General features: G+C 65.1%; 42 protein-coding genes. 19 read left to right on the forward strand and 23 right to left on the reverse strand.

Annotated elements, in window-relative coordinates; genetic code table 11:
* From LPZ50_RS01880 to LPZ50_RS01895, 4 genes are all read left to right on the forward strand, one after another.
* Positions 1-1,305: response regulator (locus tag LPZ50_RS01880; RefSeq protein WP_230656928.1), on the forward strand; the 1,305-nt coding region annotated here is incomplete at its 5' end.
* 28 nt (positions 1,306-1,333) lie between these two features.
* The gene (locus LPZ50_RS01885) at positions 1,334-2,173 is read left to right on the forward strand and encodes a CheR family methyltransferase (protein ID WP_230656930.1); all 840 of its coding nucleotides are present in this window, start codon (positions 1,334-1,336) and stop codon (positions 2,171-2,173) included.
* Positions 2,174-2,178: 5 nt separating this feature from the next.
* Positions 2,179-2,799 carry a chemotaxis protein CheB gene (locus LPZ50_RS01890; protein WP_230656932.1) on the forward strand — a complete coding sequence of 207 codons (621 nt, stop codon included), beginning with the start codon at positions 2,179-2,181 and terminating at the stop codon, positions 2,797-2,799.
* Positions 2,800-2,810: 11 nt separating this feature from the next.
* Complete coding sequence (locus LPZ50_RS01895; RefSeq protein ID WP_230656934.1) at positions 2,811-3,956, forward strand: hybrid sensor histidine kinase/response regulator; 1,146 nt, start codon at positions 2,811-2,813, stop codon at positions 3,954-3,956.
* A gap of 13 nt (positions 3,957-3,969) precedes the next feature.
* On the opposite strand, the gene LPZ50_RS01900 is transcribed toward LPZ50_RS01895, so the two are convergent.
* From LPZ50_RS01900 to LPZ50_RS01920, 5 genes are all read right to left on the reverse strand, one after another.
* Positions 3,970-5,490, reverse strand: coding sequence for an AMP-binding protein (locus LPZ50_RS01900; protein ID WP_230656936.1), 1,521 nt, complete (start codon positions 5,488-5,490; stop codon positions 3,970-3,972).
* Positions 5,491-5,558: 68 nt separating this feature from the next.
* A complete protein-coding gene (locus LPZ50_RS01905; protein WP_230656937.1) occupies positions 5,559-6,542 on the reverse strand; it encodes a Bug family tripartite tricarboxylate transporter substrate binding protein in 984 nt (327 codons plus the stop codon).
* Positions 6,543-6,580: 38 nt separating this feature from the next.
* Positions 6,581-7,753 carry an acyl-CoA dehydrogenase family protein gene (locus LPZ50_RS01910; protein ID WP_230656938.1) on the reverse strand — a complete coding sequence of 391 codons (1,173 nt, stop codon included), beginning with the start codon at positions 7,751-7,753 and terminating at the stop codon, positions 6,581-6,583.
* A 16-nt stretch (positions 7,754-7,769) separates the two neighbouring features.
* A complete protein-coding gene (locus tag LPZ50_RS01915; protein ID WP_230656940.1) occupies positions 7,770-8,543 on the reverse strand; it encodes an enoyl-CoA hydratase-related protein in 774 nt (257 codons plus the stop codon).
* Between the two features lie 57 nt (positions 8,544-8,600).
* On the reverse strand, positions 8,601-9,839 hold the full coding sequence (locus LPZ50_RS01920) for a CaiB/BaiF CoA transferase family protein (protein ID WP_230656942.1): 1,239 nt from the start codon (positions 9,837-9,839) through the stop codon (positions 8,601-8,603).
* A gap of 225 nt (positions 9,840-10,064) precedes the next feature.
* Here LPZ50_RS01920 and LPZ50_RS01925 point away from each other — a divergent pair, with 225 nt between their 5' ends.
* Positions 10,065-10,811: an IclR family transcriptional regulator gene (locus LPZ50_RS01925; protein WP_230656944.1), complete on the forward strand. Its 747-nt coding sequence runs from the start codon at positions 10,065-10,067 to the stop codon at positions 10,809-10,811.
* On the opposite strand, the gene LPZ50_RS01930 is transcribed toward LPZ50_RS01925, so the two are convergent.
* Positions 10,781-11,158: a hypothetical protein gene (locus LPZ50_RS01930; protein WP_230656946.1), complete on the reverse strand. Its 378-nt coding sequence runs from the start codon at positions 11,156-11,158 to the stop codon at positions 10,781-10,783. The two genes, LPZ50_RS01925 and LPZ50_RS01930, sit on opposite strands and share 31 nt — an antisense overlap.
* Before the next feature lie 167 nt (positions 11,159-11,325).
* Here LPZ50_RS01930 and LPZ50_RS01935 point away from each other — a divergent pair, with 167 nt between their 5' ends.
* From LPZ50_RS01935 to LPZ50_RS01955, 5 genes are all read left to right on the forward strand, one after another.
* Positions 11,326-12,822, forward strand: coding sequence for an aldehyde dehydrogenase (locus LPZ50_RS01935; protein ID WP_230656948.1), 1,497 nt, complete (start codon positions 11,326-11,328; stop codon positions 12,820-12,822).
* Positions 12,823-12,847: 25 nt separating this feature from the next.
* Positions 12,848-14,458, forward strand: coding sequence for a thiamine pyrophosphate-binding protein (locus LPZ50_RS25365; protein ID WP_329957627.1), 1,611 nt, complete (start codon positions 12,848-12,850; stop codon positions 14,456-14,458).
* 85 nt (positions 14,459-14,543) lie between these two features.
* Complete coding sequence (locus LPZ50_RS01945; RefSeq protein WP_230656950.1) at positions 14,544-15,509, forward strand: Bug family tripartite tricarboxylate transporter substrate binding protein; 966 nt, start codon at positions 14,544-14,546, stop codon at positions 15,507-15,509.
* A gap of 8 nt (positions 15,510-15,517) precedes the next feature.
* Positions 15,518-16,453, forward strand: coding sequence for an SMP-30/gluconolactonase/LRE family protein (locus LPZ50_RS01950; protein WP_230656953.1), 936 nt, complete (start codon positions 15,518-15,520; stop codon positions 16,451-16,453).
* Positions 16,454-16,461: 8 nt separating this feature from the next.
* Positions 16,462-17,619 carry an alpha-hydroxy acid oxidase gene (locus LPZ50_RS01955; RefSeq protein ID WP_230656955.1) on the forward strand — a complete coding sequence of 386 codons (1,158 nt, stop codon included), beginning with the start codon at positions 16,462-16,464 and terminating at the stop codon, positions 17,617-17,619.
* On the opposite strand, the gene LPZ50_RS01960 is transcribed toward LPZ50_RS01955, so the two are convergent.
* Positions 17,606-18,319, reverse strand: a complete 714-nt coding sequence (locus LPZ50_RS01960; protein WP_230656957.1) for a GntR family transcriptional regulator — start codon at positions 18,317-18,319, stop codon at positions 17,606-17,608. The genes LPZ50_RS01955 and LPZ50_RS01960 overlap by 14 nt on opposite strands.
* A gap of 343 nt (positions 18,320-18,662) precedes the next feature.
* Here LPZ50_RS01960 and LPZ50_RS01965 point away from each other — a divergent pair, with 343 nt between their 5' ends.
* From LPZ50_RS01965 to LPZ50_RS01980, 4 genes are all read left to right on the forward strand, one after another.
* Positions 18,663-19,184 (forward strand): cupin domain-containing protein, encoded by a 522-nt coding sequence (locus LPZ50_RS01965; RefSeq protein WP_230656959.1) that lies wholly within the window; start codon positions 18,663-18,665, stop codon positions 19,182-19,184.
* Between the two features lie 11 nt (positions 19,185-19,195).
* On the forward strand, positions 19,196-20,167 hold the full coding sequence (locus tag LPZ50_RS01970; RefSeq protein ID WP_230656961.1) for a tripartite tricarboxylate transporter substrate binding protein: 972 nt from the start codon (positions 19,196-19,198) through the stop codon (positions 20,165-20,167).
* Positions 20,168-20,264: 97 nt separating this feature from the next.
* Entirely contained in the window at positions 20,265-21,047 is a 783-nt protein-coding gene (locus tag LPZ50_RS01975; protein WP_230656963.1) for an amidohydrolase family protein, read from the forward strand.
* 73 nt (positions 21,048-21,120) lie between these two features.
* The gene (locus LPZ50_RS01980; RefSeq protein ID WP_230656965.1) at positions 21,121-22,074 is read left to right on the forward strand and encodes a Bug family tripartite tricarboxylate transporter substrate binding protein; all 954 of its coding nucleotides are present in this window, start codon (positions 21,121-21,123) and stop codon (positions 22,072-22,074) included.
* A 13-nt stretch (positions 22,075-22,087) separates the two neighbouring features.
* Here LPZ50_RS01980 and LPZ50_RS01985 read toward each other — a convergent pair whose 3' ends face one another.
* The 3 genes from LPZ50_RS01985 to LPZ50_RS01995 are packed head-to-tail and all read right to left on the reverse strand — an operon-like array spanning position 22,088 to position 25,598.
* Positions 22,088-23,209, reverse strand: a complete 1,122-nt coding sequence (locus LPZ50_RS01985) for a CaiB/BaiF CoA transferase family protein (protein ID WP_230656967.1) — start codon at positions 23,207-23,209, stop codon at positions 22,088-22,090.
* Complete coding sequence (locus tag LPZ50_RS01990; protein ID WP_230656968.1) at positions 23,206-24,423, reverse strand: CaiB/BaiF CoA transferase family protein; 1,218 nt, start codon at positions 24,421-24,423, stop codon at positions 23,206-23,208. The genes LPZ50_RS01985 and LPZ50_RS01990 overlap by 4 nt, the downstream gene beginning before the upstream one ends.
* On the reverse strand, positions 24,420-25,598 hold the full coding sequence (locus LPZ50_RS01995) for an acyl-CoA dehydrogenase family protein (RefSeq protein ID WP_230656970.1): 1,179 nt from the start codon (positions 25,596-25,598) through the stop codon (positions 24,420-24,422). The genes LPZ50_RS01990 and LPZ50_RS01995 overlap by 4 nt, the downstream gene beginning before the upstream one ends.
* Positions 25,599-25,746: 148 nt before the next feature.
* On the opposite strand from LPZ50_RS01995, the gene LPZ50_RS02000 reads away from it, so the two are divergent.
* Entirely contained in the window at positions 25,747-26,994 is a 1,248-nt protein-coding gene (locus LPZ50_RS02000; RefSeq protein WP_230656972.1) for an acetyl-CoA hydrolase/transferase family protein, read from the forward strand.
* 34 nt (positions 26,995-27,028) lie between these two features.
* Here the strand turns inward: LPZ50_RS02000 and LPZ50_RS02005 are convergent, their stop codons facing one another.
* From LPZ50_RS02005 to LPZ50_RS02030, 6 genes are all read right to left on the reverse strand, one after another.
* Positions 27,029-27,250: an acetyl-CoA carboxylase biotin carboxyl carrier protein subunit gene (locus LPZ50_RS02005; protein WP_230656976.1), complete on the reverse strand. Its 222-nt coding sequence runs from the start codon at positions 27,248-27,250 to the stop codon at positions 27,029-27,031.
* Between the two features lie 27 nt (positions 27,251-27,277).
* On the reverse strand, positions 27,278-28,267 hold the full coding sequence (locus LPZ50_RS02010) for a Bug family tripartite tricarboxylate transporter substrate binding protein (RefSeq protein WP_230656977.1): 990 nt from the start codon (positions 28,265-28,267) through the stop codon (positions 27,278-27,280).
* Between the two features lie 124 nt (positions 28,268-28,391).
* Positions 28,392-29,945 carry an acyl-CoA carboxylase subunit beta gene (locus LPZ50_RS02015; RefSeq protein WP_230656979.1) on the reverse strand — a complete coding sequence of 518 codons (1,554 nt, stop codon included), beginning with the start codon at positions 29,943-29,945 and terminating at the stop codon, positions 28,392-28,394.
* 21 nt (positions 29,946-29,966) lie between these two features.
* A complete protein-coding gene (locus tag LPZ50_RS02020) occupies positions 29,967-31,184 on the reverse strand; it encodes a CaiB/BaiF CoA transferase family protein (RefSeq protein ID WP_230656981.1) in 1,218 nt (405 codons plus the stop codon).
* Positions 31,181-31,930, reverse strand: coding sequence for a GntR family transcriptional regulator (locus LPZ50_RS02025; protein ID WP_230656983.1), 750 nt, complete (start codon positions 31,928-31,930; stop codon positions 31,181-31,183). Before LPZ50_RS02025 ends, LPZ50_RS02020 begins: the two co-directional genes overlap by 4 nt.
* A gap of 111 nt (positions 31,931-32,041) precedes the next feature.
* Positions 32,042-32,452, reverse strand: a complete 411-nt coding sequence (locus LPZ50_RS02030; protein WP_230656985.1) for a hypothetical protein — start codon at positions 32,450-32,452, stop codon at positions 32,042-32,044.
* Positions 32,453-32,688: 236 nt separating this feature from the next.
* Here LPZ50_RS02030 and LPZ50_RS02035 point away from each other — a divergent pair, with 236 nt between their 5' ends.
* Both LPZ50_RS02035 and LPZ50_RS02040 read left to right on the forward strand, forming a co-directional pair.
* Entirely contained in the window at positions 32,689-33,477 is a 789-nt protein-coding gene (locus tag LPZ50_RS02035) for an SDR family NAD(P)-dependent oxidoreductase (protein WP_230656987.1), read from the forward strand.
* 34 nt (positions 33,478-33,511) lie between these two features.
* Positions 33,512-34,249, forward strand: a complete 738-nt coding sequence (locus LPZ50_RS02040; RefSeq protein WP_230656989.1) for a ZIP family metal transporter — start codon at positions 33,512-33,514, stop codon at positions 34,247-34,249.
* A gap of 12 nt (positions 34,250-34,261) precedes the next feature.
* Here LPZ50_RS02040 and LPZ50_RS02045 read toward each other — a convergent pair whose 3' ends face one another.
* Entirely contained in the window at positions 34,262-34,873 is a 612-nt protein-coding gene (locus LPZ50_RS02045; protein ID WP_230656991.1) for a TetR/AcrR family transcriptional regulator, read from the reverse strand.
* Positions 34,874-35,020: 147 nt separating this feature from the next.
* Between LPZ50_RS02045 and LPZ50_RS02050 the strand changes: the two genes are divergently transcribed.
* Positions 35,021-35,989, forward strand: a complete 969-nt coding sequence (locus LPZ50_RS02050) for an NAD-dependent epimerase/dehydratase family protein (RefSeq protein WP_230656993.1) — start codon at positions 35,021-35,023, stop codon at positions 35,987-35,989.
* A gap of 22 nt (positions 35,990-36,011) precedes the next feature.
* On the forward strand, positions 36,012-37,337 hold the full coding sequence (locus LPZ50_RS02055; protein ID WP_230656994.1) for a flavin-containing monooxygenase: 1,326 nt from the start codon (positions 36,012-36,014) through the stop codon (positions 37,335-37,337).
* A gap of 1 nt (position 37,338) precedes the next feature.
* Here LPZ50_RS02055 and LPZ50_RS02060 read toward each other — a convergent pair whose 3' ends face one another.
* The 6 genes from LPZ50_RS02060 to LPZ50_RS02085 form a co-directional block, all read right to left on the reverse strand.
* Positions 37,339-38,148: an SDR family NAD(P)-dependent oxidoreductase gene (locus tag LPZ50_RS02060; protein WP_230656995.1), complete on the reverse strand. Its 810-nt coding sequence runs from the start codon at positions 38,146-38,148 to the stop codon at positions 37,339-37,341.
* A gap of 32 nt (positions 38,149-38,180) precedes the next feature.
* Positions 38,181-38,504: an NIPSNAP family protein gene (locus tag LPZ50_RS02065; protein ID WP_230656997.1), complete on the reverse strand. Its 324-nt coding sequence runs from the start codon at positions 38,502-38,504 to the stop codon at positions 38,181-38,183.
* Positions 38,505-38,544: 40 nt separating this feature from the next.
* Entirely contained in the window at positions 38,545-39,066 is a 522-nt protein-coding gene (locus LPZ50_RS02070; protein WP_230656999.1) for a TRAP transporter small permease, read from the reverse strand.
* Positions 39,063-40,343, reverse strand: a complete 1,281-nt coding sequence (locus tag LPZ50_RS02075) for a TRAP transporter large permease (protein WP_230657001.1) — start codon at positions 40,341-40,343, stop codon at positions 39,063-39,065. Before LPZ50_RS02075 ends, LPZ50_RS02070 begins: the two co-directional genes overlap by 4 nt.
* A gap of 64 nt (positions 40,344-40,407) precedes the next feature.
* The gene (locus LPZ50_RS02080) at positions 40,408-41,400 is read right to left on the reverse strand and encodes a TRAP transporter substrate-binding protein (RefSeq protein WP_230657003.1); all 993 of its coding nucleotides are present in this window, start codon (positions 41,398-41,400) and stop codon (positions 40,408-40,410) included.
* A gap of 34 nt (positions 41,401-41,434) precedes the next feature.
* Positions 41,435-42,497: thiamine pyrophosphate-dependent enzyme (locus LPZ50_RS02085; protein ID WP_230657006.1), on the reverse strand; the 1,063-nt coding region annotated here is incomplete at its 5' end.

Genomic DNA, 42,497 nt, shown 5'->3' on the forward strand with positions numbered 1-42,497 from the left:
ACGCAGGTGCTGGCCGGGCCGGACGAGCAGGATCCCGCCACCCTGGCGGCGCCGGACATACTGCCCGCGGCCGCGCCATTGGCGGCGGGGAACGGCCCGCAGCCAGGCGCCGGGTCGGAACGGCAGATCCTGGTGATCGAAGACGACAAGCGCTTCGCCGACATCCTGGCGGATATGGCGCGCGAAATGGAGTTCGACTGCCGGGTGGTGCATACCGCGTCCGAGGGCCTGGCAATGGCGGCCCAGTACCTGCCCAAGGCCATTGTGCTGGACATCAACCTGCCCGATTTCTCCGGGCTGGGTGTGCTGGACCAGTTGAAGCGGAATTCCCAGACGCGCCATATCCCGGTACACGTGGTTTCGGTTGCGGACTACACCCATGAAGCGATGGAGCGCGGCGCGGTGGGCTATGCCTTGAAGCCCATCAAGCGCGAAGAACTGAAGAACGCGCTGCAGCGGCTGGAAGCCAAGTTCACGCAAGGGATGCGGCGCGTGCTGATCGTGGAAGACGATGACCGCCAACGCGAAAGCGTGCGCCAGCTGCTGGCCCGCGACGACGTGGAGATCGTTTGCGCGGCGACGGCGGGCGAAGCCCTGGAGGCGCTGCGCGGGGCCACTTTCGATTGCATGGTCATGGACCTGAGCCTGCCCGATTTCAGCGGCTATGAACTGCTGCAGCAGATGACCGACCAGGACGGGGTATCGTTCCCGCCCGTCATCGTCTATACCGGCCGCGCCCTGTCGCGCGATGAAGAACTGCAGTTGCGGCGTTTCTCGCGGTCCATCATCGTGAAGGACGCGCACTCGCCCGAACGCCTGCTGGACGAAGTGACGTTGTTCCTGCACCAGGTGGAAGCCGACCTGCCGCCCGAGCAGCGCCAGATGCTGCAAGTGGCGCGCAGCCGCGACGCCGGCCTGGAAGGGCGCACCGTCCTGGTGGTGGAAGACGATGTGCGGAACGTTTTCGCGCTGTCCAGCATCCTGGAACCCACCGGCCTGCGCGTGGAAATCGCCCGCAACGGCAAAGAGGCCCTGGACGCGCTGGCCCGGGCGGGCGACGGCGCCGCCGCGGCCATCGACCTGGTGCTGATGGACATCATGATGCCCGAGATGGACGGCTATACCGCCATGCGCGAGATCCGCAGCCGCCCCGAATGGCGGCGCCTGCCCATTATTGCGCTGACCGCCAAAGCCATGAAGGACGACCAGGAAAAATGCCTGGCCGCCGGCGCCAACGATTACATCGCCAAACCGCTGGACGTGGAACGGCTGTTGTCGCTGGTGCGCGTCTGGATGCCCAAGTAAATTTGCCGACTTGCCCGTTGGATGAGCCATGCCGTCACATAGCAGGGTACGTACCGCCGATATCGAGCAGCGGCTGCTGATCGATGCCATTTTTCATCGCTACCACTACGATTTCCGGGGCTATGCGCAGGCGTCGCTGAAGCGGCGCCTGCAAACGGCGCTGACGCAGTTCGACTGCAGGACCCTGTCGCAGCTGCAAGACCGGGTGCTGCACGACGCATCGGTGTTTCCCGCGCTGCTGGATTATCTGACGGTGCAGGTCAGCGACATGTTCCGCGACCCGGAGTACTTCATGGGCCTGCGCACCCATGTAGTACCCATCTTGCGCACCTATCCTTCGCTGAAAATCTGGGTGGCCGGCTGCAGCACCGGCGAAGAAGCGTATTCGCTGGCCATCCTGCTGTATGAAGAGGGCCTGCTGGGCAGGTCGCTGATCTACGCCACGGACATCAACCCGCATGCGCTCAAGGCAGCCGAAAGCGGAGTGTTCGGGCTGGACCGCGCCGCGGTATTCACCGAGAACCACGCGCGTTCGGGCGCGCCGTGCTCGCTGTCGGACTACTATACGGCCCGCTACGGGCGCATTGCGTTCGACAAGTCGCTGCGCAAGCACATTGTGTTCTCGGACCATAGCCTGGCCACCGACAGCGTGTTCGCCGAGACTCAGTTCATATCCTGCCGCAATGTGCTCATCTACTTCGAGCGCGAGCTGCAGGATCGCGCGCTGGGCCTGTTCCGGGAATCGCTTTGCCACCGCGGCTTTCTGGGCCTGGGTACCAGGGAATCGTTGCGTTTCTCGGCGTGTTCGGACAGTTTCGACGATGTGGCCGTGCCCGAGCGCATCTATCGCAAGAAGGCGGGCCTGTAACCGCCATGCCGCAATCCGCCCGTTCCGCCGCCCGGCAGTCCGCCTATGACGCCATCGTTATAGGCGGGTCATCCGGGTCCATCGAGGCACTGATGGCCCTGCTGTCCGCGCTACCCGCTCGCCTCGGCGCGGCGGTGCTGGTGGTGCTGCACCTGCCCTCCGGCCGCCGCAGTCTGCTGGCGGACATTTTCAAGGACCGCTGCGCATTGCGCGTGTGCGAAGCGCAAGACAAGGACATCATCCAGCCCGGGGCGGTATATTTTGCACCGCCCGACTACCACCTGCTGGTAGAGCGGGGGCCCCGCGTGGCGCTGTCGGTGGATCCGCCGCTGCACTTCTCGCGGCCCTCCATCGATGTGCTGTTCGAGTCGGCGGCCGACCAGTATGGCGCCGGGCTGATCGGCGTACTGCTGTCGGGCGCCAACGATGACGGTGTGCAGGGCTTGGCGGCCATTTGCTCCGGTGGCGGCCTGGCCGTGGTGCAAGACCCGGCCAGCGCCGCCATGCCCGTCATGCCGGCCGCCGCGCTGGACCGCGTGCCCGTGCGGCATGTGCTGGATCCGCAAGGCATTGCGAAACTGCTGGCCCGGCTGGCCGCCCATCCCCGTGACAACCCAAGAACATAACGACGACGCTCATGATCCCTGCCAAACGCTCGCGCGAAAATAGCCGCATCAAGTGCCTGCTGGTCGACGACGTGCAAGAAAACCTGACGGCGCTGGAAGCGCTGCTGGCACGCAGCGATGTCGAATTCCTGGCGGCCCGGTCCGGCCCGGCCGCGCTGGAACTGCTGCTGCAGCATGCCGACGTGGCGCTGGCCATTCTGGATGTGCAGATGCCGGAGATGAATGGGTTCGAACTGGCGGAACTGATACGGGGCAGCGAGCGCACCCGGCATATTCCGCTGATTTTCATGACCGCCGGTTCGCGCGAGCAGAACTGGCAGTTCCGGGGTTATGAAACCGGCGCCGTGGATTTTCTGTACAAGCCGATAGACCCGGCCATGCTGGTCACCAAGGCCAACGTGTTCTTCGAACTGCACGAGCGCAAGCAGGCGCTGGGGTGGCAGTTGGAGGAACTGACCGAGGCGCTGCGCATGAACGAGATGTTCATGGCGGTGCTCAGCCACGACCTGCGCACGCCGCTGCAGTCGATTACCGTGGCGGCCCAGTTGCTGCGCCGCGACCCCGACGCGGGCAAGGTGTCCCGCATCGCCGGAACCATCCACCAGTGCGGCGCGCGCATGGCCACCATGATCGACGACCTGCTGGACGTCACCCGCATCCGCCAGGCGGGCGGGCTGTCGCTGGTGCCCGCGCCATGCACCCTGGACCACATCGCCAGCCGCATCCTCGACGAGGTGCGCACGGGGTTTCCCGATTGCGAGGTCGAATCGGATTTCCTGGGCGACCTGTCCGGCTGCTGGGATGCGGATCGCCTGGCGCAGGTGATGACGAATTTGCTCGGCAACGCCATACACCACGGCGACCGGTCCCGGCCGGTTCGCATGGAAGTGGACGGGGCGGCCGCCAATGAAGTGGTATTTACGGTAAGCAACGGCGGCGCCATTCCCGCCGAGATCCTGCCGAACCTGTTCGACCCGTTCCGCAGCCGCGCCCGCGGCCCTGGCGAACACCAGGGGCTGGGCCTGGGGCTGTTCATTTCGCAGCAGATCGTGCTGGCGCATGGCGGCCTGATCGTGGCGAACGCCACCGACGGCGTCACGCGCTTCCGGGTGACCTTGCCGCGCAAGCCGGCCGATGCGGGCAGGCCGGCGGAATAGCCGGCGCGCGGGGTCAGCCGGCTTTGGCCAGGGACCGGAGTTCCCCTTTCAGGACTTTCCCGGTGGGATTCTTGGGCAAGGTCTCAAGAAATACATAATGCTTGGGCCGCTTGAAGCGCGCAATGTGCTCGCGGCAGTGCGCGTCCAGTTGCGCCGCGTCCACCGGCGCGCGGCTGACAATGAAGGCCGTTACCGATTCGCCCCAGTCGGGGTCGGGCGTGCCGATGACCGAAGCCTCCAGCACATCCGGATGGCACAGCAGCGCGTCTTCCACTTCACGTGGATAGATATTGGTGCCGCCGCTGATGATGACGTCCTTCGACCTGTCCTTGATGTGCAGCAGGCCGCGACTGTCGATCAGGCCCATGTCGCCGGTCCTGAGCCCCCCATTCTGCAGTGTGGCTTCGGTGGCCTGGGTGTTGCCCCAGTAGCCCTGCATGACGGTGGGGCTGAACACCACGATTTCGCCGATGCCGCCGGGCGCCGCGGGCTGGCCTTCCGGATCCAGGATGGCGACGTCTACCGTGCTTTGCGGGTATCCCACCGAGCCCAGCAGTTCGGTGTCATTGTCCGCCACGGCCCGGGCCAGGCGGTCGGCGCGCAGCGCCGATATCGTCATGGGCGATTCACCCTGGCCGTATAGTTGCGCCAGCCTGGGGCCCAGGCAGTTCACGGCCGCCTTGATGTCCTGCGCGTAGAAGGGGGCGCCGCCCACCAGCAGGCAACGCAGGCCGGGTACCGCCGTGCCGGTTTTCTGCAGGTGGCCGACCAGGCGGGTGACGATGGTGGGCGCGGCAAACAGGCTGGCCCGGGAATAGTGCCCCAGCAGCGAGGCCAGTTCGGCTTCGTCGAAGCCCCCGCTGGCGCTGACCACTTGCAGGGCGCCCTGCATCCAGTACGGAATGGCGTACAGGCCGGCGCCATGCGACAGGGGTGCCACGTGGATCAACACATCGCTGCTGTCGATGGATTGCATGTCGGTCTGGAAGTTCAGGGCCATCTGCACCAGGTTGGCATGGCTGAGCATCACGCCCTTGGGCCGCCCCGTGGTGCCGCTGGTGTAGAACAGCCAGGCCAGTTCGTCGTCGCCGCCCACTGGCATGTCGGCGGGCGCAGGGTTGGCGCTGCGCGCCGCGCGCCAGGACGCGCCGTCCACTGTCATGAACGTCGCGCCCGTGCTGGCGGATGCCTGCAGGGCGTCCAGGAATGCCGCCTGGGTCAGGCAAACTTTTGCGCCGGAGTCCTGCAGGATGTAGCCGACTTCCTTGGGATGCAGCTTGCTGTTGACCGGCACGGCGCACAGCCGCGCGTGCCAGATGGCCAGCATGGCCTGCGCATACTCCACGCAATTCTGCATGGCCAGGCAGACGCGGTCGCCCGGCGCCAGCCCTAGTTCGTGGCGCAGGTGCTGCGCCAGCGCGCGCACCTGGCGGTCCAGCTCGCGGTAGCTGGCGGCTGGCCCGGTGCCCTGGGCCAGCGCCGGACAGTCTGCGTACATGTCCACGCTGCGCTGGAATAAACGGCTGAGATGCATGGTGCCTCCTGCCTGGGCGCCGGCGAGTGGCGGTATCCCGGGCCTTGCTGGTTCCTGGGTGATGCGCGTCAGTCGACCTTCGCGCCGGAGAACTTCACGATCTCACCCCACTTCTTGATGTCGCTGTCCAGCGTAGAAGCGAACTGGGCGGATGTGCCCCCCATGGGCTCGAATCCCATGGCGGCCAGTTTCTTGCGGAAATCGGCCACTTGCAAGGCGTTGTTCACTGCGGCATTGATCTTCTGGACGGTTGCCGGCGGCGTGCCGCTGGGCGCCAGCAGGCCAAACCAGGTTTCGGACAACAGCGTGGGCTGGCCCTGTTCGGCCGTGGTGGGCACATCGGGCAGTACATTGGATCGCTTGGGCGCCATGACCGCCACGGCCTGCAGCTGGCCGTCCTTGACCAGGGGCGCCGCTGCGGTCACGCCGGGAAACGCCAATTGCAGGCGCCCGCCTATCAGGTCGGTGAAGACCGCGCTGGGTGAGCTGTACGGAACGTGGGTCATGTCCACGTCCAGGGTTTTCTTGTACAGCTCGCCCGACAAATGGTACGAACTGCCGCTACCCGTGGACCCGAAGTTGAGCTTGCCCGGATTTTTCCTGGCATAGGCGGTGAGTTCGTCCACTGTCTTGATGCCCAGCGACGGCAGCGTCACGATGATATTGGGCACCGATGCGATCAGGGCGATAGGGTCCAGGTCTTTCTGGGGATGGTACGGCTTGGCGTGGTAAAGCGTAATGGCCGGCACCAGCGTTCCCGTCCAGCTGAACAGCAGCGTATAGCCGTCGGGCGCCGAACGCACCGCGGCCACCGACCCCACGTTGCCGTTGGCGCCCGGTTTGTTCTCCACCACAAAAGGTTGATGCAAGGCCTGGCTCAACTGTTCGGCCACCAGCCGCGCCAGGGGATCGGCGCTGCCGCCGGCCCCGGCGGGCACGATGATGCGCACGGGTTTGGCGGGCCAGTCTTGCGCCAGGGCCAGCGCGGGCGCCGTGGCGATCAAGGTGCCCAGTATCAGGGCGCGCAACGAACCGGGAATAGTGTGCAACATGGGAGTCTCCTTCTAAGGTCTTTTGTTTTGCTGCGGTGTCAGTACGACTTCGGCATTCCCAGCACGCGCTCGGCGATATGGCTCAGGATCAGTTCCTGGCTGACGGGCGCGATGCGCGGAATCATGATTTCACGTAGATACCGTTCGACGTGGAATTCCTTGGCGTAACCCATGCCGCCGTGGGTCAGGATGGCGCGTTCGCAGGCACGGAAGCCCGCTTCGGCCGCGAAGTATTTGGCCGCGTTGGCCTCGGCGCCGCAGTCGCGGCCCTGGTCATACAGCCATGCGGCTTTCTGCATCAGCAATTGCGCGGCTTCCAGTTCGATCCAGTTGCGCGCCAGGGGGTGCTGGATCGCCTGGTTCTTGCCGATGGGCCGGCCGAACACTTCCCGCTCGCGGGCGTAGCCGGCCGCCTTGTCCAGCGCGGCGCGGCCCACGCCGATGGCTTCCGCCGCCAGCAGCACGCGCTCGGGGTTCATGCCATGCAGGATGTACTTGAAGCCCTTGCCTTCTTCGCCGATGCGGTCCGCCACCGGAATCTCCAGGCCATCGATGAACAGCTCGTTCGAGTCGACGCACTTGCGGCCCATTTTCTCGATGAGCTTGACGTCGATGCGGCGGCGGTCCAGGTCGGTGTAGAACAGAGTCAGGCCTTGCGAGTGCTGGCCGGGCGCCAGATCTTCCAGCGGCGTGGTGCGCGCCAGCAGCATGATCTTGTCGGCCACCTGCGCCGTGGATATCCACACCTTCTGGCCATGCACCACGTACTTGTCGCCGCGGCGCTCCGCGCGCGTCTTGAGCTGCGTGGTGTTCAGGCCGGTATTGGGTTCGGTGACGCCGAAGCAGGTCTTGAGTTCACCGCTGGCAATCGGCGGCAGCATGCGGCGCTTCTGCTCTTCGGTGCCGAATACCGCCACGGGCATCAGGCCGAAGATATTGATGTGGATGCTGGAACAGCCGCTCAGGCAAGCGCCCGTTTCGGCGATGGTCTGCATCAGGATGGCGGCTTCCTGTACCCCCAGGCCGGCCCCGCCGTATGCCTCGGGAATGGCCGTGCCCAGCCAGCCCGCCTGGCCCATGGCGCGATAGAAGTCTTCGGGAAACGCGCCGTCCGCGTCGCGTGCCAGCCAGTAGCTTTCCGGGAAGCGGCGGCACAAGTCGACCACCGCTTCGCGTATGGCCTGGTGTTCGGTGCTGAGTTCGAAATCCATGGGGTTTCCTGTGGGGTCAGCGGCCGGTCCAGCGCGGCGGGCGCTTCTCGGCAAAAGCACGCGGGCCTTCCTGCGCGTCGTCGCTCAGGTACACGGGCTCGAACAGATGCTGGGCGGCGCGCAACGCTGCCGAACGGCCCATTTCCGTGCCCAGGTACACCAGGTCGCGCGCCGCGCGCACCGTCAGCGGCGCGTTGGCCGCGATGTCGCCGGCCAGCGCCAGCGCGCAGTCCAGCAACTGCGCGTGCGGCACTACATCGTTGACGTAGCCCAGGGCATGGGCGCGCTGCGCCGTCATGGGTTTGCCGGTCAGCAGCAGTTCCATCATGATGCGTTGCGGAAGCATGTGCGCCAGCGGCGCGGCCCAGGGCATGCCGCGGCCCACCCGGGCTTCGGTGATGCCGAACGTGGCATGCTCGGAAGCCACGCAAAGGTCGCACATCTGCGCGAACAGCCAGCCGCCGGCCAGCGCCACGCCATTGACGGCGGCAATGGTGGGCTTGCTGATATGCACCACATCGCCCAGCACCGGGAACATGTCGCGCGGCGGCACCTTCAGTTGCATGGCGGCGGCTTCTTTCAGGTCCATGCCGGCGCAAAAGGCCTTGTCGCCGCTGCCCGTCAGGATGCCCACCCGCAATTCCGGGTCCTGCTCCAGCCGCTGCCACGCCTGGCGCAAACCTTCGATTACGCCGCGGTTGATGGCATTGCGCTGGGCGGGGCGGTCGATGGTGATGACGGCGATGTTCTGGTTGGCGACGTCGAACGTCACTTCCTCAGTCAGTTTCAAGTTTTGCTCCTGTGTGGCGCCGCATGCAGGCGGCGCGATAGAGGGGGGTAGGCGCGTTCAGGCGGCGGGCGGCGGGGCGTGCGCGTACGCCTGGCCGGCGGCCAGCATGGCGTCGATCGCGGCCGGCGTATAACCCAGTCCGGCCAGCACTTCGCGCGTGTGCTGGCCCAGTTGCGGCGCGGGGCGGCCGGCGGCCGGGGCTGGGTGATTGCGCCACGTCACCGGGTGGCGCATGCCACGGATGGGGCCCTCGGTGGGATGTTCCTGGTCCACGAAAAACCCCGTGGCCTGCAGGTGTGGATCGGCCATGATGCTTTGCAGATCGTGCATGGGCATGAACGGCACATCGGCGCGTTCCAGCAGGCTCATCCATTCCGCCGTGTCGCGTTCCAGGAAGATGCGCGCCAGCGCTTCGTACACATAGTCGATGTTGCGCGACCGCGCGCCGTAGTCCGCGAAGCGTTCGTCTTCCTGCATCAGCGCTTCGCGGCCGATCTCGCGCAGGAAGCCTTGCCATTGCTTGTCGGTGTAGACCAGGGCGCAGACGTATCCGTCGCGCGTCTGGTAGGGCCGGCGGTGCGGCGACAACTGGCGCGCGTAGCCGCCGCCATCCAGCGGCGGCTCGAAGGTCTGGCCGCCCAGGTGGTCGCCCAGCACGAAGGCCGCCATGGTTTCGAACATGGGAATATCCACGCGGTCGCCGCGCCCGGTGCGCCCGCGCGCCAGCAGCGCCGCCAGGATGCCATTCACCCCGGTCAGGCCCACCACGCGGTCGGCCATGGCGGTGGGCACATAGCGCGGAATACCGCCCGAGGCTTGCGCGATCCAGTGCGACAGCGTGGCTGCGCCCTGGATCAGGTCATCGTAGGCGGGCCGCGCTGCATAGGGGCCATCCTGGCCAAAACCGAACAGGCCGGCATAGACAATGCGCGGGTTGATGGCGGCCACCGCGTCGTAGCCCAGGCCCAGCCGTTCCATGGCCTGCGGCCGCACGTTGTACATGAGCACGTCCGCGTCGGCCAGCAACTGTTGCAACGCCGCCAGGCCCTGCGGCGTTTTCAGGTTCAGCACGATGCTGCGCTTGTTGCGGTTGGCGTTCAGGTAGACGGGGCCCATGCCCGGGTGGCGTGCCGGGCCGATCTGGCGCACCAGGTCGCCCGCGGGAGCTTCCAGCTTGATCACGTCCGCGCCCATGTCCGCCAGGGCCTGCGATGCAAAAGGGCCCATCAGGACGGACGTCATGTCGATGACTTTGATGCCGGCCAGCGGGCCGCCGCCGGCTTGGGGTGTTGCCATGTCGTCTCGCTCGATTTGCTTTATCATGTTCCTGTGTGGGAACAAATCATACATATGCAGGAACAAAATTCCTAGCCGGCACGACTGCGCGTTTACCCTGACGGGGCGGGCGCGCGGGCCGCGGCGCGGTTTAATAGGGGCCGCGCCCATGGCGGCGCATTGCCGGACAATTGCTTAAAGGAGATGCCGCCCGGGCTGGGCTGGCCAAGGCGGCGCACTGACACGGTGAGCATCAAACAAGTCGAACACGTGCTGGAACTGCTGGAGTTTTTTGCCGCCCGGCAGCGCCCGGCCAGTCTGGCCGAAATTGCCAAACACTTCGGATGGCCCCGGTCCAGCACCTTCAAGCTGCTGCAGACACTGACGAACCGGGGCTATCTGTACGAGCCGCGCGCGCGCGCCGGCTATTACCCCGCGCCCATCTGGTCCACCCTGACCACCCAGATCGAACGTGGGCAGCCCATTCCGCACGGCATGCGCGCCGTGCTGGAAGACTTGGTACGCGAAACCGGCGAAACAGCCGTGCTGGCGGCGGCAAGCGGTGCTTTCGGTTTGTTCGTGGAAACTGTGGAATCGCCCAGCGCGGTGCGCTATGCCGCGCCGGTGGGCAAGCGGGTGCCGCTGCACCTGACGGCAACGGGCCGGGCGCTGCTGTCCCAGATGAGCGGCAGCGAACGCGCGGCCATCCTGGAAAAGGCCGCATACGACCGCTACACCGATTCCACGCTGATGAGCGCGGCCCAGGTGCAGGCCGAAATCGAGACTTCCCTGGCGCGCGGCTGGTTCCAGGGCAACGCGGAATTCACCCAGGACCTGGGCGGCGTGGCATTGCCTTTCGCCGTGGGTGAACGTCATTTCGCGCTATTGGTGGCCGGCCCGATGTTCCGGGTGGCGTCGCGCCTGCCGCAACTGGCGGCGACGCTGCGGGTAAAACTGGACGCCTATCTGCAGGCCCTGGCGGCCGAGGGCTGATAACCCAGGCGGGCCGACAGTTCGGCTGCGATGGCGCGCAGCGCGAGCGGAACCGGCCCGTCCCAGTCGGGCTGCAGCCGTCCGGCTTCGCAGGTGGTGGAACTGGCCAGCACCATATTTCCCTGGACGTCGTACACCGGCGCGCTGAAGGCATTGACTGTCACCCTATGGCGCGGGGACGAGGCTTGTCCCACGGCGCGTGCCAGCCCATGCTGTCTGGCTTCCGCGATGTGCTGGGCAAAGCGCCCGTTGTCGGGCTGGCCGCTGCGCTCGCGCGCCTGCAATTCATGTTCGATGGCTGGCGCGTCGCGCTCGCCTCCGGCGTAGGGGTTGTTGGCGGGTGGCATGCGGCCCTGCGCGTTTGGGTGTCGATATGGCTTTCAATTTAAAGTACGTACAACATTATTCTAAGCGCGTCAGAAGAAATTGAATAAATCAAGCAAATAAACGGCTTGACATACAAATTCTTGAGCCTTAATCTAAAGTTGTACGAACAAATAATAGACAAATAGCCATGCAAGCCAATACGCAAAAACTGGTGGCCTACGGCAATTATGTGGCGGGGCAAACGCTTCCGTCCGCGGCCGGGCAAATGTTCGCCAGCGTCAACCCGGCCACCGGGCAGAAGTGGGCGCAGTTCGTCGAATCCGGAACAGATGACGTCGATGCCGCAGTACAGGCGGCCCGGTCGGCCCTGTCCGGCCCGTGGGGGGCGTTGTCTCCCACGCGGCGGGGCAGGTTGCTGATGGCCTGGGGCGAGAAAATAGCCGAAGAAGCCGAGAACATCGCGCGGCTTGAATCGGCGCAGAACGGCAAGCTGCTTGCCGAAATGAAGGCGCAGGCCAATGTGGTGAAAGAGTGGTTGTATTACTTCGGAGGCCTGGCCGACAAGGTCGAAGGGCGCGTCGTGCCGATAGAGCGGCAAAGCGTACTGAACTACACCCTGCGCGAGCCCATTGGCGTCGTTGGCGTCATCGTGCCGTGGAATTCCCCGACTTTTCTTACCATCATGAGTTGCGCACCGGCGATGGCCGCGGGCAACACCATCGTGTTGAAGCCGTCGGAAGTGACGTCCGCATCGGCGTTCGAGCTGGCTCGGCTGGCAGAACTCGCGGGAATTCCCCCTGGCGTCATCAACGTGGTAACCGGTGGGCGCGCCGCTGGCGAGGCGCTGGTCGATCATGAGCGGGTGGCCAAGATCTGCTTCACTGGCAGCGATGCCGCGGGCCGTGCCATTGCCGCCCGGGCCGGCGCCAGGCTGGCCGGCTGCACGCTCGAGCTTGGCGGCAAAAGCCCCAATATCGTTTTTCAGGACGCATCCGTCGATAACGCCGTGGCAGGGGTGCTTTCCGGCATATTTGCCGCAGCGGGGCAGACCTGCATTGCCGGTTCCCGGGCCTATATCCACGAAAGCCTTTATGACCAGGTCGTCGAGCGCCTGGTTCAGCGCGCGCAGGCAATCAAACTGGGCGACCCTCTGCGGGCCGACACGCAAATGGGGCCGGCGGCCACCGCTGCGCAACTGCAGAAGAATCTGACGATGGTGGCCAGGGCCGTAGATGGTGGCGCAGAAGTCTTGTCTGGGGGCAAGCGCGCGCAGGTTTCGGGGATGGAACAAGGCTATTTCTTCGAACCCACGATCTTGCACCGCCTGAAGGCCGACAACCCTCTCATGCACGAAGAGGTGTTCGGCCCCGTGCTTGCCGTTACGTCGTTCCGGGACGAAGAAGAGGTCGTGGCGCTGGCGAACAATACCCAATTCGGCCTGGCGGCAGGCGTCTGGACGCGCGACCTGAGCCGCGCCCACCGGCTGGCGAAGCGCCTGCAGGCAGGAACCATATGGATCAACACCTATCGTGCCATGGCCTGCAATTCTCCATTCGGCGGCTACAAAAGCAGCGGAATCGGCCGGGTCAACGGTATCGAGGCGGTAGACCAGTTCCTGCAGACCAAGAGCGTTTGGTGCGAAACCAGCGATGAGATCCAGGATCCGTTCGTGCTGAAAGTCTGAGGGAAGAAACGTGAAAGAAGGGACGGTGGCAGACATCATTGCGCGGGCATGCGCCATGCATGGCGTGCGGTATGCCTTCGGAGTGCCTGGCGGCGGAAGCTCGCTGGACATGATAGAGGCCTTTTCACGGCACGGCATCGCGTTCCAGCTGTGCCGAACCGAGACTGGCGCGGCCTTGATGGCGGCCGCGGATGCCGAGATCCGCAATGGCTTCGGCGTGGTGATCACCACCCAGGGACCGGGCACGGCCAGCGCCATGAACGGGCTGGCGCATTCGGCGCTGGATCGCGCCCCGATTCTGCTGATCAGCGACGGCTGGACACCAGCGCGCGCGGCTTACGATACGCATCAGGTGTTTGACCAGCGGCTGATGTCCTCGGCGGTGGTGAAGGGCAGCACGCGTTTGGACGGACCTGAACCGGGCGCTGAAATGGACGCGCTGATCCGCCTGATGCTGTCTGCGCCCTGGGGGCCGGTGCACCTGGAACTGACTAGTGAAACGGCCCGTCGGGCCGCGGCTATTCCGGCACAGCAACACAATCCGGATCTCGATGGCCATGGCGAAGGGGCTGACAGTACGGATTATCATGGCCGTCCGCTGGACCTGCTGAAGCAGGCCCGCAAGCCTGTCCTGGTGGTTGGCCTGGAGGCCCGTGAGCGCGGCGTATCCGGGCAGATACTGGCCCTGGCGGAGTCCTTGCAGTGCCCCGTCCTGACGACCTACAAGGCCAAGGGCGTGGTCAGCGACGAATGCGAGTGGCTGGTGGGCCACTTCACCGGTGGCGCGGCGGAACGCGAGTGTGTCGACGCTGCTGATCTGATCGTCTTGTGCGGCTTGGACCCTGTTGAGCTGATAGGCCGGCCATGGCCATACCGGGCGGCCGTCATCGATGTGGCGCTGGTTCGTCATCCCGTGCATTACATGGCGCCGCAGGCTGGGCTCTACGGTTCGTTGCGGCTGTCGCTGGAAACCCTGAAGCAAGGAGCGGCGGGATCTTCCTGGAAGCGGGCCGAAATTGACGCGCTGCGCTCGGGCATGCATGTCCGGCTGGCCTATGCCGGATCGGAAGGCGGCTTGTCTCCGCAGGCGGTAGTAGAGACAGCCATGCGTCTGGCCGGCGCGGCACGCCCGGCCATCACGGTGGATGCGGGCGCGCATATGTTCTCGGCGATGGCATTCTGGCGTGCGTGCGCCCCAGGCCGTGCGCTGATCTCCAACGGCCTGGCCACGATGGGTTATGCGTTGCCCGCGGGCATCGCCCGGTCGTTGAATCACCCCGATGAGCAGGTCATTGTCTTTACCGGGGACGGCGGGCTGATGATGTGCGCGGGGGAACTCGCTACTGCCGCCCAGGCCGGCAACAAGCTCTGTGTGGTGGTCTTCAATGATGCGGCTTTGTCGCTCATCGCCTTGAAGCAGCGCGATCGCGGAATGCCGGACACGGGGGTGTCATGGCCGCAGGCCGATTTCGCGGCGGTGGCGCGCGGTTTCGGTATGCAGGCATATCGCGCCAGCACAGAGGCTGAATACGAACAAGCCCTGCGCCAGGCGTTCCAGTCCGGCGTTCCCTGCCTGATTGATGTCCATGTCGATCCGTCCGGTTATGGCGCGCAAGCCAGGTCCCTGAGAGGCTAGGCGCCCGCTGTGGCCCGTTGCAGGATCCGGCCGGGCTGTTCCCGCATTGCCGCCGCACACAGATAAAACAATCAAGGAGACAATCATGTTGTCCGGAATCCGCCTGTTTGCCATGGCCGCGCTGGCCCTGGCGTCTGTCGCAGCACATGCTGAAGAGTCATGGCCATCCAGGCCGGTGCGCTGGATTGTGCCTTTCGGTGCCGGAGGCACCGCTGACGCCGCCGCCAGGCACATTACGCAGAAGCTGAGCGAACGCTGGGGGCAGCAGATCATTATCGACAACCGGCCTGGTGCAAACACGGCGATTGCCGCGGCCGAGGCCGCACGAGCCAAGCCGGATGGGTACACGTTGTTCCAGCCCATGAATTCCACGCTGACGGTCAACCCGTACGCATTCTCGAAGCTGCCATACGACCCCGTGCGTGATTTCACGCCTATTGGTGTCATCGCGTCTGTGCCCTTGATCATTGTGGCGAATGACTCACTGCCTGCCGCGACATTGAAGGACTTTGTCGCCCAGGCCAGGAAAAACCCGGGACAGCTCACGCTGGGTGGCGGCGATGTGGGCGTGCAACTGGCAGCAGAGCGTTTTCTGCGGGATGCGGACATCGATGTCCAGTACGTGCCGTACAAGACCGGCGCCGATGTGATGCGCGGCCTGTTATCGCGCGAGATCCAGACGGGCCTGGATGGCGTGCCTGCGTATCCCTCGTTCCTGAAGTCCGGGAAGTTGCGCGCCCTGGCGACGAACAGTCCCAGGCGCATTGCCAGCCTGCCGGACGTACCCACCCTGGGCGAACTGGGATTCAAAAGCTCAGAGGCGCCTCTGTGGCATGCGTTGGTGGCGCCAGCAGGGCTGCCGGTGCAGATCCAGAAGAAAATCGCCAGCGACCTGCAGGCGGTGCTGGCGATGCCCGACTTGAAGGCGCGCATGGGCGAACTGGGCCTGGACCCCACCTGGGTCGGGACAGACGATTTCGTTGCATTGATCGCGCGCGAATCTGCCCAGATGAGGCCGCTGGTCAAGGCACTGGGTATCAAACTGAACTGAAGTGGCTTATGTATACACCTCATCCTCAGCAGCGCATGGAAGTGTTCGCTTCCATTCCTCGGGCTCTCTATGTCAGCAACAGAAAATCCAGTTGGGTCGATGTGCAGCTGCATGGCGCCGAAACGCCCGTATTTCTGGAAGGCCCGGCTTTTGACGGTGATGGGAACCTCTGGGTCGTGGATATTCCGTGGGGGCGCCTGTTCAAGATAGACCCCCAGGGCAACGCCAGCTGCGAGCTCGAGTACGATGGCGAGCCCAACGGCCTGGCGTTCCATGCGGACGGCCGAGCGGTCATTGCCGACAACAAGAACGGGCTGATGGTTTTCGACCCCAGCAAAGGTTCAATCGAACCTTTGCTGGACCGGGCCCTGGTCCAACGCTTCAAGGGGCCGAACGATCTGGTGTTCTCGGATGCCGGAGATCTGTACTTTACCGACCAGGGGCAGACAGGCCTGCACGATCCTACCGGCCGGCTGTACCGCCTGACCGCAGGCGGGCGATTGGACTGTTTGCTGGACAACGTGCCCAGCCCTAACGGCCTGGTGCTCGGGCCCGGACAGGACACGATCTACCTGGCGGTGACTCGTGGCAATGCCATCTGGCGCGTTCCCTTGGTGAAGGATCATGGCCTCGTGACCAAAGTGGGGGTGTATATCCAGATGTCCGGCGGCGGCGGGCCCGACGGTGTGGCCCTGAATGCCAGGGGCGGCCTGGCAGTGTGCCATGTGGGCTTGGGCGCCGTCTGGATATTCGACGAAGTCGGCCAGCCGGTATTGCGCCTGGACTCGCCCGTGGGGCGCATGACCACGAACTGCGCCTATGGCGGAGAGCAACTCAGGCAACTCTACGTCACGGCCGGGCGGGACGTGCTGGTGGCCGACGTCGACACGGCCGGCGCGCCCACCTGGAGCCAGCGTGGCGCGGCCGTGGCGGCCGGACGGTAGGAAGCGACATGGCTCATGGCATTCAACGCTGTCTCAGTATCAACGACCTGCAGCGGCGCGCACGGCGTTATCTGCCCCGCGTCATCTACGATTACCTGGAAGGAGGGGCCGACGACGAGGCCTGCCTCGCAGAGAACCTTGCCCGTTTGCGGCGATACAAGCTGCGGCCGCGTTACATGGTGGACATATCCTCCCGGTCGCAGCAGGTATCGCTGTTTGGCCGTACGTATCAGTCTCCTTTCGGCATCAGCCCGATGGGCATGCTGGGGATGGTGAGGAAGGGCGGCGACCTGGCGTTGGCACAGGTTGCAGCACAGGCAGGCATCCCCTTCATTCTGTCGGGGGCAAGCAATGCGTCGATCGAGTCCATCGCACGTTGTGCGCCCGGTAGCTGGCTGCAGTTCTATCCGTGCAAGGATGCCGAAATCGAACGCGACATTCTGGCGCGGGCCGCGACTGCGGGAGTCGAAACCCTGGTCGTCGCGGTCGACGTACCCTTGCATTCCAAGCGCGAGCGGAACATACGCAGTGGCTGGGTGCGGCCATACAAACCTTCGCTGGCAGTCATGACTGAAGCTCTGCGTCATCCTGAATGGGTGCTGCGCTATCTGCGCCATGGCATACCGGCCATGGAAAACTTCCTGCCTTACGCACCGGCGTCGATCAGCGCGCGAGACCTGACCAGTTTCTATGCGTCTCAGGTGCCCGCTCCGCATCAATGGGCATTGATCGGCCGCCTGCGGCATCAGTGGAAAGGCAATCTCGTGCTGAAGGGAATCCTGACTGCTGAAGACGCCCTGCTGGCGGCACAGGCGGGGGCCGATGGGGTGATCGTGTCCAATCATGGCGGGCGCCAACTAGACCGTGGCATTACATCGATTGACGCATTGCCCGGCGTGGTAGACGCCGTTGGGCAACAGTTGGCCGTGATGTTCGATAGCGGGATACGGCGCGGATCCGATATCGCCGTGGCGCTCGCGCTGGGCGCCAGAATGTGTTTTGCCGGCCGCGCCGCGGCCTATGGGCTGGCCGCGTACGGCGCCCCTGGTGTACGGAGGGCAGTAGACATTCTGCGGACGGAACTGGACCTGACGCTGGGCCAGATCGGCTGCCCGGATGTCAGGGCGCTGGGGCCGGCATACTTGTGGCAGGCTACGCCCGGCTGAGCTTCATGTTGAAGCGGAATTTCTCGGCGGGGTACAGGTTGACCGAGACTTCCGCCACTTTGCCGGCACTGTTTTTGTACGTGCGCCGTACTTCGACCACGCTGGACCCTGCTTCCACCTGCAGGCCCGCGGCCAGCTCATCGGGCGCCGGGCGTACGCGGAGCATCTGTTCGACTTCCACCAGGCGCTCGCCGTAGATGTCTTCGATGAGCCGCCAGATGGGGCCGCGCTGGCGCCCTAGCATTCTTTCGACGCCGGCGTATTCGGCGGCAACGAATACTTCTGTCCAGCATATGGGCGCGGCAGCAGGTTCGGCGCCCAGGCGGTAGCCTTGCAGACGCAGCCAGCGTGTGTCGGGGGGCAATTCCGCTTCGTCGAACTGGACGTCCTTGCTGTTGATGAGGTCGCTGCGGTCTACCGCGTACTGGCTTTCTGCGGCATAGGCAATCAGTTCGTCGATAGACGTGACGCGGTGCACATTGAAGGGCGTGCTGGGCGGCGGCGGCATGACCGTGGTGCCCGACCCTTGGCGGGACGATACCAGTCCGTCGGTGCGCAGTTGCCGCAAGGCTTCGCGCACGGTATGGCGGCTGACGGTGAAGCGCTCGGCGAGTTCTTCCTCGGTGGGCAGCTGGGATCCGACAGGGAAAACGCCGTGAATGATGTCGCTGCGCAGATGTTGTACCAGTTGACGGTACAACGGTTCTCGAGAGTCGGTCGGCTGCGCCGCCAGAGAGCGCGGACGCCGTGCTGGCTTTCCAGTTGTACGTTCGACTTCGGCTGTGGTCTTGGCTGCGGGCATGGGCGCGATTTTACATCAGCCGCCGTGTGCTGCGCCCGCATTATGGCCGCTCATTCGCGCAGTCGCGCCATCCATGTGTGCGCCGGAAATATCCATGGATTTGAAATATGTTCGTACAACTTATTGGTGGAAATACTGATACCTGAGGATGCTTCTGGTGCTAGTATCTGTTTTGTACGTACAACAATAAGATTCTTGCTTGCCGCTCCGCAAGCTGCAGGCCAACCAGGAGGAGATATTCATGAGCAATCCGGGCGAAATTCCTTCAGCCGCCGCCCGGCTGAGGTTTTCCATGCGCAACCTACCTCTGCTGGAAGGCGGCGCGACCATGGAGTTGTTGGGGCTGGCGCCCATGTTGTGGGCGCATTCCAAGGTTTACTCATCTGGCGGCGAGAATGCGCTGCACAGCCACGAGATCGAAGATCACGTGTTTCTTGTGTTGCAGGGTGAAGCTATTTTCCATTTCGAGGACGAAAGCTCGGCGACGGTACGCGCGTTCGAGGGGGTGATGGTGCCGCGTGGTACACGCTATCGCTTCAAGGCGAACGAAGAACACGGCAACCTGGTCATGTTCCGGGTGGGTGCCGCGCAGGTGCAAGATTCGAACGACTTGCATCCCAAGTTCGGCATTCCCAACGAGGCCATGCAAAGCCGTTCAGATTCACAAGGACGCTACGCTGCCGGCGACGCCAAGAAAAATGGCGTTGCAGCGCAGCCCACCGTGTTCAAGGCCGGCGCGTTCTTCGCGCCGGACGCGGACTGACGCGCGAGGCCATGATGCTACGTCGAAAATTCCTGCAGGTCTCGGCTGCGGCGATCGCGACCGCTTCGGCGCGCACGGTGCTGGCGAAGGCTTATCCCGCGCGTGCCGTGACGCTATGGGTGCCATACGCCGTGGGAGGCAATGGCGACCTGACGGCCAGACTGTTCGCCGATGCGCTGGGGCGCGCCCTGGGGCAGTCGGTCATTGTGGGCAACAAGCCGGGCGGAGGCGGGGCCATTGGCGCCATGCACATCATAGGCTCGGCGCCGGACGGCTATAACCTATTGTTCTCGGCGCCCAGCGTGTTTTCTGTTACCCCGCACCTGACCAAGGTCAGCTATGGCACTGGCAGCATTCAGCCCGTTTGTCTGGTAAGCAAGACACCCCTGGTGCTGGTGGTGAAAAAAGGTAGCCGTTTCAAGTCGTTGGCCGATATTGTGCAGGCCGCGCGCGCGCAGCCCGGCGGCGTACCCATGGGTTACAGCGGACTGGGAACACCCAATCACCTGGCCATGCTGGATCTGGAGGCCGTGGGCCAGGTGCGCTTCAACGGGATTGCCTACAAGGGCTCCAGCCCCATGCTGCAGGATATGCTGGCGGGCCAGATCGAAGTAGCGGCCGACCAGGTGTCCACGTCCCGGCCTTATATCGAGTCGGGCGACCTGGTGCCGGTGGCGGTTTTTGGCGCGCCTCAAGAAGCCCTGCCCGGTGTCCCATCTGTTTCCACGCTGGGGCCTGAACCGTTTGACGTGACCACCTATCTGGGCGTTGCGGCGCCGGACAAACTGCCTGGCGATGTCATGGACACGCTGCAGAAATCGGCGGCCGAGGCGGTGAAAGACAGTCGCTACGTCGAAGGCATGAAAAAAATGGGTTCGTTCGTGCAGTGGGGCGGTCCGGATGACTACGCACGCATCATGAGCAAGGAAGATGATTTCATGCGCACGATGGTGGTGTCCGGCCGCATCAAGCCAGGGGCCTGACATGGCGCACACCAGCGGCCGCCACAGATTGCAACCTGATCCGCCGCCGGAAGGCCGGCCTCACCCGCCGCGCGCGTATTCCCTGCCGGCCGGCGCCGTGGATACGCACGCACACGTCATCGGCACGAGCTGGATCGAGCAGCGGAGCTATACGCCGCATCCGGCGCCACCCGAGGCCTACCTGGGCATGCTGGATGCCACGGGAATGGCCTATGGCGTGTTGATCCAGGTAAGCGTGCATGGGTCGGACAACACCTTGATGCGCGATACGGTGAAGGCCCATGGCAATCGGCTGCGAGGCATTGCCGTGATTCCGCACGACCTGCAGCAGGCGGCCTTGCGCGACTTGAAAGAGGCGGGCGTGGTCGGGTTGCGCCTGAACACCACGACAGCGGGGGGAACCGGCGTAGAAAAGCTGGAGACTTACGAGGCCATTTGCCGGGAAATGGATTGGCATCTGCAGTTTCTGGTCAATGCCGGGCAGATTCCGCAGCTGGCGCCGCAGATCGCGCGCCTGCGGGTGCCGGCAGTGTTCGACCACATGGGATACGTATCGCCCGATCTACAGGATCAAGCGGAGGGGCGTACGTTGCTGCATCTGGTGCGCGACGGGGCCTGGGTGAAGCTGTCGGGCGGCTTCCGCAATTCGTTGGCGGGGCCGCCATACCGGGACGTCGTTCCGTACGCTCGGGCCCTGGCGCAGGCGGCGCCCAGCCGGTGTGTATGGGGATCTGACTGGCCGCATGTCAGCTTTGGCGGCCCTATGCCAAACACCGGCGACCTGCTGGACCTGTTGGGGGAATGCGTGCCGGACCCGGCTGTGCGCAATGCGGTCCTGGCCGACAACCCACGGTTGCTATATGGCTTTCCGGCCGCCTGATTGCTGACGCCCCGCATTCGGTGCGATGGGGCCGTCACGCGTTGCGCACAAATTGACTTATCTGGAGTATGTCATGAAGACCGTACGGACTCTGCTGTGTGTTCTGTTCTGCTTGTTCGCCCAGGCCGTCCAGGCGGATACATTCCCCTCCAAGCCCATCAAGATCATTGTCGCGTTCGGACCGGGCAGCGGGGGCGATATACTCGCCCGGCTTCTAGCCCAGTACCTGCAGCCCGAGTTGAACACGCCCATAGTCGTGGAAAACAAGGTAGGGGCGTTGGGGCAAATCGCCACCAGCGCGCTGGCGCGTGCGCCTGCCGACGGCTACACCCTGGGCATGGGGAGTTCGTCTACCCATTCCACCGCGACGTTCCTGACCAAGAATGTGCCTTATGACCCCATCAAGGATTTCTCCGCGGTGGGAGGGCTGAACAATTACACGTTCGTGCTGCTGGTGCCCGCCGGATCCACGGCCAGGACACCACACCAATTGGTGCAGCAATTGCATGCCAAGGACCAGGTTTTCTATGGATTCGGCAACGCTTCGGGCCGGGTCGGGGCGGCCCATTTCAACCGGCTGGCCAAGCTGAAGGGAACCGAGGTCGCGTACAAAAGCTCGCCGGACGCCATGACGGATCTGGCGGCGGGCCGCGTCGAGTTCATGTTCAGCGACTGGGGGTCGGCGCGGCCCTTCGTGGAAGGGGGGCGGTTGCGGGCGATTGGAGTCATGGCCGACCAACGTTCGCCAGTATTGCCGGATCTGCCCGCCGTTGGCGAGGCCTATCCAGGTTTCGATTTCTCGAACTGGGGTGGATTGATGGCCCCGGCGGGCACGCCGCCGGCGGTGATAGCCACCTTGAATGCCGCGCTTATCAAGGTTCTGGAAACGCCGGAAGTCAAGGCGCGCATGGGAGCGCTTGGCCTGGAAGTGAAACCCAGCAGCGCGCAGGATCTGGCCCAACTTATTGTGGACCAGCAGCGCGCTTGGGGCGCCGCAATCCATGAGGCGGGGATCGAGCCGAGTTGAGCGCAGCCGAAAATCAGCCGGCGCGCGGCGGCGTGTCTAGAAGACCGCGGTGCTCGTCCAACTCGGGCGAGTTCAGGTCGATGTCTGCGGGTTCGTTCAGAAACCGTATCGGGCTACCGATATGAGGCCGGTTTTCACCGTCGCGCAGCACCATGCCGCGCGCCTGGGTTTGCGGGTCGTGCAGGGCCTGCGGCAATGTGTTCACTGCGCCGAAGCATAGGTCCAGTGATTCCAGCCGCGCTTCCCACTCGGCGCGCGTGGCTTGCCGGAAAGCCTCTTCGAGGAAGGCGATGACCGGAGCCTGATGCGGCCCGGGACCCTGCAGGCACAGCGGCGCCAGGTCGGCCCGGTTCAGGGCATTCAGCAGGGCGTGCACGAACTTCGGTTCTTGGCCCGCAAGGGCGATGTGGTTACCGTCACTGGTCTGGTACAGGCGATAGAACGCACTGCCGCCCGTGGTCCGGTCTTGTCCGGGAATGGGTGCCTGGCCATGGGCAAATGTTGAGCCCAGTACGTTGCGCGTGGCCGCAAGCATGCAATCGGCCATGGCGATATCGATGTAGTCTCCCTGGCCTGTATCGCGGCGCCGCAATAGTGCCATCAGTACGCCGGCCAGCCCCTGCAGCCCGCTGAGCAGGTCGGCGTAGGGCAGCTGCGGCAACCCGGGGCCGGCATCGGAATGGGCGGCCAACGTCAGGGTTCCTGTCAGGGCCTCGACGGCAAGATCATGGGCGGGGCGGTTGCGATAGGGGCCCTCCTGTCCGAAAGCGCTGATGGAACAGTAGACCAGTCCGGGATTCCTGCGGCGCAGGCTTGCGTAGTCCATCCCCAGCCGAGCGGCGACGCCGGGCCGGAACGATTCAACGAAGACATCGGCATCATCCACCAAGCCCAGCAAGGCTGCCTGGCCTTCGGGAGATTTGAGGTTCAGGACGATACTTTTCTTGCCGCGGTTGAGATTGCGAAAAAGCACGGTGTGCGGCCCGTCGGAAAGGCCGATATGCCGGGCCGGATCGCCTTCGCCCGGCTGCTCGATCTTGATGACTTCGGCCCCGTGGTCTGCCAGTTCCAGGGTGAGGTACGGCCCAGGCAGGAAGTTGGACAGGTCGAGAACGCGTATGCCCGTCAGTTTCATGGCTGTTCCTTCACGCGCGGCGTGGCACTGCGCGAAAGCACGGCGTCCGTATCGGCTCCCAATGCCGAGCACGGCCGCAACTCGGGACGTTTCCCGTTGAACTTCAATGGATTCGACAGCATGTTCAGGCCCGGCCGGGCTTGGTGGTCGATGCTCGACAGCATGCCGCTTTCATCCAGGAAGGCGGTCTGCAAGGCTTGCGACAGGCTCAGCACGGGCGCCACCGGTAGCACGCCCTCGAGCCGGGCTAGCCAATGTTGTGTGGAATGGCGACGGAAATCGGCGTCCAGCAGTGCGGTCAGGCGTTCACGATGCTGCGTGCGCGCGGCGGCGGTAAGAAACTCGGGTGCCGTGGCCAGATCCTGGCGGTTCAGCACTTTCAGCAGCGCTTCCCAGAACTTCTGGGTCATGCACATGAGGAAGATCCAGCCGTCGGCGGTGGGAAAGGTCTGTACGGGCGTCAGCGAGTAGTGTGCACTGCGCTGCTGGCGTTCGGAAAGGTATTCCTCGTTGAGAAACCAGGTGGCTGTATAGCCCAGCTGATGCAGGGTTACGTCGAACAGGCTGGTGTCTACGTCGCACCCCTGTCCGGTTTCGCGCGCGCGCAGCAGCGCGGAAAGCAGGCCGACCATGGACGTGATGCCTGTCATGTGATCCACGATGGACGGCGCGCCGATACGAGCGGGCGGGGTGGCCGGCTCGCCGGTCAGGTGCATGAGGCCGCTTTCGGCCTGCATCAGGTAGTCGTACCCCGGCCACGAGCTGCGGCTGTTGTCCCGGCCATAGGCAGAGATATGGACGCAGACCAGCGCGGGATTCACCGCGGACAGCGCGGCGTAATCCAGCTTCAGTTTTGCGGGCTGGTCGCCGCGCAGATTGTTCAGGACAACGTCGGCTTCGCTGGCCAGGGTTTCGAAACGGCGCCGGCCTTCGTCCGACTTGATGTCCAGCGTGATGCTGCGCTTGTTGGTGTTCCAGCTTTGGAAATACTGGCTGTCGTCCGGGCCGAGCATAAACGGGCCGGTCTGGCGCGAGGGGTCGCCTTGTGTGGCCGGGTTTTCGATCTTGATGACTTCGGCCCCCAGGTGTGCCAGGAACATAGTGCCGTAAGGCCCGGCGCCAAACTGCTCTATAGCGATGATGCGAACGCCCTGCAGGGGAAGGTGGGCGGGGCGGGGCGTGGTTTGCCCGGCGCGGCGGCACCCGGCTGTCATTGGACAGGGTTCCTTTTGATCCACTGCTTTGCGATGATGATGCGCTGCATTTCGTTCGTGCCTTCTCCTATGCAGGTGAGCGGCGCATCCCGATAAAGCCGTTCTATGTCGTATTCCTTCGAGTATCCATAGGCGCCGTGGATGCGCATGGATTCCGTGCTGTTCTCAAGGGCGGCTTCGGACGCAAAGAACTTTGCCATGCCTGCCTCCATGTCGCAGCGTTCGCCGCGATCGAAGCTGGCGGCGGCGTCCAGCGTGAGCAGGCGCGCCGCTCTGGCGCGCGTCGCCATTTCACCCAGTTTCAGGGCGATGGCCTGGTGTTCGGCGATGGGTTTGCCGAATGTCTTGCGGATTTGCGCATACTCGGTGGCCAACCGCAGGGCCCCTTCGGCGATGCCCACCCCCCGCGAGGCGACATTGATGCGCCCCAGTTCCAGGCCTCCGGTGGCTTGGTAGAAACCTTGGCCCTCGACACCGCCAATAAGATGATCTACCGGCAGCTTATAGCCGTCGGCGACAAGTTCCCCGCTGTCGATGGCCTTGTAGCCCAGCTTGGGGAGTTTCCGGCTGCTGGAGAACCCCGGCCCTTTAGGGGCAATGAACAGGCTCATGCCTTTGTGGCGGGGTTGGGCTTCAGGGTCGGTTTTCACCAGCAACGCAAAGCAGCTGCCCTCCACCGCATTGGTGATCCAGGTTTTGGACCCGTTGATGACATAGTGGTCGCCATCGCGCCGCGCAGTCATGCGTATGCCCTGCAGGTCGGTGCCTGCGTCCGGTTCGGTAAGCGCCAGGCCGCCGCGGACTTCTCCCGATGCCAGGCGCGGCAGCCACGCCTGCTTTTGCGCGGGGGTGCCAAACTTCTCGATGGCCAGCGCAAGCATCAGGTGTGAGTTGAAGATGCCGGTAACGGCCATCCAGGTTGAAGAAATGCGCATGACGATCTTGGCGTAGGTGCTGGCCGGCAAGCCCAGTCCGCCAAATTCTGTACTGATGGTTGCTCCGAACAGGCCCAGCGCTTTCATTTCTTCGACGATGTGAGCGGGGTATCGGTCGGCGTGATCGAATTCCCGCACGACCTCGGGCGCAAGGGATCGGCTGACCCAGCGGTCGATGGCGGAAAGAAGTTCGGCCTCATCTTCGGCCGAAATGCAGCGGGGCTTGGCAGCAGTATCCACAATTTTGCCTTGAAATAAATAAGTACGTACAAGTATTCCAGTAAAAATTTGAGCCGTCAATCATGGTTTTATAGGTATTTAAGTATTTGATATTGAGTTATGGTTGGTCTGTTGAAAATAAATACGTACAACTTTTAAAGGTTCGTGAATGAGATCCGTGGCGCACGTGGAAGAGTTCCTGGCAGGGATGGCGGCGGATGAGTGCGTGGTCGTACATTCGGGGGCAGCCCATCCCACCGTGTTGTCACGCCAACTGGCCGAGTCGGCCCGGCTGCTCGATGGACATCGGGTTCATGTTTTGCTGCCATACGGGCCGGTGCCGTATGCGCAAGCGCCGGCGCTGGATCGCCTGGAAATTGCGACATTTCTGCCGGGTGCCGGTTTGCGCCCGGCCATGGATGTCGGGCGTCTGCTAGCCCTGCGGCAGCCCTTGTCCCACGCTCCGGCTTTATTCGGGCGCGAAAAGGCGGTAGGCGCCGTGCTGCTGAGGGTATCGCCCCCAGACGGCAAGGGGCGGGTAAGCCTGGGTGTTTCGGTGGACTATATGCCTGCCGCGCTGCGCAGGGCGCGCCTGGTGATCGCCGAGATCGACCCGAGCATGCCCAGGGTCTGCGGCGATGGCTGGATCAGCGCCGGTCGCATCGACGCATTCGTTCATGCCGAAGACGGCCCGCATGAGGTGCACGCCGCGCCGGCGGACGCCATCGACGACGCGATCGCGAACCATGTGGCCGGCCTGCTGGAAGATGGATCGGTACTGCAACTGGGCGTGGGCGCGTTGCCCGATCGCGTGCTGGCCAAGCTGGGTCACCTGCGGCACCTGGGGTTGCACACGGGAATCATCGGCGATGCGGCGGTGGATCTCATCGCGCGCGGCATCATCGACAACAGCGCGAAAGAGATTCGTCCGGGCGTCAGCGTGGCCACGATGGCGGTGGGCAGCAGCAGGCTCTACACATTCCTGGACGGTAACGCCGCGGTGGAACTGCATCCCTGCTCGATTACGCACGACAGTGGGGTATTGGGCCACCTGCACAGCCTGAATGCGATCAACGCCGCCTTGCAGGTAGACCTGGACGGCCGCGTGAACGCGGAATGGGCGGGCGCCAGGCAAGTGTCGCTGCCTGGCGGACTGCCGGATTTTTCCCGGGCCGCGGCTTCGTCGCCCAAGGGGCGCAGCATCATTGCCCTGCGTTCCCTCGATCGCCAGGGGCGCAGCACCATTGTTCCGTCCTTGCCTGCGAACCGTCCGTCTTCGCTTGAGCCTGAAGACGTGGATTGCTACGTCACCGAGCATGGGGTTGCCGCGGTGCGCGGCTGTTACGGGGATGCGCGCCGCAGGGCGTTGATTGCCATCGCGCATCCCGAGCACCGGGATGCTTTGATGCGTGCGTGACGGCGCCAGGCCTGGCCGGACGTCCGCCGCCCCCTTACGCCACCACCACCGCCACAGCCTGTCCTTCCTGCACCATTTCTCCTTCCGCCACCAGGATCTCGGCAATGGCGCCGCTGGCGGCGGCCAGCACGGGGATTTCCATTTTCATGGATTCCACCAGCATCACGACATCGTCCGGCCCGACCTGGGTGCCGGGCCGTGTTTCGATTTTCCATACCGTGCCGGTGACTTCGGCCACTACATTTATGCGCGCCACGTCAGGTTCTCCTTGGGGGCTGGGGGTTCAGGGCTTGGCCAGTTTCAGGTCCACCAGCAGCTCGCGGGTCGACGCATATTCCGCGTCCAGCACTTTCTGCATGTCTTCATGCCTGGCAAAGCGCGGGCGCCACAGCTGGGTTTTCAGGAACTCGTTCCATTCTTCGCTGGCCGTGACTTTGGCCAGGGCCGATTCCCAGTACTGCAACTGGGACGGTGTCATGTTCCTGGGGCCCAGCACGCCCTGCACCGAGGTGGAGACCGCGTCTATGCCCTGTTCTTTCCAGGTGGGCACGTCCGACAGCTGGCCCGGCAGGCGCTCGGCCGTGGTGGCGGCCAGCAGGCGGATGGTGCCGGCCTTGTACTGCGACAGCACATTGGGCGACGAGGCCGACACCACATCGACGTGGCCGCCCAGCAGCGCGGTCATGGATTCGCCCGATGATTTGTACGGCACGATGACCAGCTTGGTAATGTCCACCCCGGCCTTCTTCAGCGGCTTGGCGATGGCCAGGTGTATGTGGTTGCCCACCGAAGTGGCGATCGCGATCGTCAGTGAATCGGGCTGCTTCTTCAACTGGGCAACCAGGTCGTGGACGTTCTTGAAGGGCGAGTCGGCCCGCACCGCCACCAGCATGGATTCTTCCAGCAACAGCGCAATGGGCGTCATCTCGGCGTACGACAGCGCGTCGGGGTGCAGCACGCGGGCGCTGATCATGCCAGTGCTGAAGGTACCCACCCAGTGGGCATCGCCTTCATGGGCCCGCAGGGTCTGCAGCCCCACGGCCCCGCTGCCGCCGGGCTTGTTGGTAATGACCAGGGTCTGGTCCAGGATCTTCTGTTTCTCGAGCAGGCGCTGCAGTTCGCGCGCGGCAGTGTCCAGCGCGGCGCCGGGCCCGGCGGGCACCACGTATTCCACGCTGTGCTTCGGCGCCCATTGCTGGGCGTCGGCGGGCCAGCCAAAGGTGGCGGCGGCGCATGCCGCCCAGGTCATCAAGCTGCGTAGAGTCGCGTTCATTGTCTGTCTCCTTGCGGAATCGGCTCGGTGGCAGGCCCGGGGGGGCCTGGATGCCGGCGCGTCCGTCGTTGTGGAAAACCGGAACTGCTGCGTCTGGATCCTGAATGGCGTGAAGGGGAAAGCGTTATCGGGCCTGCAAGACCTCCCAGGCGTCTTCGACCCAGTCGCACAGCACGTCGCGGGTTTCGCGCGGGTCGATCACGTCCAGCATGCCGAACTTCTCGGCGGTGCGGAAAGGCGAGGCGATGCGGTGGTAGTAGGCTTCCAGGCGCGCTTGCTCGGCCGCCGGGTCGTCGGCCGAAGCGATCTCGTTGCGGTGGGCCGCCGCCACGCCGCCTTCGATGGGAATGGAGCCCCAGCGCGCCGAGGGCCATGCGTAGCGGTGGTTCAGCTTGGGAAAGTGCTTGGGCGCGTGCAGGCCGCCCGCCATGCCGAAGGCCCGGCGCATGATGATGGACAGCCAGGGCACCGTCGATTTCTCGATGGTGGTCAGTACGCGCACCGCGCCCAGCAGGGTGCCGCTGAGCTCGGCTTCCGGGCCGGTGGCGTTGCCGGGCTGGTCTACCAGGTGCACCACGGGCAGGTTGAAGGTCTGGCACAGTTTGACGTGCCGCTCGATCTTCCAGGCCGAGGTGGTGGTCATGGCGCCGCCGGATACGCGCGGGTCGCTGCACAGGACGCCCACGGGGTAGCCGTTCAGGCGCGCCAGCGCGGTGATGGTGGAACCGCCCTGGTGGCGGCCGATTTCGAACAGGCTGTCGCGGTCGAATACCGAGGCCAGGATCTTGCGCGGGTCGTAGACTTTGCGACGGTCTTTGGGAATGGCGTCTTTCAGCCAGTCGTCGGCCCGGCCGGGCGGGTCGTCGCAGGCGGTGCGTTCGGCCATCTGGCCGGCGTGGCGCGGCAGATACGACAGGAAGCGGCGCACCTGCGCGAAAGCGTCGGCCTCGCTGTCGGCCTCGTTGTGCACCAGGGCGCTGCGGCGGTGCACCTGATAGCCGCCCAATTCGTTCTTGTCGATGTCGATGCCGTAGGCCTGCTTCACCACCGGCGGGCCCGCGGCGAATACTTGCGACTGGTCGCGCACCATGACCGAGAAATGCGACATTAGTACTTTGATGGCGCCCAGGCCGGCGCAGGCGCCCAGCGCCACGCCCACCACGGGGACGGCGTCCAGCAGGGCCACCACCGGCCAGGTCGGGTAGCCGGGGATCTTGCTGCTGCCTTGCTGTTCCAGCAATTTGACGCTGCCGCCGGCCGTGTCCACCAGCCGCACCAGGGGCATCTTCAAGTCCAGCGCCATGCGCTCGGCGTAGATCCACTTGTCGGAGATCGTGGCTTCCGACGAGCCCGCGCGCAGGGTGTAGTCGTCGGCCGAGATCATGGCCTTGCGGCCTTCGACGCGCCCGGAGCCGATGATCGCGTTCACCGGCGACAACGACTGGAAGAAGCCGTCGGCATCGTAGCGGCCCTTGCCGGCGATGCGGCCCAGTTCGCGGAACGACCCGGTGTCGCACAGCAGCGCAATGCGTTCGCGGGCATTCAGGCGGCCGCGTGCCTTGTGCTTGGCCAGCGCCTCGGGGCCGCCCATGGCGGCGGCCTGTTCGCGCCGCCTGGCCAGTTCCTGGCGTTCGGGTTCCCAATCCTGGGCGGCGACGGTGCCGCGAGTTTCTTCCATGGGCTGTTCTCCAATGGTGCCCTAGGGGCGGGTCTTGATGAGGTTCTGTGCCTGCAGTGCCCGGATGTCGTCCGCCGTCATGCCCAGTTCCTGCAGCACGCGCCGCGTGTCGGCGCCCAGGTCCGGGCCGCTGTGGCGGATGTGGCCCGGGGTGCGCGACAGCTTCGGCACCACGCCTGCCTGGGTGGTGTGGCCCAGCGTGGCATGGGGCACGCGCACCAGCATGCCGCGGTCGAGATAATGCGGGTCGTCGTAGATGTCCGCGATGGTGTAGATGCGCGAAGCGGGAATGGATTCGGCGATCAGCAGCTGTTCCAGGGCTTCGGCATCGTGCTGGCGGGTCCAGTCGCCGATGATGGCGTCCAGGGCCGCCATGTTCTGGCGTTCGCCGCGCGCGCGTATGGTGGCAAAGCGCGGGTCGGTCAGCAATCCGGGCTGCCCCATGACCTGGGCCAGGCGGCTGAAGATGATGTTGCTGTTCGCGGCGATAAGCACCCAGGCGCCGTCGGCGCTGGGGTACAGGCTGTTGGGCGCCATGGTGGGCAGGTTGGGCCCCACCCGCTTGGGCACGAAGCCCAGTTTCTCGAAGGCCGGTACGTAGGGCTCCATCTGGCTGAACGAGGTTTCATAAAGCGCCGTGTCCACTACCTGGCCCAGGCCGGTGCGGCCGCGTTCATGAATGGCCATCATGGCGCCGAATGCCGCGTAGACCGCGGTAAGGTAGTCGGTGGTGGCCAGCGCCACGCGGGCCGGCGGGCGGTCGGGGTCGCCCGTCATGTGGCGCACGCCGCCAAAGGCTTCGCAGATGGCGCCGTAGCCGGGCCGGCTGGCATAGGGGCCGTCCTGCCCGTAGCCGCTGATGCGCACCATGACCAGGCCGGGGTTGCTGGCCGACAGTGTGTCGTAGCCCAGGCCCAGACGCTCCATGACGCCGGGACGGTTGTTTTCCACCAGGATGTCGGCCCGGTCGATCAGGGCGCGCGTAATGGCGCGGCCCTGGTCTGATTTCAGGTCCAGCGACACGGAACGCTTGCCGCGCAGGATGGTGGCGGCGTACAGCGACACGTCGTCCACGTGCCTGCCCATCTGGCGCACACCGTCGCCTTCCAGGGGTTCGACCTTGGTGACGTCGGCGCCGAAGTCTGCCAGCAGGCGGGCGCAGGCCGGGCCGGCGATGGTGGAGCAGATCTCCACCACTTTCAGGCCCGCAAGCGGGCCATCGTGGGGCGTGGGGGTCATGCCCGTCTCCGTGCGGGTTGGGGAATGGGTTGCGACAAGCGTTGGACGACGGCATTGCCCGAATCTTCGACGCGTTGCCGCGAAATGGCGATGTAAGTGGCGGCGTCGCCGCGTTCGAGTGCGTCCAGGCCCTTGCGCCACAGCGCGGCGGATGCGCGCCGCCGCTGGGGCGATGCCAGGCTGATGTATGAATAGCGCAGCGTCTGCAATGACAGGGCGGTCAGCATCTGTGTCAGGCGCGGGTTATTGCAGTTGCGCACCGACAGAATAGACAGGCGGTACGAGGTTTCCGCGTAGCGGCCCTGGTCGTTTTCCAGGCGGGCCAGGGTTTCCAGTTTTTCCACGCCGGCGCGCAGCGTGGCCAGGTATTCGGGGCTGTGCCGTGCCGCGATCTTGCGCGCCACGATTTCCAGCAGGCCGACGCGGATTTCGAAGATGTCGCGCACTTCGTCCACGCTCAGGTCGGTGACCACGGCGCCTCGGCGCGGGTAGATGGTGGCCAGCCCCTCGCGTTCCAGGATGCGGATGGCGTCGCGCACCGGCCCGCGGCTGACATGGAAGGAATCGGCCAGGCGCTGCTCGTTCAGCGCTTCGCCCGGCAGCAGCTTGCCCTTGATGATGGCGTCGCCCACCTGGGCGGCGATCTGTTCGGGCACGGTCAGGGTGGGGGCTTGCTGGCGGCCTTCGAACAGGCGGAAGGCCACGGCGTTTTCCAGGTCGGTAAGAAGTTGGCTGGGCTTGGGCACGGCGGGGCGGCGGGTTGCGGAACGTGCTTTTATCGTAGATCACAATTCGATTGTTAACAATCATACGATTTTTATAGCCAGGCCTTGGCCTGGCCGTGGCGCCGGGCCGGGTTACTGCGGCAGGGTGGGGCGGTCTCCGGAGGGGCCCGCGTTACTGCGCTGGCGCCGGTTGGCCAGCCAGTGCAGCGCCAGGGCGGCGGCCAGCAGGCCGGCCATGATCATGCCCCAGAAGATCCAGCCCAGTATCGAGATCACGGTGCCCAGGCCGGCAAAGGCCGGCAGGATCTGGTTGGCGCCTTGCAGCAGCGCCGCCACGGCGGCCTGCAGCGATTCCAGGAAGGCAGGCCCCAGCCAGGCCTGCGCCCAGGCGGGCGGCACCCACGGTGCGGTTGCCAGCGTATCGGGCAGTTGCGCGGAGGCCACTGTGTTCAGCAGCCAGTCGGACAACTGCAGGGCCAGGGCGACCAGGGCGGTCCACAGGGTTGCCAGCACAATGAAGCCCAGCCAGACGAGTTTTTTCATGATTAGTGCGATAAAAACAGGAATGCCAGGATAGGCGATCGCGCAAGGCCTGGCGACTGCCGGGCGACAAAAATATGAGTCAGGCCGTTACACAGCGGGGCGGCCTGCGCGGGGCGCGAGGCGGCGGCCATAACACCCGTCGCGGCCAGGGCTTTTAATGGGATGGTCGCCCTCGGGGTCTAGACTGTCTGGCTGGGATGCCCCGCGTCCGGCGGGCAGGATTTCAGGAGATGAGCATGGATCTGCATCTGCAAGGCAAGCTGGCGCTGGTGTCGGGCTCCAGCAAGGGCATCGGCCACGCCATTGCCACGGGCCTGGCGCGCGAGGGCGCGCGCGTTATCGTGAACGGCCGCACGCAGCAGTCGGTGGACGCCGCCCTTGAGACGTTGCGCGCGCAAGTGCCCGCCGCCCAGGCCGAGGGCCATGCCGGCGATCTGTCGCGCCCGGCCGATATCGCCGCGCTGGTGCAGCGGTTTCCGGCGGTGGACGTGCTGGTGAACAATCTGGGCATTTTCGACCCCAAGCCGTTCGAGGACATTCCGGATGAGGACTGGCAGAGTTTCTTCGATACCAATGTCATGTCGGGCGTGCGCCTGGCGCGTGCCTATCTGCCCGGCATGAAGGCCGCCAACTGGGGGCGCGTGGTGTTCATCAGCAGCGAAAGCGGCATCCAGATTCCGGTCGAGATGATCCACTACGGCGTGACCAAGACGGCGCAGCTAGGCTTGTCGCGCGGGCTGGCGGAAAGCTGCGCGGGCACCGGGGTCACCGTGAACGCGGTGCTGCCCGGGCCGACCAAGTCCGCCGGCGTGCACGAATTTGTCGACAAGCTTTCGGGAGGCAGGCCGTTCGGGGAATTCGAGAAAGAGTTCTTCGAAACCGCGCGTCCCAGTTCATTGCTGAAGCGTTTTGCCACGCCCGAAGAGGTGGCGAACCTGGTGGTGTACGTGTGCTCGGAAGCGTCCTCCGCCACTAACGGGGCGGCGCTGCGGGTGGACGGCGGGGTCGTGCGGGCCGCGTTCTAGCCATGGCAGGCCGCCGCCAACCAGAGAGCTCGCCATGCCCATAGGCCTGCAGGCAGGGCTATGGGGCTTGCTGGGCGCGTCCGCATTGGTGCTGGGCGCGGCACTGGCCTACCTGTTGCGCTTGCCGCGCCGTGTCACGTCGGGCGTGTTGGCATTCGGCTGCGGGGTGCTGATATCGGCGGTGGCGTACGACCTGCTGGCCGAAGGCTTCAAGCTGGGCGGCTTCGCGCCGATTCTGGGCGGCGCCCTGGCGGGCTCGGTGATCTACACCATCGCCAACTGGCTGGTCACCCACCATGGCGGACGCCGCCGCAGGCGCCGCGCCAGCGGCCCGTCCGCCGACGGCGAAAGCAGCGGCACCGCCATCGCCATCGGCGCCTTGCTGGACGGCATTCCCGAATCCCTGGTGCTGGGCGTGGGATTGGTGGCTGGCGGCGCCATCAGCATGCCCATGCTGGTGGCGATTCTGCTGTCGAACCTGCCGGAAGGCATGTCCAGTGCCGCCGACATGCGGCGCGCGGGACGCGGCAAGGCTTATGTGTTCGGCGTATGGGTAGGAGTGGCGCTGCTGTCGGGCCTGGCGGCCGGGCTGGGCGCCACCGTATTCAGCAATGCCTCGCCGCAGACGCTGGCCGCGGTCAACGCCGTGGCCGCGGGGGCCCTGCTGACCATGATCGTGGACACGATGGTTCCGGAAGCTCTGCGCGGGCAGGGCGGCGCCACGGGGCTGCTGGTGGTGCTGGGCCTGCTGAGCGCGTTCGCCTTGCGCTGAGGCCGCCGGACACTACCGGGCCTGCAGGCCGCCTATCAGGGTGCGCACCATTTTCGCCGCCAGGCGTTTTTTCGCTTGCGCGCCGGCGTCCGCTTCGGGCCGGTACCAGATCAATGACCATTGCAGCCCGCCCAGCACGGTTTTCACGGCAATGGAGACATCCAGCGCGGCCAGCGATTTGTCTGCCTTGGCGGCCGCCATCTGCTGCTTGAACAGATGTTCAAAGCGGTCGCGGCTGTCGATGAGTTCGTCGAGCACCTGGCGCTGCGCCGGTGTCAGCGCGCCGAACCGGTGCAGCTGCACGCCCTGCACCACCACGCTTTCGTAGGCGTGGTGCTCGAACAGGGCCATGGCATGGGCCGTTAGCATGGCCTCGAGCACGGCCAGGCCATTGCCGCGGGTGCGCATGGCGGGTTCGACGGCAGCGAACAGCAGCGCCATGCCGTGGCGGTGCACGTCGAAGAACAGGTCGACCTTGGACGCGTAATAGTGGTAGATGCGGCCCTTGGTGGCCCCCATGCGCCGCGCGACGTCGTCCAGCGTGGTGGCGTGGAAACCCTGTTCCATGAAGCACTCGGCGGCGGTCTGCAGGATTTCCTGGGTGGATATGGCTCGGCGTTGCATAGGAGGGGTCCGGAGGATGCCGCGGGGCGCAGGCCAGTTTACCCGGCGGGGCCGGGGCGCCGCGGCGCGCTGGGTCCAAGGATACCCTGGCTTGCATCAAAAAAACATACCGAGTAGGATGTTTTTGGGCAAAAAAGGAGCAAACTCATGCGTGTGATGATTACCGGCGCGGCCGGTTTTCTGGGAACGGCGCTGACCCGCAGCCTGATACGTGCCGGGCGCCTGGCGCCGGCAGGGGCGCCGGAACCTATCAGTGACCTGCTGCTGGTCGACAGGCAGCCCGTTGCCGTGCCCGCGGATGCGCCGCTGCCGGTGCGCACCCTGGCGGGCGATGTGGCCGACCCGGCCTTCACCGCCAAGCTGGCCGCGCAGGGTTGCGATTCGATCTTCCACTTGGCGGCCAGCCTGACGCTGCAGGCCGAGCAGGACCACGAACAGGCCTACGCCACCAATGTGGCGCCGGTGCGGCAGTTGATCGAATGCGCCGCCAGGCCGCCGCGTTTTGTGTTCGCCAGTTCAATCGCGGTTTTTGGCGGCGTCTTGCCGGAAATGGTAGATGACTCGGTGCGCGCCGAGCCAGACACCACCTACGGTACGCACAAGGCCATGGTGGAGCTGCTGCTGGCCAATTACAGCCGCCTGGGCAAGGCCGATGGCCGCGCGTTGCGCCTGCCTATTGTGCTGATCCGCCCGGGCGCAGCCAGCCCCGCGGTGTCCGACCGCGTGGCCGCCATCGTGCGCGAACCGCTGGCCGGCCAGGACACGGTAGTGGGTCTGGCACCCGGCACGCGCATTCCGGTGGCCTCGGCGGACGCCGTGGCGCAGGCCTTGCTGCGCCTGCACGACGTGCCGGCGGAACAACTGCCCCATGGGCGGGCCATGAATCTGCCCGCGCTGACCGTCAGCATCGGCGACATGGTGGACAGCATGCGGCGGCGCGGCGCGGGCCGGCCTCTGGGGCAGGTGCGTTACCAACCCGACGCGGCGCTGCAGCGCATTGTGGACAGCTGGCCGAAAGGCTTTGTGTCGCGCCACGCACAGGGCCTGGGCCTGCGGGCCGATGCCGATTTCGACGCCATCATCGATCAGTACCTGGCCCATGACCAGGCCGGCTGATCGCCCAACTTCGACTTCCACCATGACCGATACCAGCAACCCTTCCGGCGCCGGACTGCCGGTATGCATCATCGGCGCCGGGTCGTCCGGCATGACCGCGGCCAAGGCCCTGAAAGAAAAAGGCGTCGCCTTCGAGTGCTTCGAGATCGGCTCGAACCTGGGCGGCATGTGGCGCTACGAGAACGACAACGGCATGTCGTCGGCATACCGCAGCCTGCATATCGACACCAGCCGCCGCAACCTGGGTTACTCGGACTACCCCATACCGGACACGTATCCCGATTTCCTGTCGCACTTCGAGGTGCTGCAGTACCTGGAAAACTATGCGGACCATTTCGGCGTGCGGCCGCATATCCGCTTCAACACCCGGGTCGAACGCGTGGAACCGCAGCCGGATGGCACCTGGCGGGTAGCGGTGCAGGGCGGGCAGGCACGGCGCTATCGCGCCGTGGTGGTTGCCAACGGGCACCTGTGGGATCCGCGCTGGGCGGCCTTCGACGGCGGGTTCGACGGCGAACAGCTGCATTCGCATCATTACCGTACGGCCGAGCCCTTCAAGGGCAAGCGCGTGCTGATCGTGGGCATAGGCAATTCGGCGGTGGACGTGGCGGTGGACCTGTGCAAGACCGCCGACGCCACGTTCTTGTCCACGCGGCGCAGCGCCTGGATCATGCCCAAGTACATCATGGGGCATCCCATCGACCGCTGGCTGGGTTTCTTCGCCGGCCGGCTGCGCCTGCCCACCCGCGCCGCGCGCGCCATCGTGCGGTGGCTGGCGTATCTGGCCACCGGAGACCAGGCGCGCTTCGGCATTCCGCGGCCCGCGCACCCGGTGTGGCGCGAGCACGCCACGCTCAGCCAGGAACTGATTCCGTACTGCGGCCATGGCTGGATCAAGATCAAGCCGGACGTCGCGCAACTGGATGGCGCCAGCGTCGCGTTCCAGGATGGCTCAAGCGAAGCCATCGACGTGATCATCCACGCCACTGGCTACCAGGCCAGCTTTCCTTTCCTGGCGCCCGAGGTGTTTGCGGTGCGCGAGGGGCGTGCGAACCTGTACCGCCGGATGCTGGTGCCCGGCCATCCCGGCCTGTATCTGCTGGGGTTGGTGCAGCCCATAGGGCCCACCATTCCCCTTGTAGAGGTGCAAGGCCGCTGGCTGGCATCGGTGCTGGCCGATGAGACGCGGCTGCCGGCCCAGGATGCGATGCGCGCGGAAATCGAGGCCCACCACCAGCAGCGCGCGCGCCGCTATGTCGGGTCGGCGCGCTATACGCTGGAAGTAGATGGACGCGCCTATCGCCGCCAGCTGGCGCAGGACATGGCGCGCGGCATGGCCGGGGCCTGATTCACTCCGATGGGCGGGTGGCGGTCAGTCCGGTGGGCGCGCCATCGATGGCCGTCCATCCGCCGTCCACGGCAAGCGAGGTGCCGGTGATATAGCTGGCCGCATCGGACGCCAGGAATGCCACCGCCGAGCCGACTTCCGACGGCTGCCCCCAGCGGTTGAACACTGTATGCGACGCATAGGTGTCGTAGATATCGCGGCGCTCTTTCAGCGGGGCGGTCAGGCGGGTTTCGATGACACCGGGCATGACGGCGTTGACGCGCACCCCGTACGGCCCGGCTTCGGCGGCAAACCCCTTGATCATCTGGGCGATGCCGGCCTTGCTGGCGGCATAGATGCCCAACCCCGGCTCGATGGTGACCGCGCGCATCGACGAGCACAGGACCAGGCTGCCGCCGCCCTGTTTCATCATCGGTGCGCCGAACGCGCGCAGGAAACGGAAGGCGCCTTTCAAGTTCAGGTTGATGACCGAATCGAACTCTTCTTCGGTGTAGTCGACGATCAGTTTGCGTATGTTCAGCGCTGGCGTGCTGACGGCAATATCCACTTTGCCGTGCGCGGACAGCACGCGCTCGGCCAGGCCGGCGATGTCGGCGCCGCTGGCGCCGTCGATCGTGTGCCATTCGGCGGATCCCGCCCGGGAGATCTGCGCGGCGGTGTCCTGTACGGCCTGGGTGTCGCGGTCGGCGCACACGACATGCGCGCCCAGCGCGCCGAGCGCCTGCGCCGATGCCTGGCCTATGCCGGATCCCGCGCCCAGCACGACGGCGGTCTTGCCGGCCAGGTCGAACAACTGACGGTAGTTTTGCATGGTGGGTACTCGTAGAACAGGAATAAGACGGATCAGGGCTTGGGCGTGAAGAACGGCACCGATGTCATCAGCTGATTGCGCTGCGCCAGCAGGTAGCCCGCGTCGCCGCTGCGCGTCAGGTACTGTGCCCAGTCCGGGTCGGCCTGCAGGGCGGCACGCTTGCGGGCACGGTCGGCGGCGTCGTCATACACCCAGATGTGCACATAGCTGTTCACATCGCCGGTCTCGGTCTGCATGTACGCCAGCGGCTCGCCCAGGTGCCGGCGTTGTACCGCGAAGCCGTGTTCGGCGTACAGCGCCAGGTGCTTCTTGATCTTGCCGGGGTGGCAGGTATAGGTTCTTACGTCGTAAAGCATGGGGTTCTCCGAAGGGTAGGGATAAAGAGGCCAGGCAGGGTCATTGGGCCTGGGGGCGGGTGCCGGCTGGCGCGCTGCGCGGCCGGGTTGTCTTGATGGCAGTCCAGACATCGCGCAATGCATAAATCGTCATTAACAGGCCGGCTATCGGCACGCAGGCGTAGGCCCACGACTGCGGCAGTTCCAGCACCGGGGTGGTGGCCGAGGTTCGCGAAACGAACAGCGCGCCATACACCAGCAGCACGCTCGCGAACAACAGGCCCAGCAGCGCGATGGCCAGGCGCTGCGCCCAGGCGCCGCGCTTGTCCGCCAGATAATCGGCCAGCAGGTCGATGGAAAAGTGCTCGCGCTCTCGCCACAGCGCGCTGGCGCCGATGAATACCAGCCAGGCGAACAGCGCGGTGACGACCTCGTCGAACCAGTTCATCGAGAACAGGCCCACAAGGCGGTTGACGATATTGACCGCCACGAGCAGGGTCAGGGCGGCCAGGCAGGCGATCGTGAACACCCGCAGCAGGGTGCCCAGGGCCTGGTCTAGGCGGGCGACGAAATCATGGTTCATAGCAGAGTCCTTGGCAGCCACAGGGATACGGCGGGCCAGTAGGCCACCATCAATGTCACCGCCGCGATGGCGATCAGCAGGGGCCACAGTTCGGCAACGATCGCGCCCACCTTCACGCCGGATACACTGCTGACCGCGAACAGCAGGATGCCGACCGGAGGCGTCAGCAGGCCGATCATCGAGCACATGACCATCAGCATGCCGAACTGCACCGGGTCCATGCCGATGTGGCTGATGACAGGCATGAAAATGGGCACCGTGATGATGATGACGGCCACGCCCTCCAGGAACAGGCCTACTACTACCAGCACCAGGATGATCAGCGCCACGATTTCCCAGGGCACGGTGGAAATGGCCGTAATGCCCTGGATCATGGCGTCGGGAATGCGCTTGTGCACCAGGAACCAGGTCAGGAACCCTGCCGAGGCAATAATGAACAGCACGCGTATGGTGTGCTGCAGCGTGGTCCACAGCACGCCGGGCAAGTCTGAAAGACGGATCTCCTTGTAGACGAACAGCCCCAGTGCCAGGCAGTACAGCACGGCGACCACGCCGCCTTCGGTGGGAGTGAACACGCCGACGGCCAGCCCGCCGATGATGATGACTGGCGCCAGCATGGGCAGCAGCGCGCCCATGAAGGATTCCCGCAATTCGCGCAGGCTGGCGCGGCGTTCCACGGGATAGTTGCGGCGCCGGGAAATCACCCAGATTGCCGTCATCAGGGCCACGGTCAGCAGAATGCCGGGGACGATGCCCGCGATGAACAACTGCACCACCGACACCCCTGTCAGGCCGCCGAAGATGACCATGGGGACGCTGGGGGGAAACACCGGGCCGATGGTGGCCGATGCCGCGGTGACGGCCGCCGAGAACCGGGGTTCGAAGCCGGCGTCGTTCATGGCCTTGATTTCCACCTGGCCCATGCCGGCGGCGTCGCCGACCGCGGTGCCCGACATGCCCGAGAAGATCAGGCTGCCCACGACATTGACCTGGGCCAGGCCGCCCGTGAAATGGCCCACCAGGGCGTGCGCGAAGCGGAAGATGCGGTCGGTGATGCCGCCGGTGTTCATCAGCGCGCCGGCCAGGATGAAGAAAGGAATGGCAAGCAGCGTGAATCCCGATGACGCGGAAAACATGCGCTGGGCCATCATGGTCAGGGCCTGGGTCTCGCCGGCGAGCAGGTAGCTGATGATCGCGGTTGCGCCCAGCGCCACGGCAATGGGCACGCCCAGCATGATGAGGGCGAGCAGTCCGCCCACGACTAGTACGGCTTGCATAGCAGTTCTCTCAGTGTTGCCGCGCCGCGGACGCCGGCAGGCCGGACGCCGGGGCGCGCGCCGGTTACTTCGCCAGCATGTCCAGGAATGTCTTCATGTTCTCCTTGCCCGCGTATGCCGCCACGCGGTCGTAGGCGGGTTGCATCAGGGCGCGGAACTTCGCGATGTCGGGCCGGGTAACGTTCACGCCAGCGGCCTCGATCTTGGCGATTTCGGAGGCCTCTTGTTCGGCCACCAGTTTGCGCATCAGCAGGCCGGCCGACCGGCTTTCCTCGCGCACCACCGCCTGTTGTTCCGGGGTGAGTTTCTTCCAGCTGGAAAGGCTGATCACGTGCGTCATGCTGTTGTACACATGCTGGGTCAGCGCCAGGTTCTTCTGCACTTCATAGAGCTTGAAGTGGTAGATGACGCCTATCGGGTTTTCCTGGCCGTCGACCACGCCCTGGTTCAGCGCGGCCACCAGTTCGGGGAAGGCGATTTGCGTCGTGGACGCACCCGCCGCCTCCAGCGCGGCGATGATCTGCAGTTCCGGCGGCGTGCGCAGCTTCAGCCCCTTCATGTCATCGGGGGTATTGATAGGGTGGCGCGAGTTCGTCACGTTGCGAAAGCCGTATTCCCACGTCGACAGCAGCACCAGCCCTTTCTTTTCCAGGCGCGGCGCAACCCAGTCGTAGAACGGGCCGTCCAGCACGCGGTGCGCGTCCGCGTAGCTGGAGAAGGCGTAAGGCGTCATGACAGTGGCGAAGGCTTTCTCGTACTTGTCCAGCGCGCCCTGGGTGGGCAGGTTCATGTCGATGACGCCCAGCGAAGTCTGTTCCAGCTGATCGGGTGGTGAGCCCAGTTGATTGGCGGGATACAGCTCGACCAATACTTCGCCCTTGGTGCGGGCCTCGACGTTCTTCTTGAACTGCAGCGACGCGGTATGGGCGGGGTGCGATTCCGCCGCGAAATGCGCCAGTTTCAGGGTGGTGGCGGCATGGGCGGGGCCCAGCGCCGACCAGGCCAGCGCGGCGCTCAAGGCCAGGCGGACAAGGCCGCGGGAGGGTTTCAGGTGCATGTCGGTCTCCTTTCTCTTTGGTGTATTTGCCGCTTCAGGCGGCGGCTTGCTGGGCGCGCTTGCGCAGTTCGGTCAGCGTGGCGCGCGGGGTGATGATCTCGGGGTCGATCTGCAGTTCTATCAGTGCCGCCTGGGGGCAGGACAGCGCGCGCCGCAGCGCCGGCGCGAAGTCTTCGTCGCGGCAGACCCGTTCCGCCTGCAGCCCGAAAGACTGGGCATACTTCACGAAGTCGGGGTTGCTCAGGTCGGTGCCGATGGCGCGGCCTGGGTAATTGTTCTCTTGATGCATGCGTATCGTGCCGTACATGCTGTTGTTGAAGACGATGAACACAATGTGCAGGCCGTGGCGGCGGACGGTGGCCAGTTCCTGGGAGCTCATCAGGAAACATCCGTCGCCGGCCAGGCAGATCACCTGCCGACCGGGGTGCAGCAGCTTGGCCGCGATGGCCGACGGCACACCGTAGCCCATGGCGCCGCTGGTGGGCGCCAGTTGGCAGCCGGGTTGCGAGAACTGGTAGTAGCGGTGTGCCCAGGCACTGTAGTTGCCCGCGCCATTGGTCAGGATGGCGTCGGGCGCCAGGGTATCGCGCAAGACCGCGATGACGCGGGCGGGGTCCAGCGCAACCTGGCGCGGCGCCGGGGTGACATACTGTTCGTATTCGTCGCGCAGCGCCGCGCGCCAGGCGCCGCGTGCCGATTGCGCGGCAGCCAGGGCGGGTTCCCATTCACCGACGGCGGCCGCGAAGGTGTTCATGTCGCTGAGGATCTGCGTCTCTGCCTGGTACACGCGGCCCAGCTCTTCCGCCGATGCCAGGACGTGCACGAGCTTCTGGCGCGGCACGGGCACGTCCAGCAGGGTATAGCCGCCGGTTACCATTTCGCCCAGCCGAGTTCCCACGGCGATCAGCAGGTCGGCGTCGCGCACCGCTTTGGCCAGCGCGGGGTTGACGCCTATACCCACTTCGCCCACATAGAACAAATTGCGGTTGTCGAACAGATCTTGGCGGCGGAAGGCGCAGGCCAGGCGGATCAGCGTATGCAGGCAACGTTGTGTCACGGCGCGCGGCAGGCCGGCGCGGCGGGCCAGGTCGGCCGCT

Origin of the sequence: Bordetella petrii, from assembly GCF_020991325.1 — a bacterium.
Taxonomy (GTDB): Bacteria; Pseudomonadota; Gammaproteobacteria; order Burkholderiales; family Burkholderiaceae_B; genus Bordetella_A; species Bordetella_A petrii_E.

Bases quoted from the DNA above. Each gene is read 5' to 3' on its own strand.
- LPZ50_RS02065 (WP_230656997.1), bottom strand. From the start codon at position 38,504: ATGCTTTACGACGTAAGAACCTATACCTGCCACCCCGGCAAGATCAAG.
- LPZ50_RS02015 (WP_230656979.1), bottom strand. From the start codon at position 29,945: ATGGAAGAAACTCGCGGCACCGTCGCCGCCCAGGATTGGGAACCCGAA.
- LPZ50_RS01890 (WP_230656932.1), top strand. From the start codon at position 2,179: ATGCCGCAATCCGCCCGTTCCGCCGCCCGGCAGTCCGCCTATGACGCC.
- LPZ50_RS01980 (WP_230656965.1), top strand. From the start codon at position 21,121: ATGAAGACCGTACGGACTCTGCTGTGTGTTCTGTTCTGCTTGTTCGCC.
- LPZ50_RS01955 (WP_230656955.1), top strand. From the start codon at position 16,462: ATGGCTCATGGCATTCAACGCTGTCTCAGTATCAACGACCTGCAGCGG.
- LPZ50_RS02060 (WP_230656995.1), bottom strand. From the start codon at position 38,148: ATGCAAAACTACCGTCAGTTGTTCGACCTGGCCGGCAAGACCGCCGTC.
- LPZ50_RS02080 (WP_230657003.1), bottom strand. From the start codon at position 41,400: ATGCACCTGAAACCCTCCCGCGGCCTTGTCCGCCTGGCCTTGAGCGCC.
- LPZ50_RS01990 (WP_230656968.1), bottom strand. From the start codon at position 24,423: ATGACAGCCGGGTGCCGCCGCGCCGGGCAAACCACGCCCCGCCCCGCC.
- LPZ50_RS01945 (WP_230656950.1), top strand. From the start codon at position 14,544: ATGTTGTCCGGAATCCGCCTGTTTGCCATGGCCGCGCTGGCCCTGGCG.
- LPZ50_RS01920 (WP_230656942.1), bottom strand. From the start codon at position 9,839: ATGGCAACACCCCAAGCCGGCGGCGGCCCGCTGGCCGGCATCAAAGTC.
- LPZ50_RS02070 (WP_230656999.1), bottom strand. From the start codon at position 39,066: ATGAACCATGATTTCGTCGCCCGCCTAGACCAGGCCCTGGGCACCCTG.
- LPZ50_RS02035 (WP_230656987.1), top strand. From the start codon at position 32,689: ATGGATCTGCATCTGCAAGGCAAGCTGGCGCTGGTGTCGGGCTCCAGC.
- LPZ50_RS01910 (WP_230656938.1), bottom strand. From the start codon at position 7,753: ATGGATTTCGAACTCAGCACCGAACACCAGGCCATACGCGAAGCGGTG.
- LPZ50_RS02010 (WP_230656977.1), bottom strand. From the start codon at position 28,267: ATGAACGCGACTCTACGCAGCTTGATGACCTGGGCGGCATGCGCCGCC.
- LPZ50_RS01900 (WP_230656936.1), bottom strand. From the start codon at position 5,490: ATGCATCTCAGCCGTTTATTCCAGCGCAGCGTGGACATGTACGCAGAC.
- LPZ50_RS01935 (WP_230656948.1), top strand. From the start codon at position 11,326: ATGCAAGCCAATACGCAAAAACTGGTGGCCTACGGCAATTATGTGGCG.
- LPZ50_RS01895 (WP_230656934.1), top strand. From the start codon at position 2,811: ATGATCCCTGCCAAACGCTCGCGCGAAAATAGCCGCATCAAGTGCCTG.
- LPZ50_RS01970 (WP_230656961.1), top strand. From the start codon at position 19,196: ATGATGCTACGTCGAAAATTCCTGCAGGTCTCGGCTGCGGCGATCGCG.
- LPZ50_RS02050 (WP_230656993.1), top strand. From the start codon at position 35,021: ATGCGTGTGATGATTACCGGCGCGGCCGGTTTTCTGGGAACGGCGCTG.
- LPZ50_RS01965 (WP_230656959.1), top strand. From the start codon at position 18,663: ATGAGCAATCCGGGCGAAATTCCTTCAGCCGCCGCCCGGCTGAGGTTT.
- LPZ50_RS02055 (WP_230656994.1), top strand. From the start codon at position 36,012: ATGACCGATACCAGCAACCCTTCCGGCGCCGGACTGCCGGTATGCATC.
- LPZ50_RS01905 (WP_230656937.1), bottom strand. From the start codon at position 6,542: ATGTTGCACACTATTCCCGGTTCGTTGCGCGCCCTGATACTGGGCACC.
- LPZ50_RS02075 (WP_230657001.1), bottom strand. From the start codon at position 40,343: ATGCAAGCCGTACTAGTCGTGGGCGGACTGCTCGCCCTCATCATGCTG.
- LPZ50_RS01985 (WP_230656967.1), bottom strand. From the start codon at position 23,209: ATGAAACTGACGGGCATACGCGTTCTCGACCTGTCCAACTTCCTGCCT.
- LPZ50_RS01950 (WP_230656953.1), top strand. From the start codon at position 15,518: ATGTATACACCTCATCCTCAGCAGCGCATGGAAGTGTTCGCTTCCATT.
- LPZ50_RS02000 (WP_230656972.1), top strand. From the start codon at position 25,747: ATGAGATCCGTGGCGCACGTGGAAGAGTTCCTGGCAGGGATGGCGGCG.
- LPZ50_RS02030 (WP_230656985.1), bottom strand. From the start codon at position 32,452: ATGAAAAAACTCGTCTGGCTGGGCTTCATTGTGCTGGCAACCCTGTGG.
- LPZ50_RS01930 (WP_230656946.1), bottom strand. From the start codon at position 11,158: ATGCCACCCGCCAACAACCCCTACGCCGGAGGCGAGCGCGACGCGCCA.
- LPZ50_RS02045 (WP_230656991.1), bottom strand. From the start codon at position 34,873: ATGCAACGCCGAGCCATATCCACCCAGGAAATCCTGCAGACCGCCGCC.
- LPZ50_RS02040 (WP_230656989.1), top strand. From the start codon at position 33,512: ATGCCCATAGGCCTGCAGGCAGGGCTATGGGGCTTGCTGGGCGCGTCC.
- LPZ50_RS01885 (WP_230656930.1), top strand. From the start codon at position 1,334: ATGCCGTCACATAGCAGGGTACGTACCGCCGATATCGAGCAGCGGCTG.
- LPZ50_RS02020 (WP_230656981.1), bottom strand. From the start codon at position 31,184: ATGACCCCCACGCCCCACGATGGCCCGCTTGCGGGCCTGAAAGTGGTG.